The following is a 57,671-nucleotide window of genomic DNA, read 5'->3' as shown; positions in this document are numbered from 1 at the left end:
CGTATTATAGGGATTGATGGCAGTGCTGTGTATGGTGGCCAGTTAAATTGTTTAGAATTGCCGAGTAAAAAGGTATATGTAGTAAAAAATTAAAAGAGATAAGGAGAACCTTATTTCTTTTAATTTTTTATTAAGCTAAATTTAAGAAATAGTCTTTATAATAAACTTTCCAAATTCTATACAATTCTAAAGCTTAAAGAGAAACAGTTGAAAATGAAATTACATAATGTGACTACATTCTTTCTTAATGAGAAGAAGAGATGTAATAATAAAAAGAGCTGAAATATATTGTGGAAGGTGAGAATATGCGCTTACTTGTAGTAGAGGACAATGCTTCTTTATTAGAGTCTATTGTCCAAATTTTACGCGATGAGTTTGAAGTAGATACAGCATTGAATGGAGAAGATGGATTGTTTTTAGCGCTGCAAAATATATATGATGCAATATTACTTGATGTTATGATGCCAGAAATGGATGGATTTGAAGTTATCCAAAAAATACGAGATGGAAAGATTGAAACGCCAGTTTTATTTTTAACAGCGAAAGATTCTTTGGAGGATCGAGTTAAAGGCTTAGATTTTGGCGGGGATGATTATCTCGTTAAGCCGTTTCAAGCACCAGAACTAAAAGCGAGAATTCGTGCTTTATTAAGACGAAGTGGTAGTTTAACAACAAAACAAACAATTTGTTATAAAGGAATCGAATTATTTGGAAAAGACAAAGACGCACAAGTCGATGGGCAATCAATTAAATTAACTTTAAAACAGTATGAACTTCTAGAGTACCTCATTCAAAATAGCGGTAAAATTTTAATGCGTGAACAAATTTTTGATCGTGTTTGGGGATTTGATTCAGATACAACGGTAGCCATCGTAGAAGTGTATGTTCATCACTTACGTAAAAAATTAGAGCCATTCGGTTATCAGAAAGATATTCAAACTGTTCGTGGTATTGGATATATATTAAAAGAACAATGAAAAAGGGAAGTATGTTTCAAAAGACACGCATTCGTTTAACCATATTAAATTCGTTAGTGTTTATTATATTGATAGGAGTATTAGGAAGTATTATTTATTCGTACACATATAAGCGTACTTATAATGAAGTGGATCAATCTATAAAAATGATGGTTCAGTATGGAAAAAAATTAGATGTTAAAATACCACCGAGAAAACGTATGGATAATATCAAAATTGGAGATCCACGGGTAACTAAAATAACTTGGAATGGGAAAATAGTGGAGATAGAGGGTGATAATCATAAGTTTCGTTCTATCTTTGAAGGGAATTTGGAAAAGTTTTCTCCAAAAAAGTTAGGGGATTTGCAAGATATTGAAGTACAAGGACGATATTTTAGAACGTTTGCGTTTCAAGAAGATGGAAAAATAGTTCAAATTGTACGTGATACAACAGCTGAAGAAGGAATGCTAAACACTTTATTTTTAATTCTCGTTATAGGTTGTAGCATAGGAAGTTTATGTGCAATAGGAATCGGCTTTTTCTTAGCTGGTAGGGCACTCGTACCAATTCAAAATTCATGGGAGAAGCAGCAACAGTTCGTTTCTGATGCATCGCATGAATTAAGAACACCACTTGCAGTTATTCAATCAAAAACGGACGTATTATTCCAGTCGCCATCTGCAACAATAGAAGAAAAGGCGATGGATATTTCTACAATTTCAAAGGAATGTAGACGGTTGTCGAAGCTAGTTAGCAATTTATTATTGTTAGCGCGTTCGGATTCTAATCAAATTGAGATGGATAAGAAAACATTTGAATTTGATAAATTGTTAGAGGAAATAGTAGATCCATATAAAGAAATTGCCTCTTATCAAGAAAAAGAGATGATATTAAAAGTAGAACGTGACATATCGTTTATGGGTGATAGAGAGAGAATCCATCAAATGATGGTCATATTGTTAGATAATGCGATGAAGTATACGAATGAAGGTGGGCATATTCAAATTGATTGCACACAAACGAGCAACTCAATTCGTATACGGGTGAAAGATAATGGGATAGGAGTTAAAGAGGAAGATATTCCAAAATTATTTAATCGTTTTTATCAAGGAGACAAAGCAAGAAGTGCATCAGAAGGAGCTGGATTAGGTCTTTCAATCGCCAATTGGATTGTAGAAAAGCATTACGGAAAAATATCAGTAGAGGGCAAATGGGGAGAGGGAACTTGCTTTGAAGTGATTTTTCCTAAAAACCAAAGAATATGAGTGAGAAGACGATCTTGTTTTTACAAGGTCGTCTTTTTTTAAGGGAAAGTTAAGGAACAACTTGTATCATGTATTACATCATGGAAACTTGTAATAGAAAGAGACGCTGGAGTAGATATTTTTGAATGAATTAGATGAATCATACTGTTATTTCTAACAGAGATGAAGTTTATGTATAGTATAAAAAAAATTATGGGAAAGCTGGAAAAAGAAAGTGTGAGAGGGAGGAAGAAGTCTTGAAAAAGAAAATGATGACGGTATTCACTATTGGAGTAATGAGTTTAAGTATATTAGGAGGGGCCTCTCCTTCTGGAACGACAAAAGGAAAGACCGATTACACGCAGCGTAGTAAAGAACAATTAAACGATGGGAAAATACATGCAATGCATACAGAAGAAAAGGCAGAAAAGCTAGGCATTGAAACGGGTGGAAAAGAACAAATTACGTTAGAAAAAGAAATTCATGAAACGGAAGTAGGAAGAGAAGCGGAACAATTAGGTATCTCGGTAGAAGGAAAAGATGTTGGAATTCTTTCAGAAGAAATTTATGAAACAAAAGTGAGGCAAGAAGCGTTAAAACTAGGAATATCTATAGAGAATACGTCGATTGTAAGTTTAATTGATCAAATTAATAAGATTAAAATTAATAATGAAGCAGAAAAGCTCGGTGTTTCAACTGAAGGAAAAGAAATAGAAGAAATTGAGGAAGAAATCTATGGAACGAAAGTTAGAGAAGAGGCAGAAAAGCTAGGTATTGCTCAACGAGGAAAAGAGATGGAAGAGTTAGCGCAAGAAGTGTACGAACAAAAAGTGCAGGAAGAGGCAAAAAAATATCATATTGATTTATATGGCAAAGATATATATCAAGTATTAAGAGAAATCAATGAGCAAAAGGTAATAGAAATAGCTGATGAGATTGGTATGAATAGAGCGAATTTGAATATTCAAGATTTAGCGGAGAAGATAAATTTTGAACAACCTGAAAAGGGAAAAGAGCTTAAGTTTGTTCCTATGGTTCAAACAGATGCTGATGCGTTTTATTCGTATTTAACGAATTAAAAAGGGCGTGAGAGTGATACGAAAATGGAAGTGGTATATATGTATGGCCGTACTTTGTATAGGGATAGGGGGTGCATATACAAATGGAATTACAAAGTATGTGGAGAAAGTAAAGGGGTTACTATTTTCAAGTATACAAAGTCAAAAACGAACAGAGTTTAGTAATAACGATGAGAAGGTCATGTTATCAAATGTGCCTTTGATTCAGCAATTACCAGAGTTAGATAGAGGCTGCGAAGTAACAAGCTTAGCGATGATGTTACAATATGCGGGTGTTTCTGTAGATAAGATGAATTTAGCGAGTGACATCAAAAAGGTAAATTTTTTAGACGATGGCGTAAGAGGAAATCCGAATGAAGGATTTGTTGGGAACATTTATACGTTTTCTGAATCGGGATATGGTGTATATCATGGACCACTTTTTCAATTAGCAAAAAAATATTTACCGAATGAAGCTGTGGACTTAACAGGGAAGAGTATTGAAGAACTTTATAAGAGTGTAAATAATGGGCAACCGGTAGTAATGATTACGAATGCAACATATGCACCGCTAGATGAGGATGAGTTTACTATATGGGAAACAAATGGTGGAGATGTTTCCATTACTTATAATGAACATTGTGTTGTTCTTGTTGGATATGATAAGGAGTCTGTTTATATTCAAGATCCACTTAATGAACGCCCGAATGTCAGTGTATCGAGAGCGGATTTTGAAAAGGCGTGGGTACAAATGGGAAGCCAAGCGATTAGTTATGTGAAAAACTCAAAATAAATTAGGGGGAAAAGGGGTATGGACTTAGGCATAACGGGTGACGAAATTAAGTTAGTGAGTTATACAGATGAGTGGAAAAAAGAGTTTTCTAAAGTGAAACATGAGATACAAGAAAATGTGCATATAGAAGCGGATTGTATAGAACACATTGGTAGTACAGCTATTGAAGGTATGGTATCCAAGCCAGTTATAGACATATTAGTAGCTGTAGATGATTTAAATGCAGTAGGAAAATCTATTATAGATGGTTTTAAATCTATAGGTTTTTTACGATTAAAGGTGGAACGACCTGGTGAAATTATCTTTGCAAAGTTTACTGATTCTACTTTTCAAAAACGCACACATTATATTCATTTAGTAGAGTATGAAAAGGGGATTTGGAATAATTTAATCTTCTTCAGAGATTATTTGAGTGCAAACGAGGAAGCAAAGGGAGAGTATATAAATTTAAAATTAGATTATGCTAAGAAGCATTCAGCTGGGATAAAGAATTACACGGATCATAAAGAAAGTTTTGTGAAAGGTATTTTTCAGAAGCGAAAGTGATATGAAACAAGAGAACTTCTATATGGGGTTCTCTTATTTTGTAATTTAATCTTTTTAAAAATAACTAAATATGCAAAAATGCATAATTGAGCAAAATAATACATGTTATTATTATGTATTGTTTTCTAAGTTGTTGAAATAACGAAGAGTGCAGCGGCTGTAGAAAAATAAGTTAATTTGATGGATGAAGAAAAGAACTACAAGAAATGACTAGTAAATTTAAAGTATAATAACAGCAAATAAGTAAGGTGAAAATAATATCACCTTACTTATTATTCTATTTAATAACTAGGGGAGCTATTGAAGGGATGAGAAAAAGAACGAAACTATGGAATTTATGGAAAACGATTACATTATTAGTGTGTACAGTTGTAATTTTTTCTTTACTCGTAACAGATATTTTAATTAGCCATAATGTTGAACGAACGACAGAAGAAAGCCAGGCAGAGAAGGCAAAAACGATTGCACGTATTGTAGCAAATGATTCCATTGTAATTGATGGATTAGCGGGGAAGGTAGATACCTCCTTGATTCAAGTGTATACAAATAAGATATTAAACAGTACGGATGTTCAATTTATTGTAGTTATGGATATGAATGGAATCCGGAAATCTCACCCCAATCCTCAAAAAATAGGGCAACATTTCATTGGAGGAGATGAAGGCCCCGTACTGAAGGGGCGTGAACATGTATCATTGGCAGAAGGAACTTTAGGGGTCTCTATGAGAGTATTTGTGCCAGTTTTTTCTGACATAGGGGAACAGCTTGGAGCGGTTGCAGTTGGAATTTCAGCAGATAATGTGAAAGAAAGAGTGAAAGAAAGTAGACATATTATTTATATAGGTGTTGGAGTTGGAATATTAGTTGGCATTATAGGAGCGATATTGCTAACTAGACATATAAAGAAAATTTTATTCGGTCTTGAGCCACATAGAATAGCGAAAATTTTAGAAGAAAGAAATACGATGTTACAATCGGTCAAAGAAGGTATTATTGCTGTAGATAAAGAGGCGAGAGTAACTTTAATCAATAATGAAGCGAAACGGATATTTAAGAAAAGTGGACTGAAAGAAGAATTTATTGGTAAAGATGTTGAATTGTATATGCCGAATTCACGTATAAAAGAAGTGTTACAAACAGGAGAGGTACAATTAAACGAAGAACAAAATATTTATGGAATTACGATTGTTACTAATCGTGTGCCTTTATATGTAAAAGGAGAAATAGTTGGTGCGATCGCAACCTTTCGTGATAAAACAGAAATTAGAAAATTAGCAGAAGAATTAACTGGTACTAGGCTATATGCGGAAGCATTACGGGCTCAATCTCATGAATTTATGAATAAAATGCATGTCGTATTAGGTTTAACGCATATGAAGCAGTATGAAGAATTGCAGAAATATGTAAGTAGTATGGTATCAGAGCATCAATATGAAATGGGGGGGATTATGAAAAAAATTCAAAGTCCAGTATTTGCTGGATTTTTACTAGGTAAACTTAGTTATGCTAGAGAGAAAAATATAAAGTTAATTATAAAAGAAGATTCTTACTTACCAGAAATATATGATGAACGTATCATTCATGAACTGATCACTATTGTCGGAAATTTAATTAATAATGCATTAGACGCAGTGACGAATTGTGAGAAGAAGCAGGTTGAAGTTGGAATACAATATGGGGATACATTAATCATTACAGTACAAGATACGGGGAAAGGTATAGAAGAAGACGCAGTGGATGCATTATTTACAAAAGGTTATTCCACAAAAGGGGATAATCGCGGTTATGGTTTGTATCTTGTAAAGGAAAGTATACAGCGAATAAATGGGGAGATTTATGTTCATTCAGTGTTAGGAACTGGAACGACAATAACGATTGAAATACCTAAAAGTAGGGATGAGAGATAAAATGATCAAAGTTTTGATTGTAGAAGATGATCCGATGGTTGCGATGCTAAATAAGCATTACTTAGAGCAGGTGGGAGGATTTGAACTTGTTCAAGCAGTTAACTCAGTAAAATCGGCGATAGAAGTATTAGAGAAATCACGAATAGATTTAGTCTTACTTGATATTTTTATGCCTGAAGAGACTGGGTTTGAGCTTTTAATGTATATTCGGAATCAAGAAAAAGAAATCGATATTATGATGATTTCAGCTGTACATGATATGGGGAGTATTAAAAAAGCATTACAATATGGCGTAGTAGATTATTTAATTAAACCATTTACATTTGAACGATTTAAAGATGCATTAACTATATATCGAGAAAAACTTACTTTCATGAAAGAACAACAAAAAATTAGTCAATCGGAATTAGATTCGTTAATTTTACAAAAAGAAAAAAGAGAGTCCTTTGACTATAAAGAGCTTCCGAAAGGATTAACAAAGCAAACATTGCAACTCATTTGGCAGAAAATCGAATCGCTTAATGGACAAGCATTTACAACTGATGAAATGGCGAAATTAGTAGGAGTTTCAAGAGTCTCTATTCGAAAGTATGTAATGTTTTTGACTGAAATCGGAGTATTAGAGAATGAAATGGTGTATCAAAATGTGGGAAGACCGGTGAGTAAATTAAGGTGTATTGACCGGAATAAAATAGATTTTTACGTATAAGCGACTTATTATAGGTCGCTTATACTTTTTTTAATTACAAAAATAGTTACAAAACTTACAAAAACTATTTTTACTATTGAAAGCGTTTTAATATTGTTATTAAGAAAACAAGGGGGTGCCATATGGGGATTCAAAAGAACGTGGGAGCGGTATCATTTTCTGAGGAAAACGAAGTACAAGGGGAATCTTTCGCTTCTAAAATTATGAATGTAAAAATCGGTGTAATACCTTTACCGTTATATGTAGTATTGGCTGCTATTATTTATGGGGCATCTGTATATAATAAATTGCCAGCAGATATGATTGGTGGATTTGCAGTTATTATGATCATGGGGATTTTCTTAGGTGACATTGGGATGAGAATTCCAATTCTAAAAAACATCGGTGGTCCAGCAATTCTTTCGTTATTTATTCCATCGTTACTTGTATTTTTCAACTGGATGAATCCAGCTTCAATGGAAGCTGCGACTATGTTAATGAAAAAATCGAACTTTTTGTATTTATATATTTCTTGTTTAGTAGTAGGAAGTATTTTAGGAATGAACCGTAAAGTATTGGTACAAGGTTTCATTCGCATGTTTATTCCTTTAGTAGTAGGAACGTTAGCTTCTATCGCAGTAGGCCTATTAGTAGGTTCACTATTTGGATTTGAAATGAAGCAGACATTCTTCTTTATCATCGTACCAATTGTGAGTGGTGGTATTGGGGAAGGGATTTTACCGTTATCACTAGCTTACGGTGATATTTTAAATGAATCATCAGCAACATTTGTATCACAGCTTATTCCAGCAGCTATTATCGGAAATATGTTTGCAATTGTGAGCGCAGGTTATATGAAGCGTTTAGGTGAGAAGAGACCCGAGCTTAGTGGGAATGGTGTATTAGTAAAAACAGATAATCAAGCAGAGTTATTAAAAGAGCAAAATACAGAAAAACCAATTGATTTCTCATTAATGGGAGCTGGGTTATTGATTGCATGTACATTCTTTATTTTCGGAGGGTTTGCTTCTAAGTTTATCGGTATTCCAGGAGCAATCATTATGATTTTTTCAGCAGCACTTGTGAAATACTTTAAATTAATGCCAGCAAAAATGGAGCAAGGTGCATTCCATTTATATAAATTTATTTCAAAGAATTTAACTTGGCCACTAATGGTCGGATTAGGATTGCTATATATTCCGTTAAAAGACGTAGCGGCAGTTCTTTCTGTAGGATATGTTGTTGTTTGTGCATCGGTTGTTCTTACAATGGTAGCGTCAGGTTTTCTTATAGGAAAAGTGATGAAAATGTATCCAGTTGAATCAGCGATTGTAACTGGATGTCATAGCGGTTTAGGTGGAACTGGCGATGTTGCTATTTTATCAGCTTCAAATCGTATGGAATTAATGCCGTTCGCACAAATTTCGACGCGTTTAGGCGGGGCAGCAATGGTTGTAACAGCAACAATCTTATTAACAATGTTTTCATGATTAAACAAGCTAGCTATATTCATATAGCTAGCTTGTCAAATTAAGGGGAGATTATAAGTATGTTAGAAAATCAAATTAATGAAAGATCATTGTTATTGCATAAAGAGTTAGTAGGGAAAATTGAGATTACAAGTAAGGTAGAAGTAAATACAGCGGATGATTTAAGCCTGACGTATACACCAGGTGTAGCGGAGTCTTGCAAAGCAATTGCGGCAGATGAAGAAACAGCGTATGACTATACAGCAAGAGGGAACATGGTGGCAGTTGTTTCAGATGGAACAGCAGTACTTGGTTTAGGAAATATTGGACCGAAAGCGGCTATGCCTGTTATGGAAGGGAAAAGTATTTTATTTAAGAAGTTTGCGAATGTAGATGCTTTCCCGCTATGTTTAGGTACGACTGATGTGGATGAAATCGTTACCCTTGTGAAAAATCTAGAGCCTACATTTGCAGGTATTAATTTAGAGGATATTGCAGCACCACGCTGTTTTGAAATTGAAAAACGATTAAAAGAAGAAACGAATATTCCTGTATTTCATGATGATCAGCATGGGACGGCTATTGTTGTTTTAGCAGCTGTTATTAATGCATTAAAAGTTGTAAGTAAACAAATGGACGATGTGAAAATTGTTATTAACGGTGCGGGTTCGGCAGGAATTGCAATTGGAAAATTATTATTAAAAGCTGGTACAAAACACATTACGTTAGTTAGTTTAGAAGGTATTGTTTGTGAAGGTGAAACATGGATGAACGAAGCGCAAATCGAAGTTTCAAAGAAGACAAATCGAGAATATGTACGTGGAACATTAAAGGAAGCGATTCATCAAGCTGATATTTTCATCGGTGTATCTGCTCCAAACGTATTAACGAAAGAACTTATACAGACGATGAACGAGAAACCAATTGTGTTTGCAATGGCGAATCCAATTCCAGAAATATTTCCAGAGGACGCATTAGAAGCTGGGGCAGCTGTAGTAGGAACTGGACGTTCTGATTATTCGAACCAAGTAAATAATGTATTGGCGTTCCCTGGAATATTCCGTGGTGCGCTAGATGTTCGTGCGACTGATATTACAGAAGAGATGAAATTAGCGGCAGCATATGGGATCGCTAACATAATTACGGACGAAGAACGTAATGCGAATTATGTAATTCCAAATCCATTAGATAAAAGAGTTGTTCCAAGTGTTGCAGAAGCAGTAGCAAAAGCAGCCATTGATTCAGGAGTGGCGCAAATTACGAAAATGCCAAGTTATAAATAGTCAAAAGCAGTGCCTTAAAAAGGCACTGCTTTTTCAGGCTGTGGAGAAAGTCTTCTCCACAGCCTGTTTTTGTGTCTGAACCTCTTTTTATGTGTCAACACTGATAAAAAAGAGGAAAAGGAGAGATTTCTTATGATGGGTGCTTTAAAAAATCATCGCGATGAACGTGTATCTGTTTCTGTAGAAGAGTTAGTTCCACAAGATCATTTCCTTCGTGCGATTGAAGCGACAATTCGTTTTGATTTTATTGAGGAGAAGTTACGCCCTTATTACTGTGAAAACAATGGACGTCCGTCAATCCATCCTATCGTTTTATTCAAAATGATGTTTATTGGATATTTTTATGGTATTCGTTCTGAGCGTCAATTGGAAAAGGAGATTAAAACGAATATCGCCTACCGTTGGTTTTTAGGGTTTTCTCTATCAGATACTATTCCAGATCATTCTACAATCAGTTGGAATCGCCGTACCCGTTTTATTCATACAAATATTTTCGAAGAAATTTTTGATGAGATTGTGAGGCAAGCGACGGAGAACCGGATGGTGGGAGGACGTGCACTGATGACAGATTCTACACATATTAAGGCCAATGCTAATAAAAATAAATTTGTACATAAATATAAAAAAGAAAAGGCAAAGTTTTATATAGATGAACTAGAAGCTGCGGTAATCGAAGATCGTGAGGTACACGGAAAAAAGAATTAAAACCTAGAAAGGAAAGTGATACCCCTACTAAAAAAACTCGTATAAGCACTACGGATCCAGATAGTGGATTTTTAATGAGAGATGGAAAACCGAACGGTTTTCATTTCTTAGATCATCGTACAACTGATGCGAAGTACAATATCATTACAGATACCTATATAACGGCTGGAAATATGGCAGATTCCGAGCCGTATTTAGCACGTCTACAAGCTCAAATTAATAAATTCGGATTTAAGGTGGAAGCTGTAGCTCTTGATGCAGGCTATTTTACAGGTTATATCTGTAAGAAATTATCAGAAAGAAATATATTTATGGTGATGGGGTATCGCCGATTTGGAAAGCGAAATAAAGAAGTACCGAAAAGCCAATTTAAATATGTAGAAGAAATGAATGCATTTGCTTGTCCGATGGGATGTATTTTAGAGTATGCGACAACGGATCGCGAAGGATATCGTCAATATAAATCGAATCCAGAAGACTGCGCTGTTTGTCCGCTACGTGAGGTGTGCTTTTCAAAGAAACAGAAACAAAAGTTATCACTCATCATGTATGGGAGAAATATAAAGATATCGCTAGAAAAAACAAGCTAACAGTTACAGGGAAAAAGTTGTATAAAGTACGCTGTTCAACTATAGAGCGAAGCTTTGCGGACGCCAAAGAACTCCATGGCTATCGATATGCTCGGTTTCGGGGGCTGAAGTCTGTCCAAATGCAGGCTTATCTCACCTCAGCTTGTCAAAATATGAAAAAAATAGCCCTCCATCTGACCAAAAAGGGTCTGGTGGAGGGCTATTTTTCTAAATTCTATTATTTTATGTTGTTTTCATTTGCTAAAATCAAAAAGATTTCAGAGTGTTGGGAACCCTAAAGGGTTTCCCAACACTCTGCAAAAGCAGTGCCTTAAAAAGGCACTGCTTTTTTGAGATAAGAAATCAAAACAATGAAGAAGTGTAAATTTATTCAAGACCCTTTCATTATTTATTTAATTCCATTGCAACTTGTTTACCATTTACTAAAACCTCAGTTACTGCTACGATCACTTCTATCATTTTTTTCATCTCTCATCTCTCCTCGCTTCATTTCTTACTTTAAGTATAAGAGAAGAGAGATAATCCAACTATCGAAGTACGTGACGTAGAAATTACATTATTGTAAGGAAGTGTTTCAGTTTTGTCACTTTATTCGGCGTTAATTACAAACTGATCATAATATTTTTCATTCACATATATATTTAATACCCATAATCCAGAGGAAGGTAGTGACATTACGAGAGGGAGTTCCTTTATGGTTGTATCGACTGTATTTGAAGTAGTCCAAGTTTGTTTGGAAGTTTCTTTTTGAAAGAGTACTGGTGTTGGAGTTGTAGTTCCTTGTTTTAACGCGATAATAGATAGTTTTCCAGTTGGCATTTCAGGATCTAGGAAGAACCACATTATTTTATTTTGTTCATTTGCGATAATAGAGCTATCAGCCATTGCAATTTTTCCTTCAATGCCTTTTAAGGGCATCTTCCCCTCTGTAAAGGAAGGTGCGTCTTCCCAATTTACATCTTTTAAAACACTAAGATGAAAAAAGGAAGGTGCGTTAATTTGAGAGGATGACGTTTCTAGTACTTCTTTTTTAGGTACATTTGAATCTGGTTGCACTTGTGCGCAGCCAGTAATGAGGAAGGAGAAAAGTAGCATAGTTCCGATTTTTTTCATGGTGCCACACTCCTAATTTTTATTGTTAGTGTAATTGTATTTGCTAGCAGGCGGGACAATTCCTTTAAATCATAAAAAGAGGTCGTAAGTTTTGTACGACCTCTTTTGACATTTTCTATCCCGCATTAACGGGCAGTAAAACTCCCACCTCAAAATTCAGCCGGAGCAAAGAAGTTAGGTAGGAGATTAACTGCCCGTAAACGCCCGATTGGTTCAACTAATAATCAGTGGGGATGAACAAAACCCCCACTGATTAAAGTTTCACTTTATATTTGTTCAGTTGAAAAGTTTGGTTCTCTCTCTTTTTGAGGCATTGTTAAGAAAATAACAGAAAGAACGATACATACTCCGCCTAATAATTGATATGCTCCAAAAGATTCATTAAGCCAAGCGATTGAAACGATGGCAGCTACAAGTGGTTCAATGCTAGATAAAATACTTGTTTCTGTTGCTGCTAAATATTTAAGACTACCGATATAAAGAAGAAAAGAAAGAGTGCCACTTATGATGATAAGAATAAGCATAGAAAAAGTTTTTGGTGTGAAAGTTTGTGAAAGCTGATTCCATCCAAACGAGCGATTACAAATAAGCAGGGCAATACCACCGATTAACATCCCCCAGCCAATTACTACAGTTGTTCCGCATTCTTTAATAAGAGAAGCTGGATGAAGGGTATAAAAGGCAAATCCGATTGCTGTTAATAGGCCAAAAATAATGGCTTCTTTCGATAAAACAATATTTTCAATTGAACCGTTTGTAATAATAAAGTACGTCCCTGTTAGCGCAGTTATAATTGCGAGTAGTTGCAGAGAAGCAGGGAATTTTCGTTGTTCAAATGCGACATAAACGGTAATAAGAACAGGGCCTAAAAATTGAAATAATGTCGCTGTGACCGCGTTACTAATATGAACCGTTTCGATAAAGGCGTATTGTGCACCGAGCATGCCGAGAATAGAGAAAATTATAAGTTGTATAAGGTGTTTAGGGTGTTTCCAAACGTGAAATATGTTTTGTTTTTTAATAAGCAAGAAAGATAAAATGAATATTCCAGCGAGCAACAGGCGAATTGTTAAAAAATTAAGTGATGATACGTTAGTATGTTGAAATAGCCACTGAATCATTGGGCCAGACAATCCCCACAAGGTAGCTCCTGTAATAATCATAATGAGTCCAATACGTCTATCATTGTTCATTATCATGCATCTCCTCTCTAGTATTTGATTATTAATGCGTTACATGATAAAAGGAATTATATAGAACTTCTGGTACTGTAAAAAGTATCAGTTATGTGTTTTTGAGAGGGGTCAGTTATTGTGTTAGAATTAACGCCTAATTTGAATGCAAATAGTAAGACGGCATTGTATGTACAATTGTATGAGTATATAAAAAAAGAGATTAAAGATGGAACGATTCCGGCTTTTACGAAATTACCGGCTAAGAGGAAGCTAGCAACATATTTACAAGTGAGTAAAAATACAGTTGAAGCTGCTTATGAGCAACTTCTTGCGGAAGGGTATATTGAGTCGATTTCTAGAAAAGGGTATTTTGCATGTGAAATCGAGCAAATGATTCATGCGGAAGGTAGCGAAGAGGTAATAGGAGAAGCACCTTTTCAAGATAAGGAGTATAAATTTGATTTCACTCAAACGGGTGTGGATACTAATACTTTTCCGTTTCATGTATATCGAAAAATTACGAACGAGGTATGGCAATTTGAAAATAAAGATTTACTTTTTATTGGACATCCACAAGGGGAGGTAAGTTTACGAGAAGCAATCGCGAGCTATTTGTATGAATCTAGAGGTGTACGATGCGTAGCTAGTCAAATTGTAATAGGAGCGGGTACGCAAATATTAGTAAAAATGTTATTTCAGCTGTTAAAGGGAAGTCGTTATGCAGTTGAGAATCCTGGGTACCATCGGAAAATGGTTGTTTTTGAGCAAGGGGAACAAAATGTCCAAATGTTATCTTTAGATGGAGATGGAATTTGTATGTCACAGTTAACTGATAGCCATGCAAATGTTGTATTTGTTACACCTTCGCATCAGTTTCCTTGCGGGATGATTATGCCAATTACGAGAAGAATGCAGCTTTTACAATGGGCGAAAAAAGAAGAAGGAAGATATATTATTGAAGATGATTATGATAGTGAATTCCGATATTCAGGAAAGCCGATTCCGGCGCTGCAAGGTTTAGATAGAGATGGGAAAGTAATTTATATGGGGACGCTGTCTAAAGCGCTATTGCCATCATTACGGATGAGTTATATGGTGTTGCCAAAACCGCTCATTAAGCAGTATCAGGAGCAATATTTATTTTATACACAAAGCGTTTCAAGAATGGATCAAGAGATCATTAAGAAATTTTTAAATGATGGGCATTGGGAAAAACATATTCATAAAATGCGTGTTGTGTACCGAAAGAAGAGGGACCGCCTTGTTTCGGTAATAGAAAAATATTTTTCTAATGGAGTTGAAGTAATAGGAGAGGACTCTGGCCTACATATTTTATTAAAAGTGCATAATGGGATGGAAGAGAAAGAGTTAGTGGAAGCTGCAGCTGAAAGGAGTATTAAAGTATATCCTGTTTCGATGTATTATAAGGAAGGGACTTCTCCCGAAAATACAGTATTGCTTGGATTTGCGACTTTATTAGAGGAAGAAATTGAAGAGGCCATTCAATTATTATATACAGCATGGTTTACAAGGAAGTAAAAAAACATCCTCATAAATGGAGGATGTTTTTTATTATTTTTCTTCATCTAGGAAAAGAACCATATGCTCTTCATCCCAATATTGTCCGTTATATTTTAATGAACGTTCCTGCACACCAAATGTTTTAAATCCTAATGACTCATAAAGTTTTTTTGCACCATCGTTGCCAACAACAACATCGAGCATAACTTGCTCTACTTCTAGAGATTTAGCAAGTTCAAGACATTCTTTAATAAGTGCTTTTCCTGCTCCAAGTCCGCGTGCTTTTGGAGACACGTATACTGAACCAATTTTCGCTTTATGTTCTTGTTTTACATATGGTTTCGTTTCCAGTGTTGCAACTCCGATTAATTCTCCATCTTTAAATGCACCTAGTGTATAGTTCTCATCTTGTGCTAATTTTTGGGCTTTATATTCAATAGCACACTCTTTATTAATAATATCTTCATAAGAAGAGCTAAAAGCTTCCGGGTTTTGCTTTAATCCTTCTACTCGAAGTTCTAAGTAAATTTCTGCTTCGTCTTTTGTTAATACATGGATATCCAATTATATCACCCTCCAAATCTTTGACAGTTGTACCTATATTTTATATTGAAATAAAAATAATTTCAAAAGCTTAGCTTATATGAGCTGGTTTTATAAATAAAATAGCACCAGTAGTGTTGACTACTACTGGTGATTTCACGCATATATTATTCAAATGGTAATTCAATTATAAATTCTGTTCCGACTTCTAATTCGCTTTTAACTTCGATAGAACCATTATGAAGTTCTACAATTTCCTTTGCAACAGCTAGTCCAATACCTTTTCCGCCTGTAGCCCTTGTTCTAGATTTATCGACACGGTAAAAGCGATCGAAAATGTGTGTGATATCTTCTTTTGGAATACCTTCACCTTCATCTTGTACACTTATTGTAAAAGTATTCACACTGGTTAGTACACGTATTGTGATAGAAGTGTTTTCTGGCGAATGTTGATAAGCGTTGTGTAATAAATTTAACATCACTTGTTCCATACGCCTTTCGTCTATACAAACTTCTAAATCTTCTTTGCAATATACATGAAGTTGCATTTGTTTGTTCGTTAATGTTGTTTTTGTTTTTTCAACCATTCGCTCTAAAAATGGTCTAAGAAGCATTTTTTGTTTTTTATAACAAATTGGTGCTGTTCTAATTGTACAAGCATAAATAAATCTTGTACAAGGTCGGTTACACTATCTGTTTCGTCTTCAATGATTTGTAAGTATTCTTCACGTTCTTCTTTCGTTAAAGAGTCTCTCTTTGCCACCTTCGCATAACCTTTCATATAGGTTAATGGAGTTAATAATTCGTGAGCGACACTAGCGAGGAATTCATTTCGTTCTTTTTTCATATACGTAAGTTCACTAGATAAATCTTCAATAGTTTTTGCTAAGCTTCCAAGTTCATCATTTCGTTTAATTCCTAATTGAATTGGCTTGTTCAATTTGGACATTTTTTCAGTAGCTCTTTTCATCTTTATAAGAGGTTCTGTAATAACCCGAGAAAAAACAAAGACAGAAATAGTTGTTAAAATAATTGTCAAAATACTAATGATAATAAATTGATCCATGAGTTTAAGTAACATATTTTCTAAGAAAGATGTCTTTAATAACATATGTAAGTTACCTTGAAATCCATTTATTTCAAGTGGGCTTACTGTTGAGATGAATTTCGATTTTTTCCAGTTTTTTTCTACAATCAACCCGTTTTTAGGAATAGTTTCCGTTTTACAAGTAAGTTGCTTTTGCATTTCTTTCGTTACGGGTTCTGAGGTGGAAATGATTTTGCCGTTATTGTCAGTTATAATGATAGTGATATCGGTATTAGCAATTAATTCTGAGCCAATTAATTCTTCAGCTGCATGCTCGATAGTGAACTCTTGATACCAAGGACGTTTAGGACGTTCGGTGTTTGGATTTTGTTTAGAATGTTCATTCCATTTTGCACGGTTTACAATTTTGTCACGATACCGATTGCCTTTCTCTAATAGAGCAACTGTTTCCTCTTCAACCCGCATTTTTGAAAGGCTTTTATAAAAAGATACGAAAGCAATTGTTTCAATACATAAAGCTAGTATTAAAAAGTATGTCCCAATTTTAAGGGAAAGTTTACTCATTTTCTCACCATACCTTATTTTATATAAAGTGAAACTTTGGAGATTTCACGGATTATTATCCTGCATTAATTGGAGCCTTATTGCCCATTAATGCAGGATAAAGGGTCAGTGTTATACTATTATCGACTGACCAAATTAATTATTCACTTTTCCATTTATATCCGACTTTATAGACAGTTTCTAAGTAATCTTCAACTGGAAATCCTTTTTTGCGTAATTTATCCCGTATATTACGAATATGTGAATCGATAGTTCTGTATTCGATGTCTGTTTGATAGCCCCAAATCTTCTCGATTAAATCGTCTCGGCTGTAAGCGCGGTTTGTATTTTGTAAAAATAGTCCGAGCAACGAAAACTCAATAGGAGTTAGTGAGATTTTTTCATTATAAGCTGTAACAGTATGTTTCGTTTTATCCCACTCAATACCATTGAAGCTAACAAAGCCATCTTTCTTTGTGCGGCGTAATATAGCCTCGATTCGCGCGACTAATACATGTTCATCGAATGGTTTTGTAATATAGTCATCTGCTCCCATTGTTAGGCCTTTGACCATATCGTAGTTTTGGTTGCGAGCTGTAAGCATAATAATTGGAACGTTGGAAATTTGACGGATTTGATAGCAAGTATCCCACCCGTCCATATTTGGCATCATAACATCTAATAAAATAATATCGAAGTCCTTCTGTTCGATTAATTCTAGCGCTTCAAGGCCAGAAGTAGCTTTCATACAAAAATGGCCGCGAGGGCTTAAGAACAGATCTAATAATCGTAACATACGTTCTTCATCGTCTACCAATAAAATTTTCACCATAATCTTGTGCACCCCAAACTATTCATTCTACTTGTATAGTTTACATGAAAATAATAAAAAACTCTTTTTATGTGATTAAATGGATGGCTGATTTTTTCAATCAGGGCAATTGACATAAAAAATGCACTAGTTTTGCACAACTATTTTTTATAATAGAAAACGTAGCGACACAAATACCCTATGTTGCGACATAACGTCATGTCATTTTATTTATAAAATGACAATTCCATTCTATTGTGTATGTGAGATAGAGAGGGTTTTCGTATTCACCTCGCATCGGATAAGAAAAATTTCCTATCTCACACTTTTTTTAAAAGGGGATTGTACACATGAGTAAAAAAGTAGAGCATTTACAAAAAGAAAAGCAAGATCGTAATGCGGTTGTAATGTGTGTTGCGGTATCTATGCTTATTATGATAAGTTGTGTAAATAAATTTTTCGGGATTTTATAATAGAAAAAAGCTTATTGCCTCTTAAGAAGCAATAAGCTTTTTTTATGTATTCTATATAATAAACCAAGGTAAAATTGCTAATCCAGAAGTTACAATTGCTGTAGCACATATTAAAAAGATAGCTCGTTTGTTTTGTTTCATGTCACATTCTCCTCTACATATCAATTGCATGCTATACGTTCATGTAATAATCAGCGGGAGATGGATACTCCTTGCTGAGTAAAGTTTCACTTTATATTTTTAGTATAACGAATGGAAAGGATTGGAACGATCGATAAAGGTGACATGAAGATTACATTGTTGTAATGAAAAAAAGCATCTTTACTAATAAGAAGATGCCTTTGAAAAGTTATATTAAAACGTTAATTATTTAAGAATAAAACCATATGTTCTTCATCCCAATATTGACCGTTATGCTTTAAGGAACGCTCTTGCACACCGTAAGTTTGGAAACCAAGGGACTCATATAATGTCTTTGCAGCGGTGTTATCAGCAACAACATCGAGCATGAGCTGTTCTACATGTAATTTATCGGCATTTTCAATAATTGCTTTAATTAAAGCTCGTCCTGCACCGAGGCCGCGCGCTTTTGGAGAAACAAAAACGGAGCCGATTTTTGCCTTATGTTCTTGCTTAATAAATGGCTTTGTTTCTAAAGTAGCAATGCCAACTAAATCATTATCTTTGAGGACACCTAGAGTATACTTATCCGGATTGCTTAATCGCTTTGCCATGGCAGCGACAGGGTTTTCATGTTTAAGAACATCTTCATAAGAAGAGCTAAAAGCCTCAGGGTTTTTCGTTAAACCTTCCATACACACTTTTAAATACATTTCTGCGTCCTCTGTTGTTAATAAGCGAATTTCCATAGTTGTAACCTCCTAGATTGATTCAAATTTAATTCATTAACTTTGTAAGATTAACTTTAGTTAAATGTATTCTGTGACTATTCTTTCTTAATTTGTAAAATAATGAAAAGATTATGCTACAATGTTTTGTTTTAATTATGTAATGAAATTATATATTAACTTTATTAACTATTCAAGTGTTATGTATATTACATTTTTATAACTAAAATACCTCCTCAATTGAGGAGGTATTTTTTAATTATTCGATTGATAACCATCGATTCGTTCTGGATGTGTATAAATATTGCAAGATTCATTCCGAATGAATCCTACTACGGTAATGCCTAAATCGTGAGCGAGTTGCAATGCTAGTTTAGTTGGAGCTGATTTAGATAGGACAATTTCGCAACCAATTTTTGAAACCTTTAACAAAATTTCAGATGAGATTCGTCCGCTAAACGCGATGATTTTTCCTTGAACAGATATATTGTTTCGTAAACAATGACCGTATATTTTATCTAGTGCATTATGTCTTCCGATATCCATTCTTGATATGAGAATATTTTTTCGATCACATAACGCGGTATTGTGCACACCACCTGTTTGGCGAAATGTAGTTGAAGATTGTTGTAAGGAAGTCATTAGGTGAAAACATTCTTCTGGAGTAATAGATATATGTATATCGTGTAACTCTTTTGCTTTTGCGGCATCATTGACGAAAACAAAACCTTGTCTACTTTTTCCACAACAAGAAGTTACGTATCTTTTATTATATAAAGTTTGATAGAGCGGATTAATTTTTGATGATTTTACATGGGCAATTCCGTTTTCCTTTTGGACCCATAATTCTTCAATATCTTTATAAGAAGAAAGAATTCCTTCAGAAATTAAAAAACCAATTACCATATCTTCAATGTAATTAGGAGTACATACAACTGTTACGTATTCTTCGCTATTCAACTTAATTGTAATAGGAAATTCTGTCACAACATCATCAGTTTGTTTTGAAAATGTACCGGATTGATAGCGTACAATTGTATACGCTTCTTGAGTAGGCCCCATATTAAATTCCCCTTTATATGTATTTTTCTCCATATTTATCATAAAACATCGAAAAAATAAAAGCATCTACTATCAGAAAGATGGCAGATTATTTTGGTTATTATTGTATATGTACGATATAATAGATTTGTAGAATAGTGACATTTTTAAGCTTACGTAGCTATACCTTATAACATCAAGAATCGACTTCATAAGAAAAGTATTTCAACAGAGCGTTTCAAAAATATGTACAGAAATACGTTTTTGAAAACGGATTCATAATCGTATTGTACAGTGAGTTGTAAGGAGAGGGGAAACTATGACAGAACAGACAGTCCGTGTAACCGTTGATGGTAAAGAACTTTTTGCATCAGGTGAAAAGACGATACTCCAATTATTTAATGAAAGTAATTTAGAACATCCTCAAATTTGTCATGTACCAGAGGTAGACCCTATTCAAACCTGTGATACATGTATTGTAGAAGTAGATGGGAAGTTAATGCGTGCTTGTTCAACTAAGCTAGAGAATGGTATGCATATTGAAAGACAATCGCAGCGTGCTAAAGAGGCGCAGACTGAAGCAATGGATCGAATATTAGAGAATCATTTATTGTATTGTACAGTATGTGATAACAATAATGGTAACTGTAAAGTCCATAATACAGTACATATGATGGAGATTGAAGAACAGAAATATCCGTATGAACCGAAAGTAAGTGCATGCGAAGTGGATACATCGCATCCATTCTATCGATACGATCCAAATCAATGCATTGCTTGTGGACAGTGTGTAGAAGTATGTCAAAATTTACAAGTGAATGAAACGTTATCAATCGATTGGAGTTTAGACCGTCCACGTGTTATTTGGGACAATGGTGTAAGTATAAATGACTCATCTTGTGTGAGTTGTGGGCAATGTGTAACAGTATGTCCGTGTAATGCGTTAATGGAAAAAACAATGCTAGGTGAAGCAGGATTTATGACAGGATTAAAACCAGATGTGTTAGATCCAATGATTGATTTTGTAAAAGATGTAGAACCTGGATATAGTAGTATTTTAGCGGTTTCAGAAGTAGAGGCTGCGATGCGTAAGACGAAAGTTAATAAAACAAAAACAGTTTGTACATTTTGTGGTGTAGGTTGTTCATTTGAAGTATGGACGAAAGATCGTCAAATTTTAAAAGTACAACCTGTTTCAGATGCACCGGTTAATGGTATCTCTACATGTGTAAAAGGTAAATTTGGCTGGGATTTTGTAAACAGTGAAGATCGTATTACAAAACCGTTAATTCGCCAAGGGGATATGTTTGTTGAGGCTTCATGGGAAGAGGCTCTTGAAGTTGTTGCATCTAATATGCAACATATTAAGTCAGAATACGGTAGCGATGCATTTGGTTTTATTTCTTCTTCAAAAGTAACAAATGAAGAAAACTACCTTATGCAAAAACTAGCCCGTCAAATATATGGAACGAATAACGTAGATAACTGCTCGCGTTATTGCCAATCTCCAGCGACAGACGGTTTATTTAAAACTGTCGGTATGGGTGGGGATGCTGGAACAGTAAAAGATATTGCTGAAGCAGGTCTTGTTATTATTGTTGGTGCAAATCCAACAGAAGGTCATCCTGTACTTGCAACTAGAGTAAAGCGTGCTCATAAATTACACGAGCAAAAATTGATTGTAGCGGACCTTCGTAAACACGAAATGGCAGAGCGTGCTGATATATTTGTTCACCCGAGTCAAGGAACGGATTATGTATGGCTTGCTGGTATTACAAAATATATTATTGATCAAGATTGGCATGATAAAAAGTTCATAGCTGAAAATGTAAAGAATTTTGATGAATATAGCAAAATGCTAGAAAAGTATACGCTTGATTATACTGAGAAAATTACAGGGATTTCTAAAGATAACCTTAAAGAGATGGCTCGTATGGTATATGAAGCAGATGGTACTTGTGTACTTTGGGGAATGGGTGTAACTCAAAATACAGGAGGAAGTACAACGTCAGCTGCAATTTCAAATTTACTGCTTGTTACGGGCAACTATCGTCGTCCTGGTGCAGGTGCGTATCCGTTACGCGGACATAATAACGTACAAGGCGCTTGTGATATGGCAACATTACCGAACTGGCTTCCAGGTTATCAAGCAGTTTCGGATGATGTGCATCGTGCGAAATTTGAAAAAGAATACGGTACTACCATTCCGAAAGAACCGGGACTAAATAATATCGCAATGTTACTAGCAGCGGAAGAAGGAAAACTGCGTGGTATGTATGTTATGGGAGAAGAAATGGCTTTAGTAGATTCAAATGCCAACCATGTACAACATATTTTAGCGAATTTAGACTTCCTCGTTGTTCAAGATATGTTTTTATCGAAAACAGCTCGTTTTGCTGATGTTATTTTACCGGCAGCACCAAGCTTAGAAAAAGAAGGAACATTTACAAATACAGAACGCCGTATTCAAAGATTGTATGAAGTATTGAAGCCACTTGGCGATTCTAAGCCAGATTGGTGGATTTTACAAAAAGTAGCTCGTGCACTGGGCGGAGACTGGAATTATGGAAGTCCAAGTGAAATTATGGATGAAATTGCATCGCTTGCTCCGTTATACTCACAAGCAACGTATGACCGTTTAGAAGGCTGGAATAGTTTATGTTGGGGTAGCCATGATGGTAGCGATACACCATTGTTATATGTAGATGGATTTAACTTCCCGGATAAGCTCGCTCGTTTATCATTAGATGAATGGGTACCACCAGTAGTAGCACCAGATGAGTATGATTTACTATTAAATAATGGCCGTATGCTAGAGCATTTCCATGAAGGAAATATGACGAATAAGTCAGCTGGCATTTTATCTAAAGTGTCTGAAGTATTTGTTGAAATTTCACCTGAACTTGCTAAAGAACGCAATGTGAAAGATGGTGGTCTTGTAGAATTAGCATCACCATTTGGAAAGATTAAAGTACAAGCGCTTGTTACAGATCGTGTAACTGGAAATGAGTTATATTTGCCGATGCATGCGACAGTAAATGAAGAGGCAATCAATATTTTAACAGGGACAGCAACAGACATTTATACTTGTACACCAGCTTATAAACAAACGATGGTGAAACTACGCGTATTACGTGAAAAAGGGAATCGTCCGTTACCATCTTCAAACCCGAGAGATAAAAAACGTCATCCGCAAAATGGTGTTGAAATTGAGCAAAAGTGGCAAAGAAAACAATACGTATCACTTGTGGACCAGAATTAGGGGGCGGAGATCATGGCAAAAGAGATTACTTTAATAAAAAAGAAGGTTGTAACAGAAGAAGAAAAGAAACAGCAAGTAACAGATGAACTGTTAAATGAGCTAGCTGAAAATAGGGAAGCAGTAGAAGAGACGATGCAGCTATTAGGACAGTTGCAAAAAGCTGGAATTTTAGATGCAGCGATTAGTTTACTTGCTGCAAAAGAAGATGTTTCCAAAATAGCTGTTGAACAATTAAATCGTGAACCAGTAAAAAATGCATTAAACAATATGATGGGGGCGGGAGAGGCATTATCTTCAGTGGACCCAGAAATAACGAAACAAATAACATCTAGTTTAGTCACTGGATTACAATTTGCAACGGATGAATTAAATAGTGGAAAAAAAACAAAGGTAATGGATTTCTTTAAGGTATTAAAAGATCCCGATATCAATAGAGCAATTACATTTGGTTTTAGCTTTTTAAAAGCATTCGGGCAAGGGCTAGAGAAAAAATAGAGGAAATGAAAAAAGTGATGGAAAGTAGCCATCACTTTTTTCATTGTATGTATAAGAGTGTTAATGTTAAGCGGAATATATTATTATTAAAAAGATGGATTAGAAATGGAAATGTGGAATCCATCTCAAATATCGTTTTAGAATGTGGAGGAATATATGCAACACCGTAAAAGACTATCTATACCAGGGGTAATGAGCCATTCCTTTCAAACAGTAAAATTTGCTTTTTGGAATGTGCTAACATTCCAACTCGTTTATAAATTGTTAGCAGCGATTGTGTTTATCCCACTCTTCGGTATCATTTTCAATAAGTTATTGTACTTTGGTGGTTATGCAAATGCGACGAATGATGAATTATTAGCATTTTTGAAAACACCATACGGTATTTTTGCAATCGTAATTTTATCATTGTTAGCACTGTTTCTTATCTTCACGGAATTTGCGGTGCTTATTATTATTTCGTATTTCGCTCATAAAAGACAAAAAGTGAAATTACGTCCGATTTTATATAAAACGGTAACGTATTTACCCACTCTTTTCACATATTGCTTACCAGGATTTATTTTATATGCTGTCGTATTGTTACCTCTTTTAAATATGGGATATGAAACGGCATTAATCCCGCAAATTCAAATTCCTAACTTTATTACAGGAGAACTGTTTAAGACAACGATGGGACAGGTTGGTTATTACACGTTCTTTGCTGTAGTTGCGTATTTGAATCTTCGCTGGATTTTTGTTTTACCTATTGTTGTTTTAGAGCAAAAGCCGTTTCGCACAGCAGCACGTAAAAGTGCAGCGTTAGTAAAAGAAAGCTTTTTTAAAGTGCTATTCTTTTTAGTAGGATTTTTTATTTCAATAGGGATTGTGTATGTTGTATTTTGGGGAATATATTTATTGTGTCTATGGGGTGTTTATGAATTTACAAATCCGAAAGGAACATTTGCATTATTAGCTGAATCAACAATGTCTGTATTTTTAACGAGTACATTGTATTTATTTAGTTTTATCGTGACGCCATTTTATATTATGGCGATTACGCGATTGTATTTGCAAAAGGTTCCGGTTGAAGACGTTTTACTAGAAGAAGGATTAGATTATTCAAAATCGAAAGCAGATAAATGTTTCTTCCAAAAACATCGCTGGAAATTTATTGGAGTGTATATTGTGGGAATTATTATTGCTGGAATGGTCGTTGCCTTCATTGTAACCTTTATTTCAAATTCGTATAAAGAACCGATTATTATGGCACACCGTGGATATATATCAAAAGGGGTAGAAAATACGAAAGAAGCTGTGCAAGGTGCTATTGATGCAAAAGCAGATTACGCTGAAATCGATGTACTGCAAACGAAAGATGGCGAGTTGGCAGTAATTCATGATTTGAAGTTAAAACGTCTTGCCAATGAGAATGTACATGTATCAGATTTGACAATGGATGAGTTAAGGAAACTTACTCTTAGCCAAGATGGATTGTCAGGGGGAATTAGCACATTAGATGAAATTATTAAGCTTTCAAAAAATAAAATAAAACTCAATATAGAAGTGAAGCTTCACGGTAATGAGAAGGATTTCGTAAATAAAGTACTAAAAACAATTAAAGATAATGACTTTGAGAAACAATGTGTTATTCAAACGTTACATTATCCGCTCATTAAAGAGTTTAAGCGTGCAAATCCAGATATAAAAGTAGGATATATACTTTATGCAAGTAGAGCTAACTTAAAGAATGTGAAGGCTGATTTTTATGTAGCAGAAGAATATATGTTAAATAAAAAATTAGTAAAAGAAGCCAGGAAGTTAAATAAGCCAATTTACGTATGGACAGTGAATGATATGGAAAGTTTAAAGGCATATTATAAGTTAAACGTAGATGGTATCATTACCGATTATCCTGAAGACGCACGTGAAACAATTAAGATGTTAAAAGAACAAGAAGCTGAAGAAAGCGATATATTCGATAAAATTACAGAAACGACAGAAGACTTGTTTTCAAAATTATTTATAAGTTATCCAGCTGCTGGCTAAATGCTAGTAGCTGTTTTTTTTATGAAAAGAATATATTTCTAAAGTATTGTACAAAGTAATAAGTGTATATGTATACGTAACTACTTAGTTTTTTTGCATTGTTACATTATTGTCAAATAATAAATAATTACTATGCGTTTTGAATGGATATAATGTAAATAGAGTAATAGATAATACGATGGTACAAATAACCCAATAGAATCAATGTTTCGTATATTTACACTATTCTAAATATATAAACTTTAAAAAAATAGTATGTTAGCGTTTTCATAACTTTTAAGTTATGCTAGAATAAGGACATAAGTTATTAATTATTACAAAAAGAAAAAAGAATTCCTTTTTTCTGTTAATTATAAGGGGGCATTTCATTATGCGTATTGGGGTACCAGCAGAAATTAAAAACAACGAAAACCGTGTGGCAATGACACCAGCAGGTGTTGTACATTTAATTCGTAACAATCACGAAGTATTCATTCAAAAGGATGCAGGTGTAGGATCTGGTTTCACAGATGCTCAGTATGTTGAAGCGGGAGCAAAAATTGTTGATACAGCTGAAGAAGCTTGGAACATGGAAATGGTTATGAAAGTTAAGGAACCAGTTGAAAGCGAATACAAACACTTCAGCGAAGGTTTAATCTTATTCACATACTTACACTTAGCTCCAGAACCAGAATTAACAAAAGCGTTAATTGAAAAGAAAGTTGTTGCTATCGCATATGAAACAGTACAATTAGAAAACCGTTCATTACCATTACTTGCACCTATGAGTGAAGTAGCTGGTCGTATGGCTGCACAAATCGGTGCGCAATTCCTTGAGAAAAACAAAGGCGGTAAAGGTATCTTACTTGCAGGTGTTCCAGGAGTTAAACGCGGTAAAGTAACAATTATCGGTGGTGGACAAGCTGGTACAAATGCTGCTAAAATTGCAGTTGGACTAGGTGCGGATGTAACAATCATCGACTTAAGTGCAGAACGTCTTCGTCAATTAGATGACATTTTCGGAAACCAAGTAAAAACTTTAATGTCTAATCCTTACAATATTGCAGAAGCTGTAAAAGAATCTGATCTTGTAATCGGTGCAGTATTAATCCCAGGTGCAAAAGCGCCAAAACTTGTAACAGAAGAAATGATTAAATCAATGGAACCAGGTTCTGTTGTTGTAGATATCGCGATTGACCAAGGTGGTATTTTCGAAACAACTGACCGTATTACAACTCATGATAACCCAACTTATGAAAAACACGGCGTTGTTCACTATGCAGTTGCAAACATGCCAGGTGCGGTTCCACGTACATCAACTCTTGCATTAACAAACGTAACAGTACCATATGCAGTACAAATTGCTAACAAAGGCTACAAAGAAGCTTGCCTAGGCAACACTGCATTATTAAAAGGTATTAACACATTAGAAGGCTACGTAACATTCGAAGCAGTTGCAGAAGCTCACGGTGTAGAATACAAAGGTGCTAAAGAATTATTAGAAGCAGAAACAGTATCTTGCTAATAGCAGCATTATACAAAACAAAATCGAACAATATATAAAACAACATGATAAGAGCTAAGAGATAATACCTCTTAGCTCTTCTTGGTAAAAGGGGGCATTCATCGTGGCCAACCTATTTAAAAAGAAATCCGTTACGCAATTGTTAGGGGAAAGTAAAAGTAAAACTTTGACGAAAACGCTAGGGGCATTTGACCTAACAATGCTAGGGATTGGTGCGATAATTGGTACAGGAGTTCTAGTATTAACGGGATTAGTAGCAGCAAGAGATGCTGGTCCAGCAGTTATTTTTTCATTCATGATTGCAGCAATTGTTTGTGGATTTGCAGCTTTATGTTATGCAGAGGTTGCGTCTACACTTCCAGTTTCAGGTAGTGTATACACATATTCATATGCAACAATTGGTGAGTTTGTTGCCCATTTAATGGGATGGACATTGTTATCCGTATATGTCGTGACAACTGCCGCAGTAGCTGGTGGATGGACAGGTTATTTTAATAATTTAGTGAGCGGATTGGGAATTGAAATTCCAAAAGCATTGTTAACGATTCCATCGCAAGGTGGTATGGTGAACTTACCCGCAATTATCGTTACGTTGGTGATAACTTGGTTATTATCACGAGGTACAAAAGAAAGTAAGCGTGTGAATAACATAATGGTATTAATTAAAATTGGTATTGTTGTTTTATTCATTGCAGTTGGTGTATTCTACGTGAAACCAGAAAACTGGATACCATTTGCACCGTACGGCATAAGTGGAGTCTTCGCCGGAGGAGCAGCAGTATTCTTCGCTTTCTTAGGATTTGATGCATTAGCAACTTCTGCTGAAGAAGTAAAAAATCCGCAGCGTGATCTACCGATTGGTATTATTGCTTCGTTAGTTATTTGTACAATCATTTATGTTGTAGTTTGTCTCGTTATGACAGGTATGGTTTCTTATAAAGAGCTAGATGTACCAGAAGCTATGGCATATGTGTTAGAAGTTGTAGGACAAGACAAAGTAGCAGGTATAATCGCAATTGGAGCTGTAATTGGTATTATGGCTGTAATTTTCGCTTATATTTATGCGACAACACGTGTATTCTTCGCAATGAGCCGTGATGGTTTATTACCGAAATCTTTTGCGAAAATTAACAAGAAGACAGAAGCACCAACATTTTCAGTTTGGTTAACAGGAGTTGGTAGTGCTTTAATTGCTGGATTTATCGATTTAAAAGAATTGTCGAATTTAGCGAATATTGGAGCGTTATTAACATTTGCGATGGTTGGTGTAACTGTCATCATTCTTCGTAAAACACATCCGAAATTACAACGTGGATTTATGGTACCACTTGTACCAATCTTACCGATTATTTCAGTTGCATGCTGTCTATTCTTAATGCTAAATTTACCATTAACAACATGGATTTACTTCGGTATTTGGTTAGCAATCGGAGTGGTTGTATACTTTGTTTATTCGAAAAAACATAGTCATTTAAAAGACGATGGAAGTTCGCAAGATAGTTTAGAAAAAGCTAATTAAAAAAAGCTAAATAAAAGGGATATAAGATAGTAAGCCTTGTGCGTCTAGGGAACGCGCAAGGTTTTTTTCTTTTGGGAAAATAAAGGAGACCAATGTTATGTTGTCGAATTTTTATGTCGGAATATAAGAAGGAGTGGAAAGATGGAGACGAAAGTTGTCGTTGGAGCAGAGGGATATAATAATAACCCAGGTTGGTTACATACAAATGAGGATGAATTAAATTTATTAAGAAGAGAAATGTGGCTTGAAAAGTTTAATCCAAATTCGTTATCAGTCATTTTAGCAGAACATGTATGGGAACATTTATCGATCGAAACGTTTTGATCATAGAAATCAAGATGGTAAATTAGAATTTGCTTCGTTAATTGTGGATGCAGTAAAAGTTAATAAATAAGAAGGGATGCATGATAGTTTTCGTGCATCCTTTTTTGTATGAAGAGTATGATGGATGCGGAGAATATTGATATGTGTAGGTGGAAATGTGAACGAAATTGTCAAAAAAATCTTTCGGTTTTCATTGACACATATGAATAGGCGCTCATATAATAAAGGTATAAGATATATGAATAGTTGTTCATATGTTCAAATAAAGAGGTGAGCTGTGATGGCTGAAAATAAAGTAGAAACGCAACAGGAAGCATGTTCTCAAACGGTAATTCACGAGGAAATCGTGGATCAAGTAAAACAAACAATTCCGACGGATGAAAGTTTAAGTAAAGTAGCAGAATTATTTAAAGTATTAGGTGACCGTACACGTACGAGAATATTACATGCATTATTTGAAGCTGAAATGTGTGTTTGTGATTTAGCTTATTTATTAGGAATGACGCAATCTTCAATCTCACATCAGCTTCGTGTATTAAAGCAAGCAAAGCTTGTAAAGAACCGTAAAGAAGGAAAGGTAGTTTATTATTCATTGGCTGATCAACACGTAATTCATATCTTCGAGCAGGCATTTGAACACGTAAACGAGGAAGAATAAAAACGCGAGGAGGGAGAACGATGGCAGAAGCATTAGTGAAAAAGAAACTTATGCTAGAAGGCTTAGATTGTGCGAATTGTGCAATGAAAATTGAAAAGGGTGTTGGGAATATAGAGGGAGTAACATCTTGTTCTGTAAACTTTGCAACTAAGACGATGCTTTTAGAAACACCACAAAATAAAGAAAATCAAGTTGTTACAGAAGCGAAGCAGCTCGTTACAAAATTGGAGCCGCATATTAAGGTACAAGAAGAGAAAAAAACAAAAGCGGCGAAAGAAGTATTTATATTAGAAGGTTTAGACTGTGCGAACTGTGCAATGAAGATTGAAAATAAGGTAAAGGAAATGCCAACAGTTTCAGAAGCGACTGTTGATTTCGTATCAAAGAAATTAAGAGTAGAAGTTGCGAATAAAAGAGAACTTGAATCGACTGTGCAAGATATAAAAAATGTCGTTCAAAAGTTAGAGCCAGATGTAAAAGTTGTTCGTGAAGAGGAAAAGGGACACGACCATGGCCATGATCATGGTGATGGAAATGTGAAAAAAATGATAGGAAGATTAGTAGTCGGCGGAATTTTGACAGGAATTGCTGCATTAGCCGGATTACCGCAAATGATAACAATTCCATTATTCGTTCTTGCTTATTTATTAATAGGTGGAGATATCGTTTGGAGAGCGGTAAGAAACATCACTCGCGGCCAAGTATTCGATGAAAACTTTTTAATGGCAATTGCAACTTTAGGAGCTTTCGCGATTCAACAATATCCAGAAGCAGTTGCAGTAATGTTATTCTACCAAGTAGGAGAATTGTTCCAAAGTATTGCTGTAAATCGCTCTCGAAAATCAATTACTTCATTAATGGATATTCGTCCTGATTATGCAAATGTGAAAGTTGGAAATGAAACGAAACAAGTATCACCAGAAGATGTGCAAATTGGTGAGTATATTATCGTGAAACCGGGTGAAAAAGTACCGTTAGACGGGAAAGTAGTTGAGGGAACATCAATGATGGATACTTCAGCGTTAACAGGTGAATCTGTACCGCGTGAAGTAGAAGTTGGTAATGACGTATTAAGTGGTTTTGTAAACCAAAATGGTGTATTAACAATTGAAGTTACAAAAGAATTTGGTGAATCTACTGTATCAAAAATCTTAGATTTAGTACAAAATGCAAGTAGCAAAAAAGCGCCAACAGAAAACTTTATTACGAAGTTTGCGCGTTATTATACTCCAGTCGTAGTTATAACAGCGGCGATTATGGCATTTATTCCACCACTTATTTTAGAGGGTGCTACATTCTCCGATTGGATTTATAGAGCTTTAGTGTTCTTAGTAATCTCTTGTCCATGTGCACTCGTTGTATCGATTCCTCTTGGGTTCTTTGGAGGTATTGGTGGGGCATCTAAAAGTGGTATTTTAGTAAAAGGAAGTAACTATTTAGAAGCATTGAATGATGTGAAATATATCGTTTTTGATAAAACAGGAACATTAACAAAAGGTGTCTTTAAAGTTACGAAGATGGAGCCTAGTGAAGGTACTACAGCTGAAGAGCTATTAGAATATGCAGCATTTGCAGAAGTATATTCTAATCATCCGATTGCACAATCTATTCGAAATGCATATGGAAAATCAATCGATGAAAATAGTATTGAAGACTATAGTGAAATTTCAGGTCATGGTACGGTTGTAAAGGTACAAGGAAAAGAAATTTTCGCAGGTAATGCTAAATTAATGAGAAAAGAAAACATTACATTTAAGCAACCCAATACAGTAGGTACACTCGTTCATGTTGCTGTAGATGGTAAATATGCAGGTTATATTGTTATCTCTGATGAGGTAAAAGAGGATTCAAAACAAGCAATTCAAAAGTTAAAAGAACTAGGTATTAAGAAGACAGTCATGTTAACTGGTGATGCAAAATCAGTTGGGGAAGCTGTTGGTAAAGAATTAGGTTTAGATGAAGTGCATGCCGAATTATTACCACACCAAAAAGTAGAAGAAATCGAAAAAATTGATGTAGCAAAACACGGTAAAGAAAAGATTGCATTCGTTGGTGATGGTATTAACGATACGCCAGTATTAGCGAGAGCGGACGTTGGTATTGCGATGGGCGGTTTAGGATCAGATGCAGCAATTGAAGCTGCTGACATCGTCATTATGACTGATGAACCTTCAAAAATCGCGACAGCTGTAAAAATTGCAAAACGTACACGTAGTATTGTATGGCAAAATATTATATTTGCATTAGGTGTAAAAGGGCTAGTTTTATTACTTGGTGCCTTTGGTATTGCAACAATGTGGGAAGCGGTCTTCTCAGATGTTGGTGTGACATTACTTGCAGTTTTAAATGCAATGCGTGTACTGAGAGTAAAAGATCTGTAAAAATAAGCGGGGGTGCGTAATTACGCCCTCGCTTATTTTTATCATTATGTTAATATATTTTCAACTCATATACGTACAACATTGAAAAAACAGAGAAGGAGAAACTTCTCTGTTTATTTTTTTATATTTTTCGCAACCTTGTCTCGAACAGTTTGAATATAATTCATTTTATGATCCCAACATTCTTGGCTTAAATCGACAGGGTACTCTTCGGGGTTTAAAGTTCGCATATACTCTTCCCAAAATAGTGAGAGGCTGCGTTCATTATACTTTTGAATATCTAATATATTAGGTAATTCATACGCTCTTTTACCGTTAATGAAAATATCTTGATGCAGTTCGCGTGCTTCAAAGTTTGTTACGAATTTACTTATATAGGTATGAACTGGATGAAACATTTTTAAACGTTCTTCTTTTCCGGGTTCTTCTGACTCTAAGGCAATATAATCGCCCTCTGCATGATCGTTAACACGGTTGATAATACGATAAATTCGTTTAAGTCCTGGGGTTGTAATTTTTTCAGGATTAGATGAAATCTTAATCGTATCATTTAATTTTCCATCAGTATCTTCAATAGCGACTAATTTATAAACAGCACCTAATGCTGGCTGTTCAAAGGATGTAATCAGCTTTGTGCCAACACCCCATACATCAATTTTTGCCCCTTGAGATTTCAAGTGCATAATCGTATATTCATCTAAATCACTAGAAGCGATAATTTTTGTTTTTGTAAATCCAGCTGCGTCAAGTTGTTTTCTGGCTTCCTTTGATAAATATGCCATATCACCACTATCAAGGCGAATGCCATAAAAATCGATACGATCCCCGAACTCTTTTGCAACACGAATCGCATTTGGAACACCAGATTTTAATGTGTCGTATGTATCGACAAGAAATACACATTTTTTATGTGTTTCGGCATATTTTTTAAATGCAACATATTCATCGCGATATGCTTGAACGAAAGAATGGGCATGTGTGCCAGCTACAGGGATGCCAAAGCGTTTCCCTGCGCGAACGTTACTTGTAGATGAAAAACCACCAATAAAGGCAGCGCGGGTTCCCCAAAGGGCAGCATCAAACTCATGAGCGCGTCTTGTGCCGAACTCTAAAAGTTCATCGTTATTTGCAGCGTGCTTCATACGAGCTGCTTTTGTTGCAATTAATGTTTGGTAATTCACAATGTTTAACAAGGCAGTTTCAATAATTTGTGCTTCGCCGAGCGGTGCATCAACACGTAATAAAGGCTCGTTATTAAATACAACTTCACCTTCTTGCATACTACGAATCGTCCCAGTGAATTTCATATTTTGTAAATAATGAAGGAATTCTTCTTCAAATTGTAACTCTGCTAAATAAGCGATGTCACTTTCGGTAAAACTGAAATTTTCTATGTACTCTACAATTTTCTCAAGACCAGCAAAAACAGCATAGCCGTTTTCGAATGGAAGCTTTCGAAAGTATAAATCAAAAACAGAACGGCGATTATGAATACCATCTTTCCAATATGTATAAGCCATGTTGATTTGATATAAATCTGTATGTAAGGCGTAACTATCGTCTTTATAATGATTCATTGCGAAAACACCTCCGTAATTTGGTTATAGTATACCAATTTTTCCCCTTGCGTAGCAAAGAAGTAATAGGGATTGAAGTCAAGAGAGAAAAAAATGAAATAATGCATATTTTTTAGAAAATTTACATTTATCAATTTATATTTCTCTAGATTTTATGTATTATTAGAGTAATGGGGGTAATGAGAATGGAGGAGGACAATGCAACAAACATTAGAAAAAATAGGCAAGCAAGTTTTTTATAAACGGCTACAGCAAAAAATGACACAAGAAGAACTATGTCAGGGCATTTGTTCTGTCTCATACTTAAGTAAGATCGAAAATGGAAAGATAGAAGCATCAGAAGAGATTCTACAATTGCTCTGCACAAGACTAGAAATTGCCGTGACGGATTTGAGAGATGTAGAAGAAGATGTGAAAGTGAAATTGGATGAGTGGTTAAATGCACTAATTCATTTGGACAAGCAACAGGTAGAACGCATATACGAAGAGTTGCAAGGTGAAATGAAGCATGTTTTAGATTTTGAAATTATAAATTATTATAAGTTACTTTATACGCGATATTTAATGATGAAAAGGGATCTACTGGCTCTTGAAGAGGAATTGGATAGATTAAAAAAGGTATATAAAAAATATACACCATTTCAAAAGATGCTGTATACGTATAGTAAAGCTCTATTACTTAGTTTGCAATATAAGCATAAGGAAAGTTTGGAATATTTAATTGAAACGGAAGAAATGGCTAAGGAACAAGGGTATTATGAAACAGGTATATATTATAACCTGAGCCTTGCGTATAGTCATCTAAATATACCGCATTTAGCCATGCACTTTGCTCATATTGCCATGGAAGGGTTCCGTAACGAATACAAATTTCGTTATGTAATTAATTGTCAAACAATTATTGCTTTGAGTTATGTGGAAAAAGCGCAGTATGAAGAAGCTCTAAAGATTTATGAGAGTATATTAAGAGAAGTAGATTCTTTTGCGGAAAAAGACATGATTAAAGCTATGACTTTAAATAATATGGGAGAATTATACCATTATAAAAATGAGCATGATAAATCTAAAAACTATTTTCTTCAAAGTTTCGAATTACAGAAGACTGTCAATATGAATTATATTGAAACAATTTATGGGTTGGCTAAACAATGCATTCATCTTAAACGTTATGAAGAAGCACAGGAATGGATAGAAAAAGGAATTGATTGCTCACGTAGTGATGAAAAATATAATAAGATGATTTATTCGTTCTGTATATTTAAGTATAAATATTTTGGAGAATCTCAAGAGTTTAAGAGGTTTTTAGAGAATGAGGCTATTCCATTCTTTAAAAGTGTAGGTAGTATGAAAGAACTGAAAAATGCTTATTTAGAATTAGCAATGTATTTAGAGAATGAATTTAAGTATGAAGAAAGTAATAAATATTATAAAGAAGCTATTAAAGTTTTGGAGGAAAAGGAGGAATTGAATTGAAAAAGCGTATATATGGTGTGGTAGGAATTGGTTTAGTGGCAATTTTGTCTGTAGGAGTTAACTATTCGAATCCGGATATATATGGGGTAAAGTCCCTGAAAGAAGGGTCGGTAAATTATTCCAATCCAGATATATATGGATTGAAGTCTTTACAAGAAGGAAGTATACAATATTCTAATCCAGATATTTATGGTTAAGAAAATATTGAAAAACCCCTTTCCAAACGGAAAGGGGTTTTTCAATATTTGTTCCTCAAAATTCTACAACACTTGAGAAATGAATTAATTGAATTTTCGGTATATTGATAGTGGAAACATAATGCTAATATGAAACTACTCTTTTTCAAAAATTTTTTATTAGGGGGAATGTTGGATGAAAAAGAAGAGTTTAGCGTTAGTGTTAGCGACAGGCTCTGCATTTGCGGATTCTAAAAATGTGCTCTCTACTAAGAAGTACAATGAGACGGTACAGTCACCTGAGTTTATTTCAGGTGATCTAACTGGAGCGACTGGTAAGAAGGCGGAATCTGTTGTGTTTGATTACTTAAACGCGGCAAAAGGTGATTATAAGTTAGGGGAAAAGAGTGCGCAAGATTCTTTCAAAGTGAAACAAGTGAAAAAAGACGCTGTAACTGATTCAACAGTAGTACGTATGCAACAAGTTTACGAGGGAGTACCTGTATGGGGGTCTACTCAAGTAGCTCACGTAAGTAAAGATGGTTCTTTAAAGGTATTATCTGGAACAGTTGCGCCTGATTTAGACAAGAAGGAAAAGTTGAAAAATAAAAATAAGATTGAAGGCGCAAAAGCAATTGAAATCGCGCAACAAGATTTAGGAGTAACACCTAAATATGAGGTGGAACCAAAAGCGGACTTATATGTATATCAAAATGGTGAAGAAACGATATATGCATACGTTGTGAATTTAAATTTCTTAGAACATGTCTAAAATCTTTTTAATAAAATCGCCACACCTGCCAATAAGCAACTCTGTCTACTATTTTCAAGTGTTCGTTCACAGTTCTTCCACAGCCTTCGATAATTTTCCAACCAAGCAAAAGTTCGCTCTACAATCCAGCGTTTTGGTAACACGACAAATTTGTGAAGTTCAGAGCGTTTGATGATTTCAACCGAACAATCAATCGCCTCTTTTATCGATTGTGCAAATGATGGGCCTGTGTATCCACCATCACAAAGTATATTTGTCACTTTGTCCAATGTTTCATTATGGCGTTCACACATTTGGATAGCGCCCTCTCGGTCCGTTATATTCGCAGTTGTGACTTCTATAGCATGAATAAGCCCATTGGTATCTACAGCGATATGTCGTTTGATACCTGAGACTTTCTTTCCGGCATTGTAGCCTTTTTCACTAGCTGTCCATGTGTTTTTCACGCTTTGTGCATCTACGATGCAGAAACTGGTCTGCTTTTCACGCCCATCTTGCTCACGATAGGTTTCGACCAATTTTTTTATGAACTTTTTCGAGAAGACTTATGCCATTCTTGTCTACTTTCCGCCAAATTTGATAGTAGGCATACACGGTTTTCCAATGTGGAAAATCACTCGGCAGATTGCGCCATTGGCATCCTGTTGTAAGTAGGTACAGTACGCCGCAGAATACTTCGTACAAATCGACTGTGCGAGGGCGCGTCTTTTTACGTATGTTTTCTAAATCTTCACGAATCAGTTCAAACTGTTCACGGGTAATATTACTTGTATAATTGTGTATCATAGGAAACATCCTTTTTTGTCTACATTATAGCAAAGATTTTAGACAAGTTCTAAGAGGACTTATATATCGAACTTTGCATCAGAACCAGATATGAAAAAGGGGAATTTGAGAACGATACGAAAAAATGACCTCTCATTTTTTGCTGTAAGGAAAAGAAAGGGATTCGGAATGATTTTGTATGCAGAGGGGATAAACAGTGTTATACAAAACAAATAGAACGTTAAAATAAATTAAGGGAATTTTTGGGGTGGAAAAGTAGAAAAGCCCCGTTTAGAATTCTACTCAGTGGTATATTGAAGTATTGTATATAATTTCACGTACTTTGTTGATTAACAAAAATTAAACCCCAAAAATCACTACTATATCCACCATAATCCTTTGAATTATATAAAATTTATCTGCAATCAGCCTAATTTTTTTCTGTTAAGAAACTTTGCGACAGAACCTCAAGTACTATTCCACTTATCTCATTTTTTCTACCGTTTAGCCTCACTCGAAATACTTTGCAAAAGCCCTATCTTTGGTTAAAAATACTAATTTAACTACATTAAAGAGTATAATTTGGAAAATAGAACAAAAAATAAAAAGGAAGGAGGTAATTATTTTGAAAAACACAGGTATGACTCGAAGAGTAGGTGAACTAGGACGGATAGTACTACCAAAAGAACTGCGAAGAATGTTAGATTTCGCACCGAATTCCAGTTTAGAGATGTTTGTGCAAGATGGGAATATACATGTACGGAAGCAAGAAAGAACTTGTTTTGTGACAGGAAGAACCTCGGAAGATTATTTGGAACTCTATGATGGACGCTTGATTTTAAGTCAGGAGGGAGCGAAAGATCTTTTGCAAACTTTACAAAAGTGGATATAAAGTTTGGATAGGTTCTGTTGGGAATTTTCACTTGATGAACAAGCAAAGTGGAAATAAAAGAAGATTTTGATGCATTTATATAAGTTCCGCTTAATATTTCACCTAAAAATCTTATGAATTAAGCTTATGCTGAGTGTTTTTGTCCGTGCCTCTTTTTTGAGATCAGGCAAACAAACTCAGATCCTCATGATGATCCTTTTTATTCCTATTGTTTTTTCTGAAAGTTTAATATATATTATTTATAAGTTCTAATTACAAGTTCGAAAGAACTTTTGAAAATCATTTTCTTTTGTAGCTGTTCATAATAGGAAAAGAGGTGGGATCAGATGTTTTGGGAATTTTGGTTCGTCCTAGCGGGTATATTCCTTCTTGCAGAACTATTTTCTTTGCATTTTTATTTTCTTTGGCTTAGTATAGGCTCAATCGTCGGATGTCTGATTTCATTTATTGTCCCTATGTTCTCGTATTACAAGCTATAGCTGGAATCTCCACAAGTATAATTCTGACTATTTCGACTAAATCTGTCACAACTCATTTCCAAAAAGCCAAAGGATTTACGGGTACAGTAGACAAACTAATCGGGAAAACAGGAATGGTTGTTCAAGATATATCACATGCTGGTCAAGGCATAGTCAAAGTAGATGGAGAAACATGGACAGCCCGTTCAAAGGTGCCAATTAGGGTAGGACAGAAAGTGATGGTTATGAATAGAAAAAGTACAGTTTTATATGTGAAGGAGGAAAATAAATGAATATGATAGGACTTGTTATCACGATATTCTTTATCAGTCTGGTTGTTGTTTGTATCGCATTTACAATTAAAATTGTGTCGCAACAACAAGTAGGCGTTATCGAAAGACTAGGAAAATTCCAGCGTATCATGCAACCAGGATTAAATGTATTGATTCCTTTTATCGATCGAGTTCGCATCTATCATGATTTAAGAATTCAGCAAACAAACGTTCCGCCACAAAAAGTAATCACAAAAGATAACGTACAAGTGGAAATTGATACAATTATTTTTTATCAAATTGTGGATCCGGAACTAGCAACATACGGGATTTCCAATTATGAATATGGTGTGCGAAACATTACCTCTGCAACCATGCGTCAAATTATTGGAAACATGGAACTCGATGAAACGTTATCAGGACGTGAAAAAATTTCAATGGAAATTCGTCTCGCATTAGACGAAGCGACAGAAAAATGGGGAGTTCGTATTGAACGTGTAGAAATAGTGGATATTAATCCACCTAAAGAAATACAAGAAGCAATGGAAAAACAAATGAAAGCAGAACGTAATAAACGTGCCATTATTTTAGAAGCAGAGGCTGCTAAACAAGATAATGTCCTTCGTGCTGAGGGGGAAAAGCAAAGCAAAATTTTAATGGCGGAAGGGGCAAAAGAAGCGCGTATACGTGCCGCAGAAGGAATCCGAGAGGCAAAAGATTTAGAAGCACAAGGGGAAGCAAGAGCCATTGAAACAATTGCTAAAGCAGAACAAAATCGAATTACATGCATACGTACAGCAGGGTTAGATGAACAGGTGTTGGCGTATAAATCATTTGAGTCATTAATAGAGGTTGCAAAAGGACCCGCAAATAAAGTCTTTCTTCCGTCTAACGCGATTGAAATACTTGGTACTCTGGGAGCTATTGGAGAAATCTTTAAAGAAAAAAATAAAAAATCACTGCCTTCATCTTCTATAACAGAAGAAAACGAATAGTTGACACTCCCACGGCTAAAGCCGCAAGCTGATTAACGTCAGTGGGATTCTTGCTACCAATGGCGAAGTCTATTTCTAGTATCGCTGACGTGCAAAATTGCGGTGTGCCATCACCACTCCGTATCCAGTGCATATAGCAGATACGGCACTCGTTCTATTACCAAACGAATCAGATTGTGAGTTCTCAAATGTGTTTTAGCGTCTTGTGCTTGACGACTCAATACATTTTAAGGAGTAGAAGAATTTGCTACTCCAACCTCAGATGTATTCTGTTTTCAGAGAACAAGATTGTTTTAGAGACTTTTACTTGTCTATTATGAAAATTATACCATTTCAAATGCTTGATGTATAGAACGTACCTTCGGTATTTTATCTGTACATCGCATTTGACCTCACGCTCATCTTACCCCTAAAGGGGTGCTATCGCACCGTAGTGGGCTTTCCCGTTCGGAAAATCTGTAATGGAACAACGTTATGATTTCTTATTTTTAATCGTACATGTTCGTTTGCCTGAAAAAAGTAAAAATACTAGCATACTCCCTTAAACTTCTATATGTAAGTTAACGAATTTATATTCTGTCTGTATATATTTTTTACCAATATCCTATAAGCCCTGATTTACTATCAGGGTCCTTTTTTATATAGTCCGCTATTGTATTTCTCTCCTCTAATCATTTTTTCTTTAAAATATCATTATTCATCAATCAAGTTCGTAAAGGTACACTTTTATGTATAAACGACAGAATAGCTATTTGCATTTTTCCTTGTATACTAATTTTTGTAGTTCTTTGTGGGCATAAAAAGCAAAATCTAATCTAAGCATAATGAAGTTCGAAAGGGGATGCATCTATTTCGAACTTTGCAAGAGAGCCCTGTAAATAATGGCGGATGAAGATATAAAAACGTGGGATTTGAGAAAGATATAAAAAAACGACACCTCATATTCCTCTGTGAGACAACGAAGAGAGGTTCGGAATGGTTTTGTATGTAAAAGGAATTAAACTTGTTACAAAAAATAAATAGGGTTTTAAAAGAAATCAAGGGAATTTAAAACTTTGCAACAGAACCTTATTTATACCCAAGATATCTGTGTAGATTTATATTTTTTTGTTATTTTGTTTAATTTGGTACAACGAACCTAATTGTTGATAAAATAATGACAAATATGACTTTTATGAAAAAATTTTATGAGTAAGCGGATTACCTCAATAAATTCACTTATACTTATAGTAAAAAATAGACGGAGCGCATGATAAAAATGAACTTGTTTGTTTAAAAATGTCAGTATATATCGGTTCTGTTAGGAAGATAGATATCATTTTCTCAATACACATCATAAGGAAAATGTGTAGAATAAGAAGTATTATTGATTTATTGTCTAGAAACATGCCTTTCTTTCAAATAAAGGGCATGTTTTTAGGTGATATATACCAATTATATTGAGCAAGCTATGCAATTTTCAGGCAAAGGTGAAAGGGGGGATGATATATCGAACTCAAGCCAGTTTTACATTCTGTATTTGAAGATCTTTTCCAAGAGTATGAAAATGTACATCCTAAGATGTATTTCACATTTCAAAAATCAGGTGATGATTTTGTCTTTACAGATATTTGTCCTGAATTACTCGATTTAATTCTTCTAAAACGAGGTGATTTTGTTGAAAAAACAGTGGATACCGCTTCTCATATAGGAGATAGAGTTACAAGAAAAAAACTCAAACAACTTTATACATTGGCATGGGATCAAAAAAGAATTTTATTCTACTATTTTCCGAATCAAAATCCAGATATTTTTATAATTACTTATCTAGAACCTCAGCACTTCCACAATCAGGTTATAGAAGTAATGGGGCGTTGTATGCCTGCCTATAAAAAAGATTTGCAACATCCTTTGCGACATGTCGATCAGTTTCTTTCCTTTTAAGGGAAAGAAACTGCCATATGTTACACGGGGACCTATTTTATTCATGATAATCTTGTCTTTTTACATTTTTGATTGCTTGACGCATAATTTGTAGAGTTTGTATTAAAAACTCTAGTTCTTCTTTTGAAATTTCTTCTTCGTTTAAGGTAAAAGTATAGTATTGTGAAAATTCCATATCCTCTATATCTAAATTTTTTTTATTTTCTACATTCGAATGAACAATTAAATTGCTTATTTCCATATTATATACGGTAGCAATTTTATGAAGTAAACCTAAGGAGGGTGTATAAACTCCACTTTCAATTTTAGACAGGTTACTATAATCATAATTAATTTTTTCAGCTAAACTTTGTAGAGTATCACCAAACTTTTTCCGCGTTTCTTTAATCTTGAAGCGCATCATTTTCCCCCCTCTATTAATTTTGGTGGCCACATATAACTTATCTATATCCTAAGGTATTTAAAAAGTCGTTTTGATAAGTATCATTTGCAGGATAGAGGAAAAAGAATTGTTAATTCAACTTTCCAATTGGTATCTGGGCTATTGGTATTAAAATCATAATTATGATAATTCGAACGTATATAAGCGAATTCCTCTCTTTATCATACAGAACAATCCGAGTTTTTAAAATGTTTAATCCGTAAAACGGTAGTTGTATTTTGTTGAGAAAGTTAAATGTGGCTCTGGTGCAAAGCTTTGTTGGACACGCTTTAGATACTGCACCAAATCAGGGAGATGAAGCTACGAGACAAAAATTAAAAGTAATTTATCCATTAGCGTGGTCTGGAAAAAGAGTTATTTTTTATCATTTTCCTGTTAGTAATTTGGATATATTCGTGATTACGTATTTAGAACCCCACTATGTGAATTAGCAAGTCGTTCAGGTAATGTGGCGTTGTGCATCTTTTAATAAAAATGGATTTCAGGATACATTAGAACAACTAGGTCAATATGTTGCATTCCAAGTCTGACAGTATTTCCTTCTGTTTAGCATATGAAGCACGAGAAAAAGTATTATTTGATGCACAAGCAATTAGCCGAAAAGGGTTAGAAGTATTTTACCGTGTAGAGGATGAACAAGCGAAGCAGATAATGAAGATACTGGACTTGTAAACGTATCCCTATCCAGCAGATTGGCTAGGATGGTACTTCAGCAAAAAAAAGAATGCTCCTGAAATAACAAAAAGGGCATTCTTTTTATATAGACGCTTCATTCTTCAGTATCCCACTTCATTTTAACTGAGGATCTACTCATTTCTGGTAATGTCCTTTAAATCCGAATCTGAAAGGTTTCGTTTTTGTGCAGTTATTTAAATTAACGCAATTTCATGATACATAGCTTCAGAAAGAACGCCCGTTTATATGTTTTTGTTAATTTCCATGAAAAAACCCGCTAAAAGATTGTCTGGCAGTTGATCGTATAACGACAAAACGATTCCTCCCTTTACAAGCAATTTATCTATAAAGTCTTCTTGTAAAAAAATCTTGTCATACAAATTTTTTTCTTCTTTTCCTGAACATATAGCACGAACATTATTGTAGGACTTCAAAAGTAACAAATTGATCTAGATGTTCTAATGTATCCTGAAATTCATTTTTATGAAAAGATGCACAACGCCCCATTACTTGAAAGACTTGCCCATTTACATAGTGGGGTTCTAAATACGTAATCACGAATATATCCAAATTACTAACAGGAAAATGATAAAAAATAGCTCTTTTTCCAGACCACGCTAATGGATAAATTGTTTTCAATTTTTGTCTTCTTCCTTCATCTCCAAGGTCTGGTGCGGTATCTAGAGTTTGCACAATAAAATCTTCCCTTTGTTGATGAACAGATCGAAGTAACTCCTGATTTACATCTGTAAAAACAAATTGATGTTCTACTTTTTGAAATACGAAATACATGCGAGGATGATGTTCTTCATATTCTTGGAATAACTTTTCTAAAAGTAAACGCAATTGTATTTTTAATTCCATGGAATCATTTCCCCTTTTATATAAAATTATTTATCTCTAGGATTATGAGATTATTCATATTATACAATAAATGAATAAATATTTAAAATATTAAGAAATTAAAAACTACAATTTTTAGCATTTTGAATTTCTATATATAAAATCAATTCCTAAAGGTACATGATTATGTATACCTGACAAAATAATATTTATATTTTTTCTTATATATTAATTTTTTTGGTTCTTTGTAGGGGAAATATGACCGCTCATTTTTCACCTTAAGGAAAAGAAGAGGGGTTCGAAATTTTTGTATGCGGAATGAATAAAACTTGTTATACAAAACAAATAAACCGTTAAAAGGAATTGAGAGGGATTTGAAGATAAAAGCAGTAGAAAGACCCCTGTTTAGAAGTCTATTAGATTTTACCGAAAGAGTACCCCCACTTCAATCATGTGAAGGGCGAATCACAATGATAAGTGGAGGTACTTCAATTTAATGTTGGTTGCTTGGAATATGAATAAGAGCCACTTATGACATCAAAGTTTTTAAAAGTGGAATAACAATTCCCCGAAGTGTGAATATAGTAAGTGTAAGTGTCATATGTATCCCCTTTCCTTATAAAGATATATTTTTCTTATTTATTATAAGAATATTCATATTGTTTGTAAATGAAAAATAGTGTCAAAATGAAAAGCATTGACACTCCCACGGCTAAAGCCGCAAGTCCTACACCTTACGGTGTAACGGAGGGGATTCTTGAACGATTAAACGTTCGCAATCCATTTCTGTTTTGAACAGCCTTCAAGACGAGGGTGTGTCATCACCCCTCCTAAGAACCTGTCTAAAATCTAGGGTATAATCTATGTAAAAAGGATGATTCCTATGATACACAATTATACAAGTAATATATCCCGTGAACAGTTTGAACTGATTCGAGAGGATTTAGAAAACGCACGGAAAAGGACGCGTCCCCGCAAAGTTGATTTGTACGAAGTATTCTGAGGCGTACTGTACCTGCTCACAACAGGCTGCCAATGACGAAATCTGCCGAGTGACTTTCCAAACTGGAAAACCGTGTATGCCTACTATCAGATTTGGCGGAAAGTAGACGAGAATGACACAAGTCTTCTCGAAAAAGTGCATAAAAAATTGGTCGAAACATATCGTGAGCAAGATGGGCGTAAGAAGCAGACGAGTTTCTGCATCGTAGATGCACAAAGCGTGAAAAATACATGGACAGCTGGTGAAAAAGGCTACGCGGCAGGAAAGAAAATTTCAGGAATCAAACGACATATCGCTGTAGATACCAACGGTCTCATTCATGCGATTCAGATAACAACTGCGAATATAACAGACCGAGAGGGTGCCATCCAAATGTGTGAAAGGCATAAGAAAGCATTGGACAAAGTGACAAATATACTTTGTGATGGTGGGTACACAGGCCCATCTTTTGCACAATCGATAAAAGAAACGATTGATTGTTCAGTTGAAGTTATGAAACGCTCTGAACTTCACAAGTTTGTCGTGTTACCGAAACGCTGGATTGTGGAACGAACTTTTGCTTGGTTGGAAAATTACCGCAGACTATGGAAGAACTGTGAACGAACACTTGAAAATAGTAGACAGAGTTGCTTATTGGCAGGCGTGGCGCTTTTATTAAAAAGATTCTAGACAGGTTCTAACAGAGTCTGATAAGAGTGTTGTTCTTGTTTCATTTCTTGAATTTTCTCTATAAGAATTCTGTTAAGTTGTTCTTGGCCTCTTACATAATTGATTAATGATTGTATAGAGTCTTCTGTTAAAATAGATGGTTCAGTTGATATAGGATTTAAAAATTGGGTATTAGAAGAAGTTTCGTTTGAGGCTTACTTTTTATCTTTTTGAAGAGCGCCCCCCGCTCTTTCTAAAGAGCGTTTACCTTGACGTCTTGATACAATAACCTTTCCAGCTTGTTTCAAGCTAAAATTTTGTTCTTGTACTAAAGTTTTAAATAAAATAAGCGTTTCTTCGTCATATCGGGTATAGTAACGAGTTCCATCCTCATTTTTTTCCAAGTCATACCCGTTCTTTTCTAGCTCAGCAGCCCACTTTCTTAAAGTACTCATCCCGATACTTAGTCGCTCGCTCATTTCTTTATTTAGCAAGACATATTCGTATTTTTCCACGCTATCACCTCGCTCTCCAATGGTTATTCTAGGATTGAAATAGATTTCCTTTGTGTTGTTGGGTATTTGTTTCAATATTTTAAAATATTTATAGCAATTACTATTATTTTGAATGGGCAATATATACAGGATTTTATACAGATTTGAGATGGGAAATAAAAAGATAAAGTTCCTAAAAACCTGGATAGAACAAAAATGTATGAAATGATGCATATCATGATATGAAAGGAAAAAGCGAAATCCTTTCTACCGATAATTGATGCGCTATGTTAACTTCATATGAATGTTTATACAAAATAAAAAGACGAGGACCATCTCGTCTTTTTGTGCTGATTATGCAGTTAAGAAGGAAAACCAAAGGTCCAGGAGATAACCTTGACTATACTATAACCCACTTTTTGTCCAGAGTGCAGGCTCGTCGTGTGGGGGCGAAACCTCACGTAGTACGTATCATATTTTTGAGCGGTTTTCTCAAAAATACGATACGTTTCTTACGGAACTTTTAGCGTAGCAACAGAACCTTATTTGTTTACAAATTTTTATAAAATAGTATGAAAATATCCTAGAAAACCTAGATATTGAACCATTCGTGTATGAATACCTCCCTTATAAAACGAGTTTTTAAAACAAATAAAAAATCTAGTATAATTTAGTAGTATATGCTGTACCGCTTTAGAAGAAAGAAGGAGAATCACAAATGAAGCGATTTAACGCACTACCCGAAAGAATTCTCCTTCCTCAAAAATTTTGCAGGGCGTAGTCCAATTTTAGGTGGGAGATGAATTTCGGTTTGGTGAAGCTAAAGGACTTTTGCTTTTTATTTTGCTCATGATGTAAATACCCACTGCTTTAGCTGTGGGTATTTACACAAACCATCTTTGGAAAACAGTTGATGAAAGAGCGTGGGAAAATTGAACAACAGTTTAGTGCATTAAAAGATAAAGGGCTGGAACAGCCTCGTTGGTATGGTCAAAATCGCTATCTATTACATGTTCAGCTAGTTTTTCTGATTCATAACATTGCATGTTTATTGTAATGAAAATTTCCAATAATAGATAGTTCCAGATATTCAGATAGCTACCAATCACTCTATATAAACATAGTAATTTCAAATGAAAAAGTCTTGCTAATTGCAAGACCCTTCTCTTTATTTCATCTAATTGTGTATCGACTATCCTCTGAAACAAGTAAACCTGTATGATCAATTTTGACACGACATTTTCCTAACCTTCTTTTTACTTCTGACTGTAATTTCTTATTTGCTTCTTCTAAAGAATGTGCTGGAATAATTGCTGATTGTAAGTCTGTTACCTTGCCATCATACATTACAGAAAAATCAATTTCATACCGATGTATCATAATTTTCCCACTCCCTTTCCAATAGTTCACTTGCTACTCATCCTTACATGCGTTTTATTTTTGTCTATTTTCACGATTATTCTATGTTTCTTCACAATCCCAGCTAACCCTGCCACAATAACCTCAAAAAATCCTAATACTTAACAAAATATATGCAATTACCTAAAAAATCATAACTCTTTTCCCTCACCTTACAGATTTTCCGAACGGGAAAGCCCACTACGGTGCGATAGCACCCCCTTTAGGGGTGAGATGAGAGTGAGGTCAAATGCGATGTACAGATAAAATACCGAAGGTACGTTCTATACATCAAGCATTTGAAATGGTATAATTTTCATAATAGACAAGTAAAAGTCTCTAAAACAATCTTGTTCTCTGAAAACAGAATACATCTGAGGTTGGAGTAGCAAATTCTTCTACTCCGTAAAATGTATTGAGTCGTCAAGCACAAGACGCTAAAACATATTTGAGAACTCACAATCTGATTCGTTTGGTAATAGAACGAGTGCCGTATCTGCTATATGCACTGGATACGGAGTGGTGATGGCACACCGCAATTTTGCACGTCAGCGATACTAGAAATAGACTTCGCCATTGGTAGCAAGAATCCCACTGACGTTAGTCAGCCTGCGGCTTTAGCCGTGGGAGTGTCAAAATATACAACAAATTGTTAGAACTGGTATGTAAACAAATTTGACAATACTGGGTTTCTAAAGCGAAATTATATACTGTAGTATCTTCCAATATCTATTCATCACACCATTCTAAATAGAGGTATGCATAGAGCAAGGTGCTCTTTCTTTAGAAAAGAATCTTATTTTTGGTATTCAAATGCATGCAAAGCATCTTTACGAATCTTATCTTTTTCCGTGTCTGATTTTTTAAAATCATATTGATATAAAGATGCCTCCCAGTCTCCATACATAGGGTTTGGAAAAACGATAAACTTTTCTCCAAATGCTGCATGCATATCTTCAACCGCTTGATTTCTGTCTTGAACAAATTTCTCATCAAGTCCAGTAAAATCAGATAAATTATCTCCAAAGAATAGGACAATATCATGTTCTGTAGCAACTTGTTTTCTTCGCTCTTCTTTTCCTTTTTCCTGTTCCCCTTGCAATAACACGTGGTCCTTATCTGCTTGTGGAATACCCAACTGACTTAAATTTTGAAGTGTAGGTTCTAATTGACTTTGTTTACGATTCGAAATGTAATAAATCGATACACCTTTTTCATTTGCATATTGTAAAAAAAAGACGGCACCAGGTACCGCTTCTGCCTTTGCTTGTTGAATCCACTCTTCCCATTTATAAGGAAAACCTTTCTTCTCTTTTACTGTCATCGCTTGATATGGACTGTTATCTACCACTGTTTCATCTAAATCTAAAACAATTGCAGGCTTTTTCTCTGTTCCTTTTGCAAGCACCGCTTCTAATTTCAGCTTTCCGATATTATATCCTTGATGATAGAGCGCTTTTACTTCTCCGGCTGTTTGATACCATGTATCTGCCATAACTTGTTGTTCCGTTAACGGGACTGCTTTTTCTTTTTGCGTCTGTGAGGTTTGACACCCCATAACAGAAACAGATAATATAGCTGCCAAAATACTTGTTTTCAACATTGCATTCACGATTAATTCACACTCCTAGATGTATATAGAGTTAGGGGTTCTGTTGAAAAGTGGTACAAATAATGAATGTAAGATACACTATTTTGTATATTTCACACGGTTTATTCTTCTTATTTTTATTTTAATTCTATGATTTTAGAGTAGTGAAAACCTTTGCAACAGGACCCTACTTTATATATTCATTCATTTTATTACATCGCTAAATATTATGATTAATATTTAGCGATGCCGTTGTACAGAGAATTAAGGGATTTAAACATACCATACAAACACAAAAATAAACATTTCAAAAAAGTCCACAGACAACGGTATTTTTTAATAAAAACACAATCTCATGTTGTGGATTCCGAAATGGAAACGCTAGATTTGTATCTGCTAAAAAAATTCCGTAACAGAACTACATGTTACCAATGGACTATACCGGGACCGTGTTATATATTTACTATCATAGTGTTCGTTTATAAGAAAATGGTGAATATCCGTAGCAAGTCCACGTATATAAAGGTTGTAGATACGTAGAAATTATAATCGAAAATATAACATGTAAAGAGGTGCTAATTACGATGATACTATGTGGAAGGCAATATGATGTACAACACATGGAGTCTTTATCGGACCGATCGATAAACAAACTCAAATCATCTGAACAAGAGGAACTCATGCAGTTTAAAATGGATGTGTATCAAACATATATGAATATTCAAGATGTGCATAACGAAAACAAATGGAACCCTATAGATATGCATACGGTGAAGAATGAGCTCAATGATAAATGGTTACATACCTATTGCAGCTTAACCCGTGAAGATGCTGAGAAAGTGATCTACTTTGTAGAAAAATACTTTTATGAAGATGTCACGAAATAAACATGTAGATAAAATCAAGAATGATTACATGGTTCTGTTGAAAAGTGGATACAAGTTTAAATAGATTGAGTAAAAGACAGCAAATTTTATGTACTTGTGAATATGAATCGTAAGAAAAGCACCCGATTTGGATGCTTTTCGTTAAGTGTCTAAAGTTATTTAGACTTACCATTAAGTTGTTGTTTTGCTATGGCTACTAAGCGTTTTGTGATTTCGCCACCAACAGAACCATTTGCGCGAGATGTTGTATTTGGACCTAGTTTCACGCTAAATTCTTGTGCAATCTCATACTTCATACGATCGATTGCGGGCTCAGCACCTTGTACCAATGCGGTATGATTCTTTTTGATATGCTTGCTTGGCATATATATCACCTCCTATAGTTCTACTATCTATGGTTTTACTATGCTATGAAGCGTGGGAAAATATTTACTCCTTTTTATGGAATAAATTGATAATTTCTACTCTATTCAATAAAAAAGACAAGAAAGGATTTGTAGAAATCACAACACACATTTTTTATGACAAGGAAAACAAGGTTAAAACAATATATTTCAACGGAAACATAAAGTAAACTACCTACATACGCATCTCACTAATCCGATAGCCGAGGTGAATTGCCAATCAAAAAAGGTCATAATGAAAAAGGTATACTGGACCAAAAATAGAATAAGTTTATATATCCACACATGTGTTTCACATTTCATCGTAATTCATACCTGCAAAAAAGAGACGAAAAAGTTCGTCTCTTTTTTGTTACAACTGTTATCATAATAAACACCAAAATAACTTCTTTTTGATTTTTATTGGTATGAAGAACCAAAAATCGTGTATATTAAGAGAAACAAAGAACAAACTGTATCAGTGCTTACCATGAACTGTATCACCGTTTGCCATACGGAATTGATTACTCCTATTTATATAATATAGATATAAATATAAACGATACGTTTGTTCTTTGTTCCCTTATTAGTGCTCTTTTTCTCTTCTTCTAAGAACAAAATACCTCTGCAAGTCTTAATAAACCAAGCCCAATTATTATTTCTATCATTTGTTGTATTTATGTTAGCGGATGATCCCACCGCCAAGTTGTTGTTCCGCCATTGCTACGAAACGTGTTGTGATTTCACCACAAACAGAACCGTTTGCACGAGCTGTTGTGTCTGCACCAAGTTGTATACCAAACTCTTGTACAATTTCATACTTCATCTGATCAATTGCATTTTCAGCGTCTCGAACTACTAATTCATGACGAATTCCACTAGTATTGTTTACCATATTGGGTTCTGTTGCAAAGTTTGAAAAAACATAAACCCGTTTACAAAATACGGTTATCGTTTAAGAAATTCTGAATAATTTCTGTAATTCCTTGTACGTCGAAAAAGAGAAGTCTGGAATGTGACTTCTCTTTTGTTTGTATATAGCATGAATCGTCTCGTTTTCTTTCAATGTACGTGAAGCATGGCGAAAACTTTGAAATCTTGCGGATTTAACAAAACGTCGCTTGATATGTCTATGATCTTGTTCGATGAGGTTATTTAGATGCTTAACGGTGCAATGTTTCGTATGCACATAAAAACCTTTATGTTTCAGTTTTTTGAACGCACAAAGTAGGGCAGGAGCCTTGTCTGTTGTGCGAGCCGTTGGTTCTCCAAAAGCTTTCACTAACCTTTTCATAAACATATAGGCGGCTTGATGGCCTCTTGTTTTACGAAGTTGGATATCCAAGGTATATCCTTCTTGATCAATCGCACGATCAAGATAACGCCACTCTCCCTTGACTTTGGTATAGGATTCATCTAGATGCCATACGAAATGTGCTGATTTATTTTTCTTCTTCCAAATTTGATAAATCAAATTGCCATATTCATGCACCCAACGTATGATGGTTGTTGGGTGAACGGAAATTCCACGTTCTTTCAGGATTTCAGATACATCACGATAGCTTAAAGAAAAACGGCTACCAAAATAATATCTTTCTTGAACTGTTTTCCTTTAAAATATTTCATGCATCATGCTCCTCGAATCATTTTTCTTACATTTTAATTTCATTTAGAAACCTTTGCAACAGAACCAATTTTGGTAACCGTCGACTACTATTGTCGTTTTTCTTTCAGGATCTTATTTTCAGAAATCTTTTCAGTAGAACCTATTCTCGAATGTCTTGCATGCTATAATAAGCTAAATTAATAACGATTAATATGTATCCTCCCATAATACCCGCAGCAAACGTCCATATTACTACATCATGATCAATTTTATACATAATAATCGCTCCCAATATTGCTGCTGCAAAACGATTAAGTATCCCCAGAGATGGTATTTTACGTTTTTGAATGATACTTTCTCCTAATTGTTCAATTCTGCGTCCTAATATCCAAATACAATATATACTAACGAACAATCCGATACCGATTCCTAAAAAATAATTAGAAAAAGGTGTGAATGTCCAACCTATCAAAATAATTAAAAACAAGTAGTACATTTGTATTTTAAATGCTCGTAATGACATACGAATCATATTGTTATGCCTTTAATATGATTTCTAATTGTGTTTAAAACACTTATCTCAATGAAGAAAAGCCTCTCGTCTTTGCGAACCTGAAAATAATCATAATGACGTAAGTAGTTTAAAATCCTGTACGTTATTTCTTCCACTTGATGTAAAGGGAATTGCCAATCAAAAATATAGCACAATATTAAATTCCTTAATTTGGAATAAAGCATACCAAATCCCTCCGATAAATTAAAATATATCAATAAATAATAATTTGAATTTTGCTGATTTCTTTTTTGTTAATATGAAAATCAAAGAATGTTTAGCTATCCTAGTTTCTATTAGAATAACCTAATTATTGGTTTTTAATACCAAAAATAATCCTTACGATTCTGGTACAAATATAATGGGGCGCACGGCAACGATTACTTTTTTGGGGGCTACTTAATAAAATAGCCACAATCTATTTATAAATAGACTGTGGCTCAGAGTGTTGGGAACCCTAAAGGGTTCCCAACACTCTGAAATCTTTTTGATTTTAGCAAATGAAAACAACATAAAATAATAGAATTTAGAAAAATAGCCCTCCACCAGACCCTTTTTGGTCAGATGGAGGGCTATTTTTTTCATATTTTGACAAGCTGAGGTGAGATAAGCCTGCATTTGGACAGACTTCAGCCCCCGAAACCGAGCATATCGATAGCCATGGAGTTCTTTGGCGTCCGCAAAGCTTCGCTCTATAGTTGAACAGCGTACTTTATACAACTTTTTCCCTGTAACTGTTAGCTTGTTTTTTCTAGCGATATCTTTATATTTCTCCCATACATGATGAGTGATAACTTTTTGTTTCTGTTTCTTTGAAAAGCACACCTCACGTAGCGGACAAACAGCGCAGTCTTCTGGATTCGATTTATATTGACGATATCCTTCGCGATCCGTTGTCGCATACTCTAAAATACATCCCATCGGACAAGCAAATGCATTCATTTCTTCTACATATTTAAATTGGCTTTTCGGTACTTCTTTATTTCGCTTTCCAAATCGGCGATACCCCATCACCATAAATATATTTCTTTCTGATAATTTCTTACAGATATAACCTGTAAAATAGCCTGCATCAAGAGCTACAGCTTCCACCTTAAATCCGAATTTATTAATTTGAGCTTGTAGACGTGCTAAATACGGCTCGGAATCTGCCATATTTCCAGCCGTTATATAGGTATCTGTAATGATATTGTACTTCGCATCAGTTGTACGATGATCTAAGAAATGAAAACCGTTCGGTTTTCCATCTCTCATTAAAAATCCACTATCTGGATCCGTAGTGCTTATACGAGTTTTTTTAGTAGGGGTATCACTTTCCTTTCTAGGTTTTAATTCTTTTTTCCGTGTACCTCACGATCTTCGATTACCGCAGCTTCTAGTTCATCTATATAAAACTTTGCCTTTTCTTTTTTATATTTATGTACAAATTTATTTTTATTAGCATTGGCCTTAATATGTGTAGAATCTGTCATCAGTGCACGTCCTCCCACCATCCGGTTCTCCGTCGCTTGCCTCACAATCTCATCAAAAATTTCTTCGAAAATATTTGTATGAATAAAACGGGTACGGCGATTCCAACTGATTGTAGAATGATCTGGAATAGTATCTGATAGAGAAAACCCTAAAAACCAACGGTAGGCGATATTCGTTTTAATCTCCTTTTCCAATTGACGCTCAGAACGAATACCATAAAAATATCCAATAAACATCATTTTGAATAAAACGATAGGATGGATTGACGGACGTCCATTGTTTTCACAGTAATAAGGGCGTAACTTCTCCTCAATAAAATCAAAACGAATTGTCGCTTCAATCGCACGAAGGAAATGATCTTGTGGAACTAACTCTTCTACAGAAACAGATACACGTTCATCGCGATGATTTTTTAAAGCACCCATCATAAGAAATCTCTCCTTTTCCTCTTTTTTATCAGTGTTGACACATAAAAAGAGGTTCAGACACAAAAACAGGCTGTGGAGAAGACTTTCTCCACAGCCTGTTTTTGTTTAATTTGCAGCTTTTAATCCATTAGGTGAAATGGCCATATCAAATTGGATATCAGGTGGTTGTTTAGTGCAGAATTAAAGTACTGAGCTGAGCAGAAATTTTGTCCTGAAAAAATTAGCATAAAAAAGAGGCTTGTCAGTTCCTAAAATTCCCTTTACTGTTTTGGGTGCTACAACTAAAAACAGAGGAGGAAACGGAAAGGATACTAACAATGCCTGAAATTAATTATATCAAACATTTACGAGAGAATGAGGATTTAAGTATATCTGAGATTGCTAGAAAGGTCGGGAAAGATTGGAAAACAGTAAAAAAATATGCAGATGGGGAAATTCATCCTTCGGATATCAGTTATACAAAGCGAGGTATGCTGTATAATAGTGAATACGGCGATATGATAGATCTGTGGCTAGAAGAGGACAGTAAACTTCGTCGTAAGGAAAGAAGAACAAATAAAAAAATATGGAAACAATTACAAACGGAATATGATTTTAAGGGTTCGTATCGAACCGTATGTGAGTACATTCAGCTCCGAAAACCACAAATGAGAATAGAGAAGGAAACACGATATGAAAGATTAGAGCACCCAGCAGGAGAAGCACAAGTAGATTTTGGGAATATGACAGTTGTAAAAGACGGTGCATACAAAGACATTAAAGCACTTTTACTGAGCTTTCCTTACAGTAATGCAGCATTTGTATATCCATTACCATCTGAAAATACGGAATGCTTTTTAGAAGGCTTAAAACAATTATTTCATCAAGCTGGTGGTGTACCAACGCACCTTCGAATTGATAACTTATCTGCCGCTGTAGTCACAGTAGGAAAAGGCGATAATCGAACTTATACGGATGCATTTTTGCAATTTCAAATACATTATAACTTTGAAGTTCCTTATAGTGGACATGAAAAGGGGAACGTTGAACGGAAAGTCAGTTATACACGAAACAATTGGTTTACGACCGCTCCCATTATGGAGAGTTTTTCCCAACTCGCACAGTGGTTAGAAGTACAAGCAATGGAAGATCAAAAAGGTCTACATTATGAGAAGGAAGTCATGATTGAAGACCTTTGGAAGGATGATAAGACTGCGTTGAAGTCATTACCTTTGGAAGACCTAACGGTCTTCTCAATGCACACAACAACAGTAAATAAATATGGAGAAATCACAGTGGATCAAGAACGTTTTGTTTTACGTAAAACGAATGTAAAACAAGTGATTATTATTAAAAAAGAATGGGATCAATTACATGTTATACCGCAGAAGGTGAAAACATTTTTACAGAATACAGACCGTATATGCACACGAATAGACCGGTTCCATGGGAAGAAATTTTTGAAGATTGAGAAAAGAAACCACGTGTTGTTCGTTATTCCAGATTCTTTAAATATTTACCTCAGCGGGTTCAAGATTATCTGCTCTTTCATAAGGATGAAAGAAAAGCCTGTTTAACAGGATTAAAATATTTAATTCAAAAATACTCATTACAGCAGCTACACCTACTGCTAGAGAATGAAGAATGGTTGAAAAAACTCCTCACGAACTTGATATCATATTGCAAACCAAACAAGTGACGTATCCACAAAAATGGAAGGAAAATCATACGCCACCTGTTTTAATAGATTACGAAACAGATCTTCAGCAATATTATCGAAAGCTTTGTCCAACTTTAGAAAGGAGTTCATTCTCATTATGATACAACGAAATCTGCAAGACGCCTGTAAATCACTGCATTTAAGCTATATTGTGGATCATTATGATGAAATACCTTTTGAAACCAAAGAACAATTTCTGCGTGATATTTTCAATATAGAAATTGAATCTCGTTAAACGAAAAAAGTAGCAAACTTAATCAAGAAAGCGAAATTTCAAGAGTTAAAATGGCTCAAAAATTATAAATGGAGCGAACAAATTCATCTGCCATCTACAACGAGTCAAGAGCATATTTGTGAATTGCGATTTTTTGAAGGGAAACAAAATCTTTTGTTACTGGGATCTCCTGAAACGGGGAAAACGCATTTAGCAACAGCATTAGGTTTGAAGGCTTGTGAACAAGGATACCAAGTGAAGTTTTTTCGAGTTGTAGATTTAGTAGGCCTATTAGAAGAGGCTTTAAAACAAGGGAATTTAACCCGTAGCAAGAAACAAATTGAAGCCTGTGATTTATTAATTTTAGATGAGCCAGGTTATGTACCATTTCAAAAGCAAGGAGCGGAGTTGCTGCTTGTACAAAACAGCGCATTCCAATAATAACCTTCCGTAACTTCTTTTTTGTTCGCATTGTAAAAAATACTCAAATAATTTTAGATGTGTATGTGGTGTCCCTATGTTTTCTGCAAATGACTTGGAGGGGGCAAACAACACAAATAACAAGAAAATGAAAATAGCTCTTTTTCGGATAATCATAGACACACCTCTAATTTATATATGTATTTTTTCAATCAAAGATGCTCAAGAGAATTTTGCTACTGATGATAAACTGCTCTTTCTTGAAGTTATTCTAGATAATCTTTTTGAAACATACACATTCGGATAGCATTGTGATACTGACCGTCTACAAAAAATTCATCCCGTAATTCTCCTTCTATAGAAAAACCAACCTTTTTATAAATATGAATTGCTTTCTCGTTGGTTGTGTTTACAACTAAATAGAGCTTGTGCAAATTTAGTACAGAAAAAGCATAATTCATGGCTAAACAGGTTGTATCCATTGCATAGCCATTTCCTTGATGGTTTGGATCAATAATAATTTGAAATTCTGCTCTTCTATGAATGTAATCAATTTCTACTAATTCAACTAATCCAATCATTACTGTATTCTTTTCCACAATAAAACGGCGTTCACTTTGATCATGAATATGTTTATCGTACAAATCTTGCAATTCAACGAATGCTTCATAGGGTTCTTCAAACCAATAAGACATAATATTCGCATTGTTTGTTGAAATATGTACAAATTTTAAGTCTTCACGTTCTAATGGTCTTAGTTTAAAATGTTTTTTATTTTGGAAACTCCTTCCTTATTTTTTTCGATTCCAGGATTTTTTTGCAACACATTTTTTGTATAGAAATTTTATACAAAAGACTTTCATAAGTATAGCATATCACCTCTAATTAGAGACAGAATATTCAATGTTCAGATACTAACGAATTTTAGCGAATCTTTCTTGTTTTCGTATGAAGGATGACGAATCAAACGTTTGTTTAAAAATAAAGATAGGTATAGAGGGGTTCTGTTGCAAAGTTTAAAAAAATAGAAAAAGGTATTGATACATGAGAGAGAACATTTAGGCAGTAACTAATAAGTTGTG

44 protein-coding genes and 11 pseudogenes (1 of these 55 running past the window's edge) are annotated in these 57,671 nt (G+C 34.8%); 35 read left to right on the top strand and 20 right to left on the bottom strand.

Features of this window, described 5'->3' with window-relative positions; all coding sequences use genetic code 11:
- The 11 genes and pseudogenes from CDB3_RS21875 to CDB3_RS21825 all read left to right on the top strand — a co-directional run.
- Positions 1–93, top strand: partial view of a metallophosphoesterase family protein gene (locus CDB3_RS21875; RefSeq protein WP_128855940.1) — the 3' portion only. It extends 612 nt beyond the left edge of the window; the window shows 93 of its 705 coding nt (coding positions 613–705); the start codon falls outside the window, past its left edge; the stop codon is at positions 91–93.
- Between the two features lie 212 nt (positions 94–305).
- Positions 306–977: a response regulator transcription factor gene (locus CDB3_RS21870; RefSeq protein ID WP_128855939.1), complete on the top strand. Its 672-nt coding sequence runs from the start codon at positions 306–308 to the stop codon at positions 975–977.
- A gap of 11 nt (positions 978–988) precedes the next feature.
- Positions 989–2,224, top strand: coding sequence for a sensor histidine kinase (locus CDB3_RS21865; RefSeq protein WP_128855938.1), 1,236 nt, complete (start codon positions 989–991; stop codon positions 2,222–2,224).
- Between the two features lie 236 nt (positions 2,225–2,460).
- A complete protein-coding gene (locus tag CDB3_RS21860) occupies positions 2,461–3,282 on the top strand; it encodes a transporter (RefSeq protein ID WP_128855937.1) in 822 nt (273 codons plus the stop codon).
- 43 nt (positions 3,283–3,325) lie between these two features.
- Positions 3,326–4,054 (top strand): C39 family peptidase, encoded by a 729-nt coding sequence (locus CDB3_RS21855; protein ID WP_128855936.1) that lies wholly within the window; start codon positions 3,326–3,328, stop codon positions 4,052–4,054.
- Positions 4,055–4,072: 18 nt separating this feature from the next.
- Positions 4,073–4,600, top strand: a complete 528-nt coding sequence (locus tag CDB3_RS21850) for a GrpB family protein (RefSeq protein WP_128855935.1) — start codon at positions 4,073–4,075, stop codon at positions 4,598–4,600.
- 308 nt (positions 4,601–4,908) lie between these two features.
- Positions 4,909–6,507 (top strand): sensor histidine kinase, encoded by a 1,599-nt coding sequence (locus CDB3_RS21845; RefSeq protein WP_142263494.1) that lies wholly within the window; start codon positions 4,909–4,911, stop codon positions 6,505–6,507.
- Position 6,508: 1 nt separating this feature from the next.
- A complete protein-coding gene (locus CDB3_RS21840; protein WP_128855934.1) occupies positions 6,509–7,216 on the top strand; it encodes a response regulator in 708 nt (235 codons plus the stop codon).
- Between the two features lie 122 nt (positions 7,217–7,338).
- Positions 7,339–8,685 (top strand): 2-hydroxycarboxylate transporter family protein, encoded by a 1,347-nt coding sequence (locus CDB3_RS21835; RefSeq protein ID WP_128855933.1) that lies wholly within the window; start codon positions 7,339–7,341, stop codon positions 8,683–8,685.
- Between the two features lie 59 nt (positions 8,686–8,744).
- The gene (locus tag CDB3_RS21830) at positions 8,745–9,947 is read left to right on the top strand and encodes an NAD(P)-dependent malic enzyme (RefSeq protein WP_128855932.1); all 1,203 of its coding nucleotides are present in this window, start codon (positions 8,745–8,747) and stop codon (positions 9,945–9,947) included.
- 132 nt (positions 9,948–10,079) lie between these two features.
- Positions 10,080–11,520: pseudogene (locus tag CDB3_RS21825) on the top strand (IS1182 family transposase).
- 310 nt (positions 11,521–11,830) lie between these two features.
- Here the strand turns inward: CDB3_RS21825 and CDB3_RS21820 are convergent.
- Together CDB3_RS21820 and CDB3_RS21815 are read right to left on the bottom strand one after the other, a co-directional pair.
- Positions 11,831–12,355, bottom strand: a complete 525-nt coding sequence (locus CDB3_RS21820; RefSeq protein WP_128855931.1) for a DUF4871 domain-containing protein — start codon at positions 12,353–12,355, stop codon at positions 11,831–11,833.
- 266 nt (positions 12,356–12,621) lie between these two features.
- Positions 12,622–13,548, bottom strand: coding sequence for a DMT family transporter (locus tag CDB3_RS21815; protein ID WP_128855930.1), 927 nt, complete (start codon positions 13,546–13,548; stop codon positions 12,622–12,624).
- 120 nt (positions 13,549–13,668) lie between these two features.
- Here CDB3_RS21815 and pdxR point away from each other — a divergent pair, with 120 nt between their 5' ends.
- The gene (gene pdxR, locus CDB3_RS21810) at positions 13,669–15,069 is read left to right on the top strand and encodes a MocR-like pyridoxine biosynthesis transcription factor PdxR (RefSeq protein ID WP_128855929.1); all 1,401 of its coding nucleotides are present in this window, start codon (positions 13,669–13,671) and stop codon (positions 15,067–15,069) included.
- Between the two features lie 33 nt (positions 15,070–15,102).
- Here pdxR and CDB3_RS21805 read toward each other — a convergent pair whose 3' ends face one another.
- The 3 genes and pseudogenes from CDB3_RS21805 to CDB3_RS21795 all read right to left on the bottom strand — a co-directional run bounded on the left by CDB3_RS21805 (position 15,103) and on the right by CDB3_RS21795 (position 18,017).
- The gene (locus CDB3_RS21805; RefSeq protein WP_000351210.1) at positions 15,103–15,615 is read right to left on the bottom strand and encodes a GNAT family N-acetyltransferase; all 513 of its coding nucleotides are present in this window, start codon (positions 15,613–15,615) and stop codon (positions 15,103–15,105) included.
- A 146-nt stretch (positions 15,616–15,761) separates the two neighbouring features.
- Positions 15,762–17,206 (bottom strand): annotated as a pseudogene (locus CDB3_RS21800) (HAMP domain-containing sensor histidine kinase).
- A 139-nt stretch (positions 17,207–17,345) separates the two neighbouring features.
- On the bottom strand, positions 17,346–18,017 hold the full coding sequence (locus tag CDB3_RS21795; RefSeq protein ID WP_097832278.1) for a response regulator transcription factor: 672 nt from the start codon (positions 18,015–18,017) through the stop codon (positions 17,346–17,348).
- Positions 18,018–18,346: 329 nt separating this feature from the next.
- Between CDB3_RS21795 and CDB3_RS32550 the strand changes: the two genes are divergently transcribed.
- Entirely contained in the window at positions 18,347–18,469 is a 123-nt protein-coding gene (locus CDB3_RS32550; protein ID WP_002125145.1) for a hypothetical protein, read from the top strand.
- Positions 18,470–18,831: 362 nt separating this feature from the next.
- On the opposite strand, the gene CDB3_RS21790 is transcribed toward CDB3_RS32550, so the two are convergent.
- Together CDB3_RS21790 and fdhD are read right to left on the bottom strand one after the other, a co-directional pair.
- A complete protein-coding gene (locus CDB3_RS21790) occupies positions 18,832–19,338 on the bottom strand; it encodes a GNAT family N-acetyltransferase (protein ID WP_128855928.1) in 507 nt (168 codons plus the stop codon).
- Positions 19,339–19,572: 234 nt separating this feature from the next.
- The gene (gene fdhD / locus CDB3_RS21785) at positions 19,573–20,379 is read right to left on the bottom strand and encodes a formate dehydrogenase accessory sulfurtransferase FdhD (protein ID WP_128855927.1); all 807 of its coding nucleotides are present in this window, start codon (positions 20,377–20,379) and stop codon (positions 19,573–19,575) included.
- 298 nt (positions 20,380–20,677) lie between these two features.
- On the opposite strand from fdhD, the gene fdhF reads away from it, so the two are divergent.
- The 8 genes and pseudogenes from fdhF (at position 20,678) to CDB3_RS21745 (ending at position 32,529) form a co-directional block, all read left to right on the top strand.
- Positions 20,678–23,620, top strand: coding sequence for a formate dehydrogenase subunit alpha (gene fdhF, locus CDB3_RS21780; protein WP_128855926.1), 2,943 nt, complete (start codon positions 20,678–20,680; stop codon positions 23,618–23,620).
- A gap of 12 nt (positions 23,621–23,632) precedes the next feature.
- Positions 23,633–24,115, top strand: a complete 483-nt coding sequence (locus CDB3_RS21775; RefSeq protein ID WP_128855925.1) for a helical membrane plugin domain-containing protein — start codon at positions 23,633–23,635, stop codon at positions 24,113–24,115.
- 156 nt (positions 24,116–24,271) lie between these two features.
- The gene (locus CDB3_RS21770) at positions 24,272–26,143 is read left to right on the top strand and encodes a glycerophosphoryl diester phosphodiesterase membrane domain-containing protein (RefSeq protein ID WP_128855924.1); all 1,872 of its coding nucleotides are present in this window, start codon (positions 24,272–24,274) and stop codon (positions 26,141–26,143) included.
- 370 nt (positions 26,144–26,513) lie between these two features.
- Positions 26,514–27,647, top strand: coding sequence for an alanine dehydrogenase (gene ald / locus CDB3_RS21765; protein ID WP_128855923.1), 1,134 nt, complete (start codon positions 26,514–26,516; stop codon positions 27,645–27,647).
- A gap of 103 nt (positions 27,648–27,750) precedes the next feature.
- Positions 27,751–29,166, top strand: coding sequence for an amino acid permease (locus tag CDB3_RS21760; protein ID WP_128855922.1), 1,416 nt, complete (start codon positions 27,751–27,753; stop codon positions 29,164–29,166).
- A 141-nt stretch (positions 29,167–29,307) separates the two neighbouring features.
- Positions 29,308–29,481 (top strand): annotated as a pseudogene (locus CDB3_RS21755) (class I SAM-dependent methyltransferase); the annotation flags it as partial.
- 289 nt (positions 29,482–29,770) lie between these two features.
- A complete protein-coding gene (locus CDB3_RS21750) occupies positions 29,771–30,148 on the top strand; it encodes an ArsR/SmtB family transcription factor (protein WP_002010461.1) in 378 nt (125 codons plus the stop codon).
- A gap of 20 nt (positions 30,149–30,168) precedes the next feature.
- The gene (locus CDB3_RS21745; RefSeq protein WP_128855921.1) at positions 30,169–32,529 is read left to right on the top strand and encodes a heavy metal translocating P-type ATPase; all 2,361 of its coding nucleotides are present in this window, start codon (positions 30,169–30,171) and stop codon (positions 32,527–32,529) included.
- A gap of 113 nt (positions 32,530–32,642) precedes the next feature.
- Here the strand turns inward: CDB3_RS21745 and CDB3_RS21740 are convergent, their stop codons facing one another.
- Complete coding sequence (locus tag CDB3_RS21740) at positions 32,643–34,106, bottom strand: nicotinate phosphoribosyltransferase (protein WP_128855920.1); 1,464 nt, start codon at positions 34,104–34,106, stop codon at positions 32,643–32,645.
- Between the two features lie 198 nt (positions 34,107–34,304).
- On the opposite strand from CDB3_RS21740, the gene CDB3_RS21735 reads away from it, so the two are divergent.
- The 3 genes and pseudogenes from CDB3_RS21735 to CDB3_RS21725 all read left to right on the top strand — a co-directional run.
- Positions 34,305–35,579: a tetratricopeptide repeat protein gene (locus CDB3_RS21735; protein ID WP_128855919.1), complete on the top strand. Its 1,275-nt coding sequence runs from the start codon at positions 34,305–34,307 to the stop codon at positions 35,577–35,579.
- On the top strand, positions 35,576–35,776 hold the full coding sequence (locus tag CDB3_RS21730; RefSeq protein ID WP_033730994.1) for a Phr family secreted Rap phosphatase inhibitor: 201 nt from the start codon (positions 35,576–35,578) through the stop codon (positions 35,774–35,776). The genes CDB3_RS21735 and CDB3_RS21730 overlap by 4 nt, the downstream gene beginning before the upstream one ends.
- Positions 35,777–35,951: 175 nt before the next feature.
- Positions 35,952–36,518, top strand: a pseudogene (locus tag CDB3_RS21725) (M4 family metallopeptidase); the annotation flags it as partial.
- A gap of 5 nt (positions 36,519–36,523) precedes the next feature.
- On the opposite strand, the gene CDB3_RS21720 reads toward CDB3_RS21725, so the two are convergent.
- A protein-coding gene (locus CDB3_RS21720) for an IS5 family transposase (protein ID WP_128855918.1) occupies positions 36,524–37,313 on the bottom strand; the annotation gives its coding sequence in 2 pieces (ribosomal slippage) (positions 36,524–37,054 and positions 37,056–37,313; 789 coding nt in all).
- A 604-nt stretch (positions 37,314–37,917) separates the two neighbouring features.
- On the opposite strand from CDB3_RS21720, the gene CDB3_RS21715 reads away from it, so the two are divergent.
- From CDB3_RS21715 to CDB3_RS21700, 4 genes are all read left to right on the top strand, one after another.
- Complete coding sequence (locus tag CDB3_RS21715; protein ID WP_128855917.1) at positions 37,918–38,184, top strand: AbrB/MazE/SpoVT family DNA-binding domain-containing protein; 267 nt, start codon at positions 37,918–37,920, stop codon at positions 38,182–38,184.
- A 430-nt stretch (positions 38,185–38,614) separates the two neighbouring features.
- A complete protein-coding gene (locus CDB3_RS21710) occupies positions 38,615–38,935 on the top strand; it encodes an NfeD family protein (RefSeq protein ID WP_372708553.1) in 321 nt (106 codons plus the stop codon).
- Positions 38,936–38,937: 2 nt separating this feature from the next.
- Entirely contained in the window at positions 38,938–39,909 is a 972-nt protein-coding gene (locus CDB3_RS21705; protein WP_128855973.1) for an SPFH domain-containing protein, read from the top strand.
- A gap of 1,560 nt (positions 39,910–41,469) precedes the next feature.
- On the top strand, positions 41,470–41,832 hold the full coding sequence (locus tag CDB3_RS21700) for a hypothetical protein (protein WP_128855916.1): 363 nt from the start codon (positions 41,470–41,472) through the stop codon (positions 41,830–41,832).
- Positions 41,833–41,869: 37 nt separating this feature from the next.
- On the opposite strand, the gene CDB3_RS21695 is transcribed toward CDB3_RS21700, so the two are convergent.
- Positions 41,870–42,232, bottom strand: a complete 363-nt coding sequence (locus CDB3_RS21695; RefSeq protein ID WP_128855915.1) for a helix-turn-helix domain-containing protein — start codon at positions 42,230–42,232, stop codon at positions 41,870–41,872.
- A 278-nt stretch (positions 42,233–42,510) separates the two neighbouring features.
- On the opposite strand from CDB3_RS21695, the gene CDB3_RS21690 reads away from it, so the two are divergent.
- Together CDB3_RS21690 and CDB3_RS31805 are read left to right on the top strand one after the other, a co-directional pair.
- On the top strand, positions 42,511–42,705 hold the full coding sequence (locus CDB3_RS21690) for a hypothetical protein (protein ID WP_179139740.1): 195 nt from the start codon (positions 42,511–42,513) through the stop codon (positions 42,703–42,705).
- Positions 42,706–42,784: 79 nt separating this feature from the next.
- Positions 42,785–42,946: a hypothetical protein gene (locus tag CDB3_RS31805; RefSeq protein WP_179139739.1), complete on the top strand. Its 162-nt coding sequence runs from the start codon at positions 42,785–42,787 to the stop codon at positions 42,944–42,946.
- 420 nt (positions 42,947–43,366) lie between these two features.
- On the opposite strand, the gene CDB3_RS21685 is transcribed toward CDB3_RS31805, so the two are convergent.
- Complete coding sequence (locus CDB3_RS21685; RefSeq protein ID WP_128855913.1) at positions 43,367–43,813, bottom strand: hypothetical protein; 447 nt, start codon at positions 43,811–43,813, stop codon at positions 43,367–43,369.
- 862 nt (positions 43,814–44,675) lie between these two features.
- On the opposite strand from CDB3_RS21685, the pseudogene CDB3_RS21680 reads away from it, so the two are divergent.
- A pseudogene (locus CDB3_RS21680) lies at positions 44,676–45,464 on the top strand (IS5 family transposase).
- A gap of 194 nt (positions 45,465–45,658) precedes the next feature.
- Here CDB3_RS21680 and CDB3_RS31800 read toward each other — a convergent pair.
- The gene (locus tag CDB3_RS31800) at positions 45,659–45,958 is read right to left on the bottom strand and encodes a MerR family transcriptional regulator (protein WP_179139738.1); all 300 of its coding nucleotides are present in this window, start codon (positions 45,956–45,958) and stop codon (positions 45,659–45,661) included.
- 862 nt (positions 45,959–46,820) lie between these two features.
- Between CDB3_RS31800 and CDB3_RS21670 the strand changes: the two are divergent.
- Positions 46,821–46,994 (top strand): annotated as a pseudogene (locus CDB3_RS21670) (ISNCY family transposase); the annotation flags it as partial.
- Between the two features lie 116 nt (positions 46,995–47,110).
- Here CDB3_RS21670 and CDB3_RS21665 read toward each other — a convergent pair.
- The gene (locus CDB3_RS21665) at positions 47,111–47,317 is read right to left on the bottom strand and encodes a hypothetical protein (protein ID WP_128855911.1); all 207 of its coding nucleotides are present in this window, start codon (positions 47,315–47,317) and stop codon (positions 47,111–47,113) included.
- Positions 47,318–48,131: 814 nt separating this feature from the next.
- Entirely contained in the window at positions 48,132–48,938 is an 807-nt protein-coding gene (locus tag CDB3_RS21660; RefSeq protein ID WP_128855972.1) for a 5'-nucleotidase, lipoprotein e(P4) family, read from the bottom strand.
- A gap of 572 nt (positions 48,939–49,510) precedes the next feature.
- On the opposite strand from CDB3_RS21660, the gene CDB3_RS21655 reads away from it, so the two are divergent.
- Positions 49,511–49,813, top strand: coding sequence for a hypothetical protein (locus tag CDB3_RS21655; RefSeq protein ID WP_128855910.1), 303 nt, complete (start codon positions 49,511–49,513; stop codon positions 49,811–49,813).
- A gap of 155 nt (positions 49,814–49,968) precedes the next feature.
- Here CDB3_RS21655 and CDB3_RS21650 read toward each other — a convergent pair whose 3' ends face one another.
- The 5 genes and pseudogenes from CDB3_RS21650 to CDB3_RS21630 all read right to left on the bottom strand — a co-directional run.
- On the bottom strand, positions 49,969–50,178 hold the full coding sequence (locus tag CDB3_RS21650) for an alpha/beta-type small acid-soluble spore protein (protein WP_128855909.1): 210 nt from the start codon (positions 50,176–50,178) through the stop codon (positions 49,969–49,971).
- 700 nt (positions 50,179–50,878) lie between these two features.
- Complete coding sequence (locus CDB3_RS21645) at positions 50,879–51,091, bottom strand: alpha/beta-type small acid-soluble spore protein (RefSeq protein ID WP_128855908.1); 213 nt, start codon at positions 51,089–51,091, stop codon at positions 50,879–50,881.
- Positions 51,092–51,151: 60 nt separating this feature from the next.
- Positions 51,152–51,822, bottom strand: a pseudogene (locus CDB3_RS21640) (IS6 family transposase).
- 140 nt (positions 51,823–51,962) lie between these two features.
- Positions 51,963–52,334, bottom strand: coding sequence for an ATP synthase subunit I (locus tag CDB3_RS21635; protein ID WP_128855907.1), 372 nt, complete (start codon positions 52,332–52,334; stop codon positions 51,963–51,965).
- Between the two features lie 552 nt (positions 52,335–52,886).
- Positions 52,887–54,256 (bottom strand): annotated as a pseudogene (locus tag CDB3_RS21630) (IS1182 family transposase); the annotation flags it as partial.
- A gap of 308 nt (positions 54,257–54,564) precedes the next feature.
- On the opposite strand from CDB3_RS21630, the pseudogene istA reads away from it, so the two are divergent.
- Positions 54,565–56,056: pseudogene (istA, locus tag CDB3_RS21625) on the top strand (IS21 family transposase).
- Positions 56,053–56,583, top strand: a pseudogene (locus CDB3_RS21620) (ATP-binding protein); the annotation flags it as partial. The pseudogenes istA and CDB3_RS21620, both read left to right, overlap by 4 nt.
- A 272-nt stretch (positions 56,584–56,855) precedes the next feature.
- Here CDB3_RS21620 and speG read toward each other — a convergent pair.
- A pseudogene (speG, locus tag CDB3_RS21615) lies at positions 56,856–57,359 on the bottom strand (spermidine N1-acetyltransferase); the annotation flags it as partial.
- Positions 57,360–57,671 lie beyond the last annotated feature (312 nt).

Source organism: Bacillus sp. CDB3 (assembly GCF_002081505.1).
Lineage (GTDB): Bacteria > Bacillota > Bacilli > Bacillales > Bacillaceae_G > Bacillus_A > Bacillus_A cereus_AT.
This window is presented reverse-complemented; position numbering and strand designations above follow the sequence as displayed.

Bases quoted from the DNA above. Each gene is read 5' to 3' on its own strand.
- CDB3_RS21870 (WP_128855939.1), top strand. From the start codon at position 306: ATGCGCTTACTTGTAGTAGAGGACAATGCTTCTTTATTAGAGTCTATT.
- CDB3_RS21865 (WP_128855938.1), top strand. From the start codon at position 989: ATGTTTCAAAAGACACGCATTCGTTTAACCATATTAAATTCGTTAGTG.
- CDB3_RS21855 (WP_128855936.1), top strand. From the start codon at position 3,326: ATGGCCGTACTTTGTATAGGGATAGGGGGTGCATATACAAATGGAATT.
- CDB3_RS21850 (WP_128855935.1), top strand. From the start codon at position 4,073: ATGGACTTAGGCATAACGGGTGACGAAATTAAGTTAGTGAGTTATACA.
- CDB3_RS21845 (WP_142263494.1), top strand. From the start codon at position 4,909: ATGAGAAAAAGAACGAAACTATGGAATTTATGGAAAACGATTACATTA.
- CDB3_RS21840 (WP_128855934.1), top strand. From the start codon at position 6,509: ATGATCAAAGTTTTGATTGTAGAAGATGATCCGATGGTTGCGATGCTA.
- CDB3_RS21835 (WP_128855933.1), top strand. From the start codon at position 7,339: ATGGGGATTCAAAAGAACGTGGGAGCGGTATCATTTTCTGAGGAAAAC.
- CDB3_RS21830 (WP_128855932.1), top strand. From the start codon at position 8,745: ATGTTAGAAAATCAAATTAATGAAAGATCATTGTTATTGCATAAAGAG.
- CDB3_RS21820 (WP_128855931.1), bottom strand. From the start codon at position 12,355: ATGAAAAAAATCGGAACTATGCTACTTTTCTCCTTCCTCATTACTGGC.
- CDB3_RS21815 (WP_128855930.1), bottom strand. From the start codon at position 13,548: ATGAACAATGATAGACGTATTGGACTCATTATGATTATTACAGGAGCT.
- CDB3_RS21795 (WP_097832278.1), bottom strand. From the start codon at position 18,017: ATGGTGAAAATTTTATTGGTAGACGATGAAGAACGTATGTTACGATTA.
- CDB3_RS32550 (WP_002125145.1), top strand. From the start codon at position 18,347: ATGAGTAAAAAAGTAGAGCATTTACAAAAAGAAAAGCAAGATCGTAAT.
- CDB3_RS21790 (WP_128855928.1), bottom strand. From the start codon at position 19,338: ATGGAAATTCGCTTATTAACAACAGAGGACGCAGAAATGTATTTAAAA.
- fdhD (WP_128855927.1), bottom strand. From the start codon at position 20,379: ATGGGGCCTACTCAAGAAGCGTATACAATTGTACGCTATCAATCCGGT.
- fdhF (WP_128855926.1), top strand. From the start codon at position 20,678: ATGACAGAACAGACAGTCCGTGTAACCGTTGATGGTAAAGAACTTTTT.
- CDB3_RS21775 (WP_128855925.1), top strand. From the start codon at position 23,633: ATGGCAAAAGAGATTACTTTAATAAAAAAGAAGGTTGTAACAGAAGAA.
- CDB3_RS21770 (WP_128855924.1), top strand. From the start codon at position 24,272: ATGCAACACCGTAAAAGACTATCTATACCAGGGGTAATGAGCCATTCC.
- ald (WP_128855923.1), top strand. From the start codon at position 26,514: ATGCGTATTGGGGTACCAGCAGAAATTAAAAACAACGAAAACCGTGTG.
- CDB3_RS21750 (WP_002010461.1), top strand. From the start codon at position 29,771: ATGGCTGAAAATAAAGTAGAAACGCAACAGGAAGCATGTTCTCAAACG.
- CDB3_RS21745 (WP_128855921.1), top strand. From the start codon at position 30,169: ATGGCAGAAGCATTAGTGAAAAAGAAACTTATGCTAGAAGGCTTAGAT.
- CDB3_RS21740 (WP_128855920.1), bottom strand. From the start codon at position 34,106: ATGAATCATTATAAAGACGATAGTTACGCCTTACATACAGATTTATAT.
- CDB3_RS21735 (WP_128855919.1), top strand. From the start codon at position 34,305: ATGCAACAAACATTAGAAAAAATAGGCAAGCAAGTTTTTTATAAACGG.
- CDB3_RS21710 (WP_372708553.1), top strand. From the start codon at position 38,615: ATGTCTGATTTCATTTATTGTCCCTATGTTCTCGTATTACAAGCTATA.
- CDB3_RS21705 (WP_128855973.1), top strand. From the start codon at position 38,938: ATGATAGGACTTGTTATCACGATATTCTTTATCAGTCTGGTTGTTGTT.
- CDB3_RS21700 (WP_128855916.1), top strand. From the start codon at position 41,470: ATGTATTTCACATTTCAAAAATCAGGTGATGATTTTGTCTTTACAGAT.
- CDB3_RS21695 (WP_128855915.1), bottom strand. From the start codon at position 42,232: ATGCGCTTCAAGATTAAAGAAACGCGGAAAAAGTTTGGTGATACTCTA.
- CDB3_RS31805 (WP_179139739.1), top strand. From the start codon at position 42,785: ATGTTGCATTCCAAGTCTGACAGTATTTCCTTCTGTTTAGCATATGAA.
- CDB3_RS21685 (WP_128855913.1), bottom strand. From the start codon at position 43,813: ATGGAATTAAAAATACAATTGCGTTTACTTTTAGAAAAGTTATTCCAA.
- CDB3_RS21665 (WP_128855911.1), bottom strand. From the start codon at position 47,317: ATGATACATCGGTATGAAATTGATTTTTCTGTAATGTATGATGGCAAG.
- CDB3_RS21660 (WP_128855972.1), bottom strand. From the start codon at position 48,938: ATGTTGAAAACAAGTATTTTGGCAGCTATATTATCTGTTTCTGTTATG.
- CDB3_RS21655 (WP_128855910.1), top strand. From the start codon at position 49,511: ATGATACTATGTGGAAGGCAATATGATGTACAACACATGGAGTCTTTA.
- CDB3_RS21650 (WP_128855909.1), bottom strand. From the start codon at position 50,178: ATGCCAAGCAAGCATATCAAAAAGAATCATACCGCATTGGTACAAGGT.
- CDB3_RS21645 (WP_128855908.1), bottom strand. From the start codon at position 51,091: ATGGTAAACAATACTAGTGGAATTCGTCATGAATTAGTAGTTCGAGAC.
- CDB3_RS21635 (WP_128855907.1), bottom strand. From the start codon at position 52,334: ATGATTCGTATGTCATTACGAGCATTTAAAATACAAATGTACTACTTG.